The organism is Nitrospirota bacterium (assembly GCA_016194305.1).
Taxonomy (GTDB): Bacteria; Nitrospirota; Nitrospiria; order JACQBW01; family JACQBW01; genus JACQBW01.
Genome location: JACQBW010000009.1, coordinates 1 through 56,975, shown reverse-complemented (window position 1 = coordinate 56,975; position 56,975 = coordinate 1). Strand labels below are relative to the sequence as shown.

Genomic DNA, 56,975 nt, shown 5'->3' with positions numbered 1-56,975 from the left:
ATCAGCGGAGGTTACGATAATACAAAAGAAGATCTGAATATCACGCCGCCCTATTCCTATATAGACAGTGCAGGCCGGGCGGTCTATGCAATCGATCTTTTGACCGGAACAAACCTCTGGGAATACTCTTATCGAAGTTCGGTGACCAACGATAGCACCAACAGCAAGTTCAATATGACCTATTCGATCCCCAGTGATTTGACTGCCGTGGATGTCAATAATAACGGAACAGTCGATACCCTCTATGTCGGAGATGTGGGGGGACAAATATGGGAGTTTAATGTGGGTTACAGCAGTACTTCCAGCTGGTCGGGAACCGTCATTTTTCAGTCTAATCCAGGTGCTGACAGCTCCTCCGGCCGGAAATTTTTTTACCCGCCCGATTTAAGTATTGAAAGCGGGTACCGGGCTCTCTTCGCCGGAACAGGGGACAGGGAACATCCCAAGACCAGTACCTCTGTTGTGGACCGGCTCTACGCCATTTACGATAAGTCCAGCTATACCGCGATTTCAAAGGAAGGGGGAACGGCGCCCAGCAGTACGAATGCCAATCCTCTTCTGATGGACGTGACCACCAATTTAACCCCGACGATCACGGGAGCAGGTTGGTATATCCGGTTGAATGGAACCGGGACGATGTTGGGAGAGAAGAGTCTCTCAGCCCCTCTCCTATTAAACAAGGAGGTAACCTATACGACCTATGCCCCGCTTTTACCATCGATGTCAGCAAACGCCTGCGGGACGGCTCTAGGCACCGGGTTCGTTTGGTCGTTAAACTATGCCAACGGGAACGCCTTTTTTGACTATAACAAAGATGGGACGAAAGACCTTTCAGACAGGTCCAAATCCCTAGGCTCCGGAATTCCTTCCGGTGTGGTGGTGACCGTGACCCAGAGCGGAATGAGTGGTCTGGTTGGTATTGGAGGAGGTATTGAAGGGGTTGACCTGAATACAGGTGCAAGCTTCAATCAGATCTTCTGGCACCAGCCTTATTAATGAAAGTTTCAATCCGATGATAAGAAATGTTGCGATGACAATGAAAGGAGTTCCAATGAAATTCCAAATCAATAAGTATCGATGGAGATTGGGGGGCGCCTTGGTCCTGACGGGAATGTTCTGCTTCGGGTCACCCGTCATAGCAGAAAATGCTCAGGTCCGGTATCCCGTCAAACGTTTTGTAACGGGCCAGGTGATGTCAGTTTCTCTTCCGTTCGAAAAGGGAAGGAATGGTGAAATTTCAGTTAACGAAAAGGTTTATAGGGTTCTTCCAAAAACAGTGATGGTGGATCAGGACGAACATAAAACGGCGCTCAATTTCTTCGAAGTCGGGAATTGGGTTTATATGGTTGTTGAATTGTATCCCGACCATCGAGAGGCACTCTATATTGCGCCGGGTCATGGTCAATCTGAGGGTCCGATTCCCGGTCTCAGAGGTAAACACTCATCTTCAAATAATGATGATTAAAATTCTGTAAAAGGTTATTTGAAAATTGAATCAAGCCTCGATAAAAGCAAGGAAGGCAAAAGCAAGAAAGAAGTCGTTAAAAAATAGAAGGATTGTCATTCCTTTGCCATGGCTCGTTGGAATAGCGGCGCTCTTGATTGCAGGAATACTCTATTTTCCCCTTAGTCATACCAGTCGGGTCACTTCTTCTCCCGCTTATTCGTCCAATCTGATTAAGAACGGGCGGGAAATTTCAGAAAACAGGTCTATCACCGCCGGACCCCTTAAACTGACCCTCTCTCCGAATCCGTTGACGGCAGAAAATGACATTGCAGTCCTTTCTGGTGGTCTCAAATCTGTGAATGTCGGTGAACGCTTCGAATGGGAAAGGAATGGTGCTGTTATTCCTGGTGAGCAGTCTTCCTTATTTAATAAGAGCTTGATTCGCAAAGGTGATCGCATTAAAGTGAGGCTCCTAACCCAGCCGGGGAGTGAACCGGTTGAGTCCGAGCCAATTGTCGTGGAAAACGCGTTACCGAAAGTGGTATCAATCGCAATTGAGCCATTTCCTCCGACCCGGAGAGATAAATTGACAGCCAAGGTGGAAGGATTTGACGCGGATGGGGACCCAATCACCTATTCCTATCGCTGGTTAAAAGAAGACGAATCGGTGGTTGGAAACGACCTGTCCATCCCGGGTTCTCTTTTTAATAAGAAAGAAAAAGTGATATTGGAGGTGACTCCGTCAGATGGTGTGGCCCAGGGTCAGCCGATGCGAAGAGCGATGATCATTTCCAAAGCGCTTCCAAAGATTACTTCCATTCCTGCCTCTTTTCAGGGAAACGAGTACAGTTACCAGGTGACTGCAGAAGACCCGGATAGTGACCCCCTCACCTTTACGCTTACAAAGGGTCCGGTCGGAATGACGATCGATTCTAAAACCGGTTTGATCAAGTGGGCATTTACCGAAAAGGATGCCGGAAATCACCCGATTGAGATCAAGGTTTCAGACCCGGACGGTGAGGGAGATAGTCAGTCGTATATGCTCCCTCTTTCCTTTACTTCTTCCCCCGCGCGCTAAATTGTTACCGGAAGTTTTTATCGGTTGTCTTCTTTTGTCCCTCATGGTTATAATGGATTACCTTCATTTATTATTAAAAAGTTCCAAAAAGGAAATGTTTTCCATTTGAAAACTCCCTCTTCGCCTTCTGGCACGCTCTCCCTTAAACTTCCCAAGGGATTTGATACTTTAAATTTATACGGCAGTTTTGATTCCCATTTAAAGCGGATTGAGTTGCTCTTGAATGTCCGTATCCTGGCTCGGGGCGAGGAGATCCGGATCGAAGGAACTCCCGGCCAGATTGAAGAGGCGGGCCGGGTCCTTCGGGAACTTCAAATGGCGGCTCAGAAGGGGAAGCCCCTGGGATTGGAAGATATTAACGAAGCCATTGCCCCCAACCGGCATGGTACGGCCCACAAAAAGGAGCATTTTTCGCATATTCCGGTTCCGTCAAAAAAACAGATTGTACCAAAAAGCCCGACTCAACAGGCGTATATAGACGCCATCCTCAAAAACGAGATCGTGATCGGGATTGGCCCTGCGGGAACCGGAAAAACCTATCTGGCCATGGCGATGGCCGTTTTGGCTTATTCGCGAAGGCAAGTGAGCCGGATTATCCTGGCCCGCCCCGCAGTTGAAGCGGGAGAACAGCTCGGTTTTCTGCCCGGCGATCTTTACGCAAAAATGAATCCCTATCTTCGACCGTTATACGATGCACTCTTTGACATGATGGATATAGAACGGGCCAATTCGTTGATTGAACGGGGCGAAATCGAAATCGCGCCGTTGGCCTATATGAGGGGCAGAACATTAAACGATGCCTTCGTGATCCTGGATGAAGCGCAGAATGCCACGGCGGAGCAGATGAAGATGTTTTTGACCCGGCTTGGATTTAACTCCAGAATGGTTGTCACCGGAGATATTACCCAGGTGGACCTTGCCGACAGCAAAGTTTCGGGCTTGATTCAGATCCAGTCGATTCTTTCCGGAATTTCCGGAATTGAGATCTTTTACTTTACGAAAAGAGATGTTGTGCGCCATCGGCTCGTTGCCGAGATTATTCAGGCTTATGAAACGCTTGGAAACAAGAAGAAGCCGAAGAAATAACGTTTCGCTGGGTGTGGATATAAAAGACCTGCTGGGCTGAGAATAAGTACTCCAGCGAGCAAAGCAAGCGAGAGGGGGAAGCTTCTCCGGCTTTGCCGGTGAAGGGGGCGACGTGAGCCCCTGTAAATGGAGACTCGGCGAAATTCGGTTATCCTTCTTAAACGGAAGTGGCTAAAGATGAGGATGAATTTCGGCGCCGTTGGAGAGAACGGAATTTCAGGTGCCATATCAGACAATAAGAGTGGGGTCTCGCTACAATTAGAGAAGTGAAGCGGATTTCGATACGCAATCGTCAGCGCAAGTTTAAGTTGAATCTGCCCAGGGTCATGAAAGTGGCAGACAAAATCTTAAGAGCATTGGGGAAAGACAAGGAGGCGCTGAGCCTCCTTTTTGTTAATGACCCCGCGATTCGACGATTGAATCGACAATATCGGAAGATCGACACTCCAACCGATGTTTTGTCGTTTCCCTTGAATCATCAGAGGGTCCGGTACGGATCGCCCCTTCTTGGGGATATCGTCATCTCTGTTGAGACCGCCCGGAGGCAGGCACGCGAACTGGGCCATATTCTGGAACGGGAATTAACATTCCTTTTGATTCACGGTATCTTACATCTCCTCGGCTGGGATCATGAACGGTCGCCTCAGGAAGCCAGAAGGATGTATAAAAAGCAACGTGAATTACTTTCCCTTTTAGACTATTAAATCGGACTGAAATGTTTTACCGGGTCAGGTCGGGTGCAACCTTCACTGCTCCGGCTCCGAAATTTACCATCTATTTTAACTGGATTGTGGATAGGTTACCAAATTTCGAAGAGGTCGCTGTGACGGTTCACCCGACCCGTCCCCGTTCCCTTCGATGAGAGTCTAGGTTAACGAGGTTGTATGGGATTATTTGATCGATTCAAGAAAAGTCTTGAAAAGACTCGAAAGCAGCTTTCGGGAGCGTTTGAGGAGATCTTTCTCGAAGAAAAAGGGGTGGACGAGGAGACCCTTCAACGACTTGAGGAGTTTTTAATCACTTCTGATATGGGAGCGAAGGCGGTGGAAGAGCTCATGTCATCCCTGAAGCCGAGATTCGATCGGAAAGAACTCAAAGAGCTGAATCAAATAAAAGCGGCGCTTAAAGAAGAATTAAAAAAGATCCTTTCCGGTATCAAAAAGAAAAACCCAAAGTATGAATTTCATCAGACTCCCCATGTGATGATGATCATCGGCGTGAACGGGGTCGGAAAAACGACCTCGATTGGAAAATTAGCTCATCGTATGGTCAAGGAGGGAAGATCGACCTTGCTTGCGGCGGGAGATACTTTCAGAGCGGCGGCAACGGAACAGCTTGTAATCTGGGGAAAACGAAACGGAGTTGAGGTCATTTCCCAACAGCATGGGGCCGATCCTTCGGCAGTCGCATTTGATGCGTACGCCGCCGCCAAGGCGAGGAAGATCGAATTATTAATCATCGATACGGCTGGAAGGCTCCATACCAAAACGAATTTAATGGATGAATTGAAAAAGGTCAAACGGACACTGGGAAAGATCGATCCGCTGTCACCACATGAAGTCATACTGGTGCTGGATGCCACCCAGGGTCAAAACGCCTTGAGCCAGGCGAGGATGTTTCATGAAGCGGTAGGAGTTACAGGAATTATTCTGGCGAAACTGGATAGCTCGTCCAGGGGTGGAATTGTGATTTCAATCTGGAACGAATTAAAGATTCCGATTTACTGGGTGGGAATGGGGGAGAAAGAGTCCGACCTGGAACCGTTTGACGCAGATGCCTTCGTCGACGCGCTCTTTGCTGATTAATTTGTTGAATATTTTTTTGAAATGATCTTAAGAGTTTGCTCAAAAAGGATTATCTGCAAGGCCGCAGACTTATGGACGACTGAGGCGTACATAATTCGTACGTTGAAGGAGGCCGAAAGCCGAGAACACTGCAGATAACCTTTTTCAGCAAACTAGACTAAGGTGAATAGACGACAACGCGGTTCTTGCCGGCAGCCTTCGCCGTATACAGAGCTCTGTCAGCATGTTTGAAGAGATCTTCGAGCGATTCCGTGTCGTCCGGGAAAGTGGCAAGCCCCAGACTAACGGTTATACCGGAGGTCCGGTTTCGGTCATCGGTGACCAGGGCATTTTTTTCAATTTCTGAACAGATTCTTTGCGCAATCTGGGTCGCATCGCTTTTGGTCGTTTGAGGAAGTATGACGGTAAACTCTTCTCCTCCGTAACGGGCCGCAACGTCAATCGTCCTGATATTATTCCTCAGCGACAATCCAACCAGCCGGATCGCTTCGTCACCTGCCAGGTGGCCATGGAGATCGTTAAATTTCTTGAAATTATCGATATCCATGACGATGAGGGAGAGAGGAAGTTTGTGCCGCTTGGATCTTTCCATCTCTTCTGCCATTCGCTCCTGGAAATATCGCCGGTTTAACAAACTGCTTAATGGATCGGTGATGGAAATCTGCCGGAACTCTTCTGAACGACGGTAAAACTCAGATCGTTCAATAGCCATTGACGCATACCCGCTAATGGTCATGGCCACAAGAAGATCCTTGTCCGTAAACACAGGCTCGCTGATTTTATCCGCAATATTCATCACGCCGATTGTTCGATGATTCAACTTAATCGGCACGGAAATGAAAGAAGTGGACTTATATCGTGCTCTTCTCGGAAGGAGAATCCTGGGATCGGTCTCCATATTCTGGACTACCAGAGGGAGTCCGTCCTCAAGCACCTTTCCCGCGATTCCTTCGCCGGACTGAATCCGGTGCCCCTGTACAATCTTGGGATTCATTCCTTTAATCGTTTTTATTTTCAACTCTCCAGTCTCTTCATCCAGGAGCATGAGAGATCCCTTTTCCGCGTGAAGAATTGCGGTCGTCTGATCTATAATGGTTTTGAAGAGCTCTTCGGGATCGAGCGTTGAACCGATCGTATGAGAGAATTCGGTTAATGATTTGGAGTCTTTCTTGTAGTTTCTCAATAAATCAGCCTGCATGTGGTTTTCCAGAATCACAAATGCCTGTTTGCAAAAAGGAGAAATAATCTGTATATCTTCTTCTCGCAATGGCGTATCCAGAAAGACGAGAACGGCCTGATTTTTATCCGGTTTTCCCAACGGAAAGAGGTGAATCTGGGCGCTTTCTTCAGGAAAGCCTCCTTTTACGATTTCAAGCACATCCTGGGTGAAATACGGCTTCCCATCCGTGACCACTCTATTTAACAGGATATTCCTTTCGTTTCCCGAAAAGTCGGCCATTTCAAAAATCTTTTTTCCAAAAGCTTCGAAAGTGCGAAATTCTTTCAAGACCGGATCATATTTCAGGATCGCCACCGTATTTCCGTTAAAGATGATTCCGAGTGCATTCAGCAGAAGGCCGTAAAAATCTCTTTCCCCGAGGTTCTGATCGAGTTCCTGAAAGAGGTTAAAGAGCGTATCAAGCTTAATATGGCGAGAATCGGAAGTTTTTTTCTGATTGAGGTTCTTGAAAAATGGGGAGGCAATGGATTGGACCAGCTCACCCGTATTGTTGAAGGTTTCCCGATCCATAATTTTGATATGATCAGACTGGGAAATAATCCTCTGAGGGTCGATTTTTAGAGCGCCGGATTTTGCCTTGAAATCTTCCAGTTCCTGGTAGGAAAAATAGACCTTTCCCCCTACCACTACTTTACGTTCCATACTGTCGATTTTGACTGGTATTGCAAACAGATTGAGATTCGCGTAACATTTAAACTGTCTTCGTTCCCCCGACCGGTCTGCCTGCAAAATCTGATTCTCGCACTCCTGTTCACATCTTTTTTTCATCTCGGGGTCTTGGTGGACGAGGCTGCAAATCGGGTGTTCCGGTATCGAATCGCAGGTGATGCGACTCTCTTTTGTCGTGTCGAGGGTAAAAAGTTGAGTGCCGTATAACTTCGACAGATTGTCCTGAATCGTTTTCCAGGTTAAGTGGTCATAGCTGCGCATAGGTAAAGCCGTTTTAAGGTAAATCTTCCCCGAGGGGATGACCGGGGTTAGTCTTTTAATGCTACAAGTTTTAGGCCGAAAAAGTCAAGGAATTTAACCTAATATTAAGTGAAAATGAATGATTTCAAACTCTCATCCGAATTTACCCCAAAAGGGGATCAGCAAAAAGCGATCGACCTTCTTGTCGCCGGTTTGAAAAAAAAGAAGAAATTTCAGACCCTGTTGGGCGTGACTGGTTCAGGCAAGACCTTTACCATGGCAAAGGTCATTGAAGAGATTCGAAAGCCGACTTTAGTGATGGTACATAATAAAACCCTCGCAGCCCAGCTTTACCAGGAATTTAAGACTTTTTTCCCTGAAAATGCCGTCGGATATTTTGTCAGCTATTACGATTATTATCAGCCGGAGGCCTATCTCCCGACGACCGACACCTACATCGAAAAAGACAGTTCCATTAATGAAACGATCGACCAGATGCGCCATCTGGCGACCGCCTCTCTCTTTGAAAGAAATGATGTCATTATCGTTTCTTCGGTTTCTTCAATTTATGGCCTCGGGTCGCCAGAAGCTTATCATGGGATGCTCCTTTATCTGGAGACCGGCGGACGGATGGACCGGGAAGAAATCCTAAGAAAGCTGGTTGAAATTCAGTATGACCGGAATGATATCGATTTTTACAGAGGAACGTTTCGGGTCCGGGGGGATGTGATTGAGGTATTCCCCGCATCCTCGGACACAAGCTGTATCCGGATTTCCCTTTTTGGTGATGAAATTGAAGCCATTGAAGAGATCGATCCTCTCCGGGGAGAGATGATCAGGAAGCTTCCGAAAATAGCCATTTATCCGGGGAGCCATTATGTAATCCCTCCCGAGCGGCTTCAGACGGCTCTTCAGGCAATCGAACAGGAAATGGAAGAGCGGATCCTCTATTTTGAAAAAGAAAAGAAGCTGATCGAAGCCCAAAGGATCGAACAGCGGACTCGATTTGACCTGGAGATGATCCGGGAGATCGGATTCTGTCAGGGAATCGAAAACTATTCCCGGCATTTTTCCGGCCGAAAACCGGGCGAACCGCCCCCTACCTTGATCGATTATTTTCCGGATGATTTCCTGCTCCTGGCTGACGAAAGTCATGCTACGATTCCGCAGATCAGAGGGATGTATGCCGGAGATTTCTCGAGAAAAACATCTCTTGTCGAATATGGTTTCAGACTCCCCTCCGCATTCGACAATCGTCCGTTAAAATTTGAGGAATACGAACATCTGCTCAATCAGGTGATCTTTGTCTCCGCCACACCGGGACCTTATGAAATCGAAAAGTGCCAGAGCCAGTTTGTCGAACAGGTTATCCGTCCGACCGGACTCATCGACCCGAAAATTACCGTCAAACCGGCAAAAGGTCAAGTCGATGATCTTTTGGAAGCGATTCATTTAAGGGTGGAAAAGAATGAGCGGGTTTTGGTAACCACCTTGACCAAAAGGATGGCGGAGGATCTGACTGAGTATTACCATGATCTCGGCATCAAAGTGAAATACCTTCACTCAGACATCGAAACACTGGAACGTATGGAGATTTTGAGAGATTTGAGGCTTGGAAAATTTGACGTACTCGTCGGCATTAATCTTTTGAGAGAGGGACTTGATTTGCCGGAAGTCTCTCTGGTAGCCATCCTGGACGCGGATAAAGAAGGATTCTTGAGGTCCCACCGTTCTTTGATTCAAACGATAGGGAGAGCGGCAAGACATCTCCATGGAGAAGTCTATATGTATGCCGACAAATTGACCGATTCCATGGGCCAGGCGATCAATGAAACCAACAGGAGAAGAGAAATTCAGATGAAATATAATCAGGAGAATCATATTGTGCCGGTTTCCGTTAAAAGTGGAATTCCAAAGGCACTTTATGAAGTTTCTGAAGCGGATTATTTGACCGTTCCGTTGGCCGCCGAAGCCGCAGCTTCCTATATTCCCCAGGAAGAGCTCGGTCCGATTCTCGCGCATCTTGAAAAGGAGATGCGAAGTGCCTCGAAGGAACTTGATTTTGAAAGGGCCGCCGAATTAAGAGACAAGATCAAGTCTCTAAAGGAATCGTCTCTAAGGATTTAGCAGAATAATCTGAATTTCAAGAATGGACTAGTTGCTAGGCCGGAGATCAGGCTTGTTTGTAGATGTAAAGCCCCAGGAATACCCCAATAAAACCAAGAATATTAATTCGGAATGTGAACCCGACCGTAGCGGTAAAGAGCCTTAAATCAAGTGTAAATGGGGGATTGATGCCAAAGCTGAGACTGTGGAGAAAAAGATTTCTTACTGCACCGTCGGGAGCGACCGCTCTTAAAATTTCTCCCATTAGTGTGCCGAAAAAACCGCCCAATAAAATAAAGAAAATCAACATCCAGGGGGTTTTCTTTAACAGAGCCACTATGCCTGCCCTTCATACGGTTCTGTTTCCGATTCCAATAGCGCTTCGGTTGCCCTGAGTTCGTCAAGAATTTCGTCAATTCCGTCATCCATTCTATCCAAGCGGTGGGTTAAGTGATTGAATTTCTGGTCGATTTTGTCCATTAATTCGGCTTTCATCTGTTGAACGATCTGATTAATCGATTTTGTTTTTTCACCTGACGAGGGGACGCTCTTAAGTGTGCGACTTTTCGACCTCAATTTAACACCGGGTTTCTGTTTTTTTTTAACGGCAGGGGCTGTGAGCGGCTTTTTCATCTATTCACTCCAAAAATATAAATGATATAATCAATCTTAATTTGATATTGGACTCTTGTCAATTACTAAAACCCGGCAAGGGGGACTGAGAGAACGGAGCGATCCAAAATGAATGGCGTGATTAATCAAAACCGTTTGATACAAACGTTGTTACAGTTGATCGGGATAGACAGCCATTCCCGTAAGGAAGGGAAGATTGCCGCTTTCCTTGCCGAAAAGCTCCGTAACCTGGGAGGAGACGTTTGTTTCGACGATGCGGGAGAAAAGGTAAAAGGAGAAGTAGGGAATCTTATCGCTATTTTTGAAGGCGATCCTTCCAAACCGGCAATGTTACTTTCAGCCCATATGGATACCGTGGTTCCCGGCGAAGGTGTCACGCCGGTCGTGAGCGAAAAGATCATCAAGAGCGACGGAAGAACGGTGTTAGGGGGCGATGACAAATCCGGTCTGGCCATCATTCTTGAAGTTATCCAAAAATTGAAAGAAAATAAGGATCAGCATGGAAAGCTGGAAGTGGTTTTTACGATCTGTGAGGAAGCTGGACTTTTGGGTGCAAAACTTCTGGACATCTCCCGCTTCAATGCCCGCTATGGATTGGTGCTCGATAGTGACGATGCAGGGTTTCTATTCACCAGGGCTCCTTCTTCCTCAAGACTTGAGTTTAGGATTTTTGGACTGGAATCCCATGCCGGAATGGCTCCTGAGAAAGGATTAAGTGCAATTCAACTTGCCGGAATGGGCATTTCGAAGATGAAATTAGGCCGGATCGATTCGGAAACGACGGCAAATCTTGGAAAGATCGAGGGAGGAAGTGCCGTCAATATTGTTCCGAATCGGGTGACCATAGAGGGCGAAGCGCGAAGCCACAACGATGAAAAGCTCGAGAGGCAGATTGAACATATGGTTGATTGTTTCGAAAAGGCGGCCAGTGAAAATTATATTACCGTGGACGGCCGGTTGGTGCGGGGGAGAGTGGAGAAAAACATTTATAGGGATTATAACCGGATGGATTTGTCAGACTCCACGGCGATCGTCCGACTGGTACTACGGGCGGCCCAAAACAGACATCTCTCGGTTCAAACCAGGGCAATGGGCGGAGGGTGTGATGCCAATATTTTTAATCAAAAAGGAATACAGGTCGCCAATCTTGGAACCGGAATGAGAAATATCCATTCTCTCTCCGAATACTTGATTGTCGATGAATTTCTCCAGGCCGCGGAGATTATTTATGAAGTTCTACGAGTTAACGGTGAGAAAGGATGAGATAAGAATAATGAGGAAGTCGCGTACTCTTTATGAACGGGCCGTGGAGATTGTTCGGAGATTAAGTGATTCGGGACATAAGGCTTATTTTGCGGGCGGGTCTGTCAGGGATCAAATTCGAGGAAAGGTGCCCACAGACTATGATATTGCTACTTCGGCCAGGCCCGAGGAAGTCCGGGCTCTTTTTCCGGAGGCGATTCCGGTTGGCGTTGCGTTTGGCGTTGTCCTGGTTCCTTTGGGAAGACTAACGCCTGGAGGTAAGAAGGAGCAGGTCGAAATTGCCACCTTCCGATCGGATGGAATCTACCTGGATGGCCGGCATCCCGAGTCTGTCATCTTTTCAAATGAAAAAGAAGATGCCAATCGGAGAGACTTTACGATCAATGGAATGTTTTTTGATCCATTGGAAAAGAGATTGATTGATTATGTGGGAGGAAAAGAAGATTTAGCCTCCGGAATAATCCGTACGATAGGTGATCCGGAGCTTCGGTTCAAAGAGGATTTTCTGAGAATGCTCAGGGCAGTCCGATTCGCCGCCCAGTTTTCATTCGAAATTGAATCCAGGACATTTGAAGTCATTCGCAAGAGAGCAGGATCGATTCGCAACATCAGCGGGGAAAGAATTCGTGATGAAATGGGGAAAATACTGCTGGGACCCAGTCCCGAACGGGGAATAGCCCTTCTGGAGGAGTCGGGAATACTCGGAATCATTTTCCCGGAGTTAAAGTCCCTTCATAAAGGTTCGCTGATTCCCCATGCCCTCAAATGCTTTCATGTTCTAAATCGGCCCTCATTCGAGTTGGGGCTTGCTCTGTTGGTCTTGGGAACTGGGGATCTCGAAAAAGTGAGGGATATCTGTGGCAGATTGAAACTCTCGAATCTTCAGATAGATAAGGTCACTTCTATGATGCGTGATTTTCCTCTTTTTCAGAAAATTCTGGAAATGGATACGCCGACACTGAAAAGATTCCTGAGATCCGATCATATGAACGACCTTTTATCTCTTTACCGGGCGGATTGTCTTGCGTCAGGCATGTCCCTTGAAAAATGGGAGTATGCCGTTCAAAAAAGGAAAGGGTTTAAACCGGATGAACTGTTTCCGCCGACTTTGCTTAATGGAGACGATCTGATTAGACTTGGCTACTCTCCGGGCCCCCGTTTTAAAAAGATCCTTTACGATTTGGAAACACGCCAGTTAAATGGGAAGATCCGGACCGTTGCGGAAGCGGAAGCGGTAGTTTTAAATGAAAATCCGGAAAAGAATGGCCATTCCCGAAAAATAAAAGTTTGACTCCCTGGTTGGGATCAAGTTAGGATATCGCCGTTTTAAGAAACGTTGGATCAAGTCGAGTATGATCGATGAAGAATATAGAGATGAAAAGGAATCACCGGATCCGTCGGACTGCTTAAGCGTCTTGATCCAGCTTGAAAACGGGACAATCATTCGTCTGAAAGAGCTGAGACGGGACAATTTGTCGATTGCAGTTTCGCAGGGATTTGAACATAAAAAGAGATTTAAGTACGTTTCAAGTTACGCAAACCTCGTTTTTTGTCCTCACGAGGATTTGATCGAGTCATCCGGCGGATTCATTCCGTTAGTGGCTCAATTTTTGATCAGTTTTAGCGGGGTTGTCGAATGTTTAATAAGCGGTCCTTCCTCCAAAAGGAGAAATTTGAGGGATCTTTTAAAAGATGATACCAGTCTGACAGGAAAAACAATTGTCTGGGGAAACTCTCCCGTTTCGAAGATCGACCTTTCCACTTTGATTACCGCGACGCCGGGAAAGGGAATTCTGAGTCTGGAGGAGGCCGTCAATCCGATGGAAAGATTGCGAAAAAAAGATGTCAGGAATCAGTGCGACGGTATCTTTAAAGACCCTTCCGGGACGGCAAGAGGGGAGAAGAGAAATTGAATAAGCGGATTAAGAATGAACGTTTCCTGAAAGCTTGCCGGAAGGAACCGGTCGACATCACACCCGTCTGGATCATGCGTCAGGCAGGACGTTATATGAAAGAGTACCAGGCCATCCGTGCTAAAGTTGATTTCTTGACATTATGCAAAACGCCGGATCTTGCCACGGAGGCGACTCTGCTTCCGGTCAACCTGCTTGATGTCGATGTCGCAATACTGTTTTCAGACATTCTTATTCCGGTGGAGGCGATGGGCCTGGAGGTGGTTTTTACGGAGAATAAGGGTCCGGTTTTCCCGTCGCCGATCCGGAACCAGGAACAAATCAGAAAATTGACCACTCCCAGAATTGAAGAAAGGACGCCATTTGTCTTTGATGCCATCAGGAAGATCCGAAAAGAACTGGAAGGGAGAGTCCCGCTCATTGGATTTTCAGGGGCACCTTATACGCTGGCTACCTATATGATCGAAGGGGAAACCTCCAGGAATTTTAATGCCATAAAAAAATGGATGTATCAGTCACCGACTTTACTCCATGAGCTACTTGAAAAAACAACCACGACCGTGATGGACTATGTCAGAGCCCAGGTCGAAGCGGGAGCCGAAACGATTCAGATTTTTGATACCTGGGCCGGAGCGCTTTCCGGAGATGAATATCAGTTTTTTTCGTTTCCGTATACGAAAAGGATTATCGCTGAAATAAAAAAAAGTGGCGTGCCCGCCATTTTATATCTCAATGGCGGAGGTCTCTTGCTTGAGCGGCTCGTTGCCACCGGGGCGGATGTGATTAGCCTCGACTGGCGGACGGATCTCCGAATTGCACGTGAACAGTTTGGGAACAAGGTCGCATTTCAGGGAAATCTTGAACCCTGTGTCCTTTATGGCGATTCCGGTACCATACGTTCCGAAGTGAAAAAGATACTTGAGAAGTTTGGGAAAGGACCCGGACACATTTTTAATCTGGGACATGGCATCTTGCCGGACACGCCATTTGAGAACGCCAAAGAAATGATTCGGGCGGTTCATGAAGAAAGCGCCATCTATCACAAGTAAAGGTGGAGTTAGAGATCAATAGCTAACGCCAGTTCAGCTAAGGAGAGTCCAATTCGGCTCAAAAACATTAGGTACCCCCTTCGGGGACTTCCAAAAGTTTATTTCTTGTTTTGTACCGCGGGTATGAGGGGGTGGGAGGAATTGAGATAAACGGGAATTAATTTGTTCAAAAAATTTCAGAGGTCAGGCCGCAGCCTTGAGTGTGACGGAGGCGTATTTGATTGATACGTCGAGAAGAACGAAAGGCGAGAACGCCGTAGTTACGTTTTTTCAGGAGTTTTAGATGGCTTTCTGGATTTTGCCGGACTTGATGCAGACCGTACAAACCCGGATCTTTTTCGACGCCCCATTGACGATGGCATGAACCCTTTGTAAATTGGGACGAAAAGCCCGTTTGGTCTTATTGCTGGCGTGACTGACGCTGTTACCGATGGTTTTGGTTTTGTTACAAATTTCGCAATGACTTGCCATGATTCCCCCTGAATTTCATTCCCAATATCAGACCCATGTTGAAAAAAGAGTTAAGATAACATAACTCCTGGTGCGGATTCAAGGATTTTAATCGTTAAAGTGAGTTTTTCACCCTTCGCAGGGAATGCCATTCTCTCCGACGGCGCCGAAATTCATACTCATCTTTAGCAAGATTAGTGAATGTGGTATAAACGGATTTCGCCGAGTCTTCTATCAGGGCACTCCCTGTGAAGGGCGACCGCAAATCGGAAGGTCATTCGGCCATGTTCGGAATGGAAAAAGCTAGCTGAACTCCAGAATCAACTGGGATACCCTGCTTCAATGCAAACATGGTATCGCTCATTGTTGGACCAGTGGAATAGAAAATTGATGAACTCCAGGATCAACTGGGATACCCCGCTTCAATACGTAAAAGGAGTGGGTCCGTATAAAGCCTCTTTACTCAAGAAATTAGGGTTGACTACGGTGGAAGACCTCCTCTTTTATCTTCCTTACCGATATGAAGATCGAACGACCGTCAAAAAGATTTCTCAACTGACTCTCGATGAAGTGCAGATGGTTTCGGGTACGATCAAGAGGGTTGGCAGCCGAACGACCTCCCGAAAACATTTTAGAATTTTTGAACTGATTCTCGAAGATGAAACGGGTCTTTTAATCTGCAAGTGGTTTAATCAACCTTATCTTGAAAAAATTTTAAAGCCCGGAGAGCGAATGATCCTGACCGGAAAAGTATCCCTCAACCGGTTTGAAGGGAACCGGTTCGAAATGAGCCCATTGAGTTATGAGACGATCAACGAATCGGAAGATCGACCGGTCGATCATGGTAAATTCGTTCCGGTTTATCACGAGACAGAGGGACTGAGCTCCAAAAACCTTCGGATGCTCGTTAAGTCCCTGTTCAATGAAGGGTTTCTGCAAAACGAAAAAGAGAGGCTTCCTGCCTTCCTCGTTGAAAAATTTCAGTTTCCCTCCCTGTCCGATGCGTTGAGAGAGATTCATTTTCCTTCAACCCGGGAGCTCTATTTGGAGGCGCTTGAAGGAAGAACTATTTTCCAGCGAAGAATGGTTTTTGAAGATTTCTTCTATTTGGAAATCGGACTCACACTCAGAAAAAATCGAAACAGCCATGAGGACAAGGGAATTTCTTTTAACACGGAAGGAGTTCTGGAGGAAAAACTGCTTCAATCTCTCTCTTTTCAGCTGACCTCCGCTCAACACCGGGTTCTCCAGGAGATCAGGCGGGATATGAAATCCGATTTGCCGATGAGCCGTCTCCTTCAGGGGGATGTGGGATCGGGAAAAACAGTTGTGGCGCTCATCTCCATGTTGATCGCAGTTGAAAACGGATACCAGGCTTGTTTAATGGTTCCGACTGAAATTCTGGCCGAACAGCACTATTTTAATTTTCAGCCTCTTCTCCGAAAACTCAATATCTCAACCGGGTTATTGACCCAGTCACTCAGCAGAAAAGAGCAAATGACAATGCTTGAAGAGATTGCCGGGGGAAAGAGTCAGTTGATCATTGGAACACATAGCCTGGTGCAGGATCGGGTTCTTTTTAAGAATCTCGGAATCACGGTGATCGACGAACAGCATAAATTTGGAGTGAGACAGCGGCTGGAACTCAAAAAGAAGGGAAAAAGTCCGGACATGCTGGTTATGACAGCGACTCCGATCCCCAGGACGCTGGCTCTGACCGTCTATGGGGATCTGGATTTATCGGTTCTTGACGAATTGCCCCCGGGTCGAAAGCCGATTCAAACCCGTCTCTTTTACGAAAAACAGCGCCATGCCTGCTATTCTTTTATTGAGAAGGAAATCAGGGGAGGGAGACAGGTCTATATTGTCTATCCGCTGATTGATGAATCGGAGAAACTCGATCTCAAAGCGGCAGTGACGATGGCAGAACAGTTGCAGAATGAAATTTTCCCCTCTTTTCGCATCGGTCTTCTCCATGGAAAACTGAAACCAGAAGAAAAAGAGAAAACAATGAGCGCATTTAAGGAAAAGGAGCTCCATATTCTAGTATCCACCACGGTCATAGAGGTGGGGATCGATATTTCAAATGCTTCATTAATGGTCATCGAACATGCAGAGCGATTTGGATTGGCGCAACTTCATCAGCTTCGCGGACGTGTCGGAAGAGGATCTTTTCAATCTTATTGTTTCTTAATGGCTCAATATCCCGTTTCGGATGATGGAAAAAGAAGACTAAAAGCGATGGTAAACTCCTCCAACGGTTTTGAGCTGGCTGAAGAAGACCTGTCCATACGGGGTCCCGGAGAGTTTTTCGGCACCCGGCAGTCGGGTATTCCGGAGTTGAGAGTGGCGAATCTCCTTCGTGACGGCAAGATGCTAGAAGTTGCCCGGGAAGAGGCGATCAGTCTATTGCGGCGCGATCCCCTTTTGGAGCTTTCCGAGCATCAGGGATTAAGAGAATTCCTGTTAAGGCGGTGGAAAGATAAACTGGATCTTATTTCAATGGGATAGTGAATAAAATAAAACAAATATGGTAAGATATTTCCATGTTAAAACGAATAAAAGACGATAGCGAACTCGGAGTCAGAATTGTCAAAAAAGGGGTCAGTGATCTGATACAACGTTCTCTCGACGAAACGGAAGTCATCCGAACCCGGTTTGAAATCAGAAAGAAAGAGAAAGAATTTGACGGACACTCTCTCCGGGTCGGTAAGATGCTTTTTGAAAGACTTCAAAAGGGAGAAAATCCCCTTGATGATCCCGATCTCAAAAGATTGCTGTCGAAAGCTACCGAGGTGAGAGACGACCTGGAATCATTAAGGACGGAGTTAGCTGAGCGGCTCCATCCGATGACATAGAGAGAAGGGTGATAACCAAATGAAATACTTTTTTTGGATGATTGTGTTAGTTCTTTTTTGCGCGGGAGGGTGCGGAAAGGCTCTTATTCCAAAACCGGACCAGTCGGGGAAAATTGATCTCCATTCGCGAATCATTTCAAAAAAAATGGGCGGAGCAAAAGTTTCTGTCCAGACCCATGAGTGGCAATTTAACCCTTCTGAACTGGAACAATATTTTACCCCGTTTCTTTTTTTGGTCAGAAACGAATCGGAAAGTAAAATTCCAGTGAGTCTCAATTCGATCTATTTGGTGGACACGGGTGGAAACCAGTTAAAGCCACTTCAACCGTCTGAAGTGGAAAAGACCATGACAGATCGGGGATATGTGATGACTCCCACAGCCCACCTTGGGATCGGTATGGGCGGGTATCACTCCATGTTCGGGATGGGATTCACCTTTCCCCTTAACTCAGCCCGTCCTCTGGGATCTGATATTGCATCGCTTGCGCTCCCGGAGGGAGATATTCTGCCCGGAGCGACCGTTCGAGGCTTTGTTTATTTTCAACGAACTCCGCCGGCCGGTGATTCTCTGAAATTGCATATTGAGATGAACCAGACTGCCGAAGATTACTATTTCCTTCTCAAGAGATAATTCATGCGCCTGGCGGGAATCGATATCGGGACCAATACGTTGAGACTCCTGATAGTCGAAGCCTCTAACAGGCAATGGAACGAGATTTATTCGGAACGTCAGGTTACCCGCTTGGGTGAAGGTTTTTTTCAAGACCGTCATTTAAGCTCGCCGGCTATTCAAAGAACCGAAAAAGCATTACATTCCTTTAATCAGTCTATCCGAAAATTTCGCTGCGATGAGGTCGTTGCCATTGCGACCAGTGCCGTTCGTGAGGCAAGAAACCAATCCGAATTTCTTAATCTGATGAAAATAAGGATTCCTCTTGAAATAAAGGTGATCTCGGGAGAGGAAGAAGCGAGGCTGACCTGGCTTGGAATCTGCCAGAGCGTGAGCGCCCCTACGGAATTCAGGGTCCTCATCGATATCGGGGGAGGCAGTACCGAGTGGATCGTTGCCGATCGTCAAAAAATCTTAAACAAGTGGAGTCTTCCACTCGGCGTAGTGTTTTTGACTGAACAGTATCTGTTGTCGGATCCTCCTTTGCCGGTTGAGATGGATGATATGAAAGTGAGAATTCAGCAAAGTTTGTTGGAGGTTAAATCGTCCATGGGTAGGATCTGGGAAAGAAAAGTTCCAATCACCTGGATAGGTACGGCCGGAACCTTGACGACGCTTGCCGCGATGGACTTGGAATTGGAAAGGTACTCATTTGAGAGGATCAACGGATTCATTTTGCAGCGGAAAAGGATTGAGGATCTGTTTAACTGCCTCATTTCCAGAAAAAAGGATGAGAGAAGAGGGATGAAGGGTCTGGAGGCGGGAAGAGAGGATATTATCGTCACGGGGGTGCTGATTCTACTGGAAGCGATGTCGATTTTGGACTTTGGTCAGGTGGTGGTGAGCGATCATGGATTGAGAGAAGGGATCATTATCGACCGCCTCCAAAAACTTGGATTATCCGACTGAAAGAGACGCATTTGTCTTGTCCATTTCACTGGCAAACCTCATGTTCCTGAAAAGGACTCCCGATTCTCTCTCCCGCGGGGTGGGGGGCGCCCCCCCCCCACGGCCCACACACTTTTTTCATGAGAGAAACCCACTGAAGGGGAAAAACGGGCCATTTTGAACGATCGAACACTTGTCGGGCGACTTGACAAAGTCACGGTTACTTTGCTAACTTTACCAATCTTTTTGCTTTTCTTTCAAAATGGAGAATAATTGTTTTTTCAAGAACTTACGTTGTCCCTCTCTCGCTTCTGGGCAGACCAGGGGTGCGTTATCCAGCAGGGATATGATATTGAGGCTGGGGCCGGCACTTTTCATCCCTCTACGTTTCTAAAGGTCCTCGGGCCCCGTCCCTGGAAATCCGCTTACGCCGCTCCAACTCGCAGACCGACAGATGGCCGGTACGGCGAGAATCCCAACCGTCTTCAACAATACTATCAGTTTCAGGTCATCTTGAAGCCGGCCCCTTCCAACGTGCAAAGCCTTTACCTTGAAAGTTTAACCTCCCTCGGGATTGACCCTCTAAAACATGACATTCGATTTGTTCAGGATGATTGGGAATCACCGAGCATCGGCGCCTGGGGCTTGGGTTGGGAGGTCCGCCTGGACGGGATGGAAATTACCCAGTTTACCTATTTTCAGGAAATTGGAGGTATTCCCCTTGACCTGATCCCCGCTGAAATTACCTATGGGACAGAACGGATTGCGATGTACCTACAAGGAGTAGATAATGTATTTGATCTTCAGTGGACAAAAGGGGTGACTTATCGTGACGTTCATCATGAAGGTGAAGTGCAAAACTCCCGTTTCAATTTTGAAAAGGCGAATATTGAGACACTGTTAAAGGTTTTCGAGCTTTACGAAAGAGATGCCAAAGCGCTGACTACGGAGGGGCTGGTGATACCAGCTTACGACCTCTGTATTAAATGTTCACACCTCTTCAATCTCCTTGATGCAAGGGGGGCCATTAGTGTGACAGAACGGGTCCATTATATTGCCCGGATACGTTATTTGGCCAAACGGTGCGCAGAGGGATACCTCGAGCTTGAAAAACGATTGGCAGGAGAGACTCCAGTCAGAAAATGATGAAAGAGTTTTTACTTGAGATTGGAGTCGAAGAGATTCCTTCAAATCTCCTTCCGATTGGGATGAAGACGCTGGAGAATATTGCCGGAAAAATGTTCAAGGAGAACAGGCTTGAATTTGAGGGGATGAAGAGTTACGGTACCCCTCGCCGTCTGATACTCCATGTCAAGAAACTTGCGGACAAACAAGCCGAAGTTTCGGAAGAGATCGTGGGTCCCCCAAAGAAGATCAGTTATGACGAATCGGGCAACCTGACCCAGACCGGAATAAAATTTGCCCAGGGTCAGGGAGTCGCGATCAAAGATCTCAAGGTGAAAGTGACCGCGAAAGGTGAATATCTCTCGGCAATTCGCAAAAAGCCGGTACTGAATTCCGCGGTTCTTCTGAAAAGTGCGTTGCCGGAACTGATTCAATCCGTGACCTTCTCCAAGTCGATGGTCTGGGGCCCATCCAGAATCCGGTTTGTCCGGCCCATCCGATGGATTGTCGCCCTTTATGGCGAAAAAACGATTCCATTTCAGCTGGGTGAAGTGAAAACTGCCCCGATTTCTTATGGCCATCGCTTCCTGGGACCCCGGCCGGTCCGGGTCAAGAATTTTTTAGGTTATGAAAGACAGCTTCGGAAGCAGTATGTCCTGATCGATCCCGAAGAGAGGAAAGCGTGCATTCTGAAAAACGCTCTTCAGCTAGGCAATAGAGCCGGTGGAAGAGCCGAAATCACCGAAGAGTTTTTGGACCAGGCAGTCAATCTGACAGAATTTCCGGTTGTCTTTAAGGGAGATTTCGACGAGAGTTTCCTCGAGCTTCCCAAAGAAGTCATTATGAACGCCATGTGCGAACATCAGGGTTATTTCCCGCTCCTCGCGGCAAAAGGTGGCCGGCTTCTTCCCTCTTTTATTGCAGTAAGCAACATTCGGTCTCCTTCCCCTAAGATCGTTCAGAAAGGGAATGAAAGGGTTTTACGGTCCAGACTTTCGGATGCCCAGTTTTATTTCGAGTCCGATCTTAAAGTACGGCTTTCTGACCGGATAGAAGGGTTACAAAAAGTTGTTTATCAGGAGAAACTGGGAACTCAGGCGGAAAGGGTGAACCGTCTTTCAAATCTTGCGGGCCAGATAGCAGAATGGGTCTCTCCACGCGACACCGAATTTCGACAGGACGCCCTCAGGGCTGGATTGCTTTCAAAAGCGGATTTGATTACAGGGGTCGTTCGGGAATTTCCAAAACTTCAGGGGATCATCGGAAAAGAATATGCGCTTCGGCAGGGAGAGTTTCCCGCGATTGCTCGGGCACTTGAGGAGCAGTATCTTCCAAAATATGCCGGAGGTCCCATTCCCGAAAGTCTGCTTGGGAAGATTCTTTCTATAGCCGACAAGATTGATGCCATCACAGGGTCATTTGGGGCCGGCCTGGCTCCCACCGGTTCGGAAGATCCTTATGGACTGCGCAGGCAGGGTGCGGGATTAATCCATATCCTGTTGACTTTTGATCCTTCTCCCTTTTCTCTGAATGATTTAATTTCAAGTTCCATTGCGCAGTTTCATAATCAGAACAAGCTGGCGGTCGAAGTTCAAAAACCGGTAAGGGAATTTCTAAAACAGAGATATGAATTTATACTTGAATCGAGGGGATACCGTTCTGATATCATACAGGCAGTGACATCGATTGAATTTCAGGATCTGACCGATGAGCAAAAGAGAATCGCCGCGCTTGCAAAATTTAGTCGGAATCCAAAATTCATTGCGCTTTCTATCGCCTTTAAAAGATTGAATAATATTATTCCGAAGGAATATACGGCCGAACCACTTGTGCCAGCACGATTGGTCGTGGAAGAGGAAAAGCAGTTGCATGAGGCCATCCAGCAAAAAACAGAACGAATCAACGATTTCTTAAAGAAACATCAATATGAATCCATTTTGGAGCTTTTTTCAGAGATTAGGGAGCCATTGGACCGTTTTTTTACGGCTGTAATGGTCAATGACCCTGATCCCGCGATCAGAAAAAATCGCCTGGCACTTGTCAATGAGAGTCTGACCTTTTTAAAATCATTCGCGGATTTTTCAAGAATCATGACGGAAAGTTAATTTCGCTGAGGAGCAGTTTATGGCAAAGTCAAAAAATAAAAAAAAGTATGTCTATTTCTTTGGTGAAGGCAAGGCGGAAGGAAAAGGAAACATGAAAGATCTCCTAGGAGGAAAGGGAGCGGGTCTTGCTGAAATGACCCATCTCGGAATCCGCGTTCCTCCCGGCTTTACGGTTTCGACTGAGGCCTGTATTGCCTACTTCGGGAATCGCGCAAAACATCCGGATGGCATGTGGGATGAGGTTTTAGCGAACTTGAAGCGTCTTGAAAAGGTCATGGGAATGAAATTTGGAGATCCCAAGGATCCCCTGCTGATTTCAGTCCGTTCCGGGGCAAAAGCGTCGATGCCCGGGATGATGGACACCGTTTTAAACCTGGGATTGAATCAAGAGACCCTTCAGGGACTTATATCGAAGAATGGAAATGAAAGATTCGGCTATGACACCTATCGGCGATTTATTACCATGTTTGCAAGTGTCGTCATGAACGTCAAAAGGGATCTTTTTGAAAAGATACTCGAAGAAAAAAAACACGCTGTTGGCGTCCAATTGGATACCGATTTGCATGTTGGGGCTTTAAAGGAGCTTGTTGGTGAATTTAAAGGTCTGGTTAAGTCGGAATCGGGCCGTCCTTTTCCTGACAACCCGATGGATCAGCTCAAGATGGCAATTAATGCCGTCTTTGAATCCTGGTACGGAAATAGAGCTGTAACCTATCGAAAGCTGAATAATATTCCTGATACGTGGGGCACCGCAGTGAATATTGTTGCAATGGTTTTCGGAAATTTGGGAGAGACCAGCGGAACCGGAGTCGCTTTTACGCGTGACCCCAGTTCCGGGGAAAGAAAGTTTTTCGGAGAATTTTTGTTTAACGCGCAGGGAGAGGATGTTGTTGCGGGTATCCGGACCCCACTGCCGATTTCCGCACTTTCAGAAAAACTTCCACGGGCCTACAAAGACCTGGTGGCCATCTACAAAAAACTTGAAAAGTATTATAAAGATATGTGCGACATCGAATTTACCGTGCAAGACGGGAAACTCTATATGTTGCAGACGCGAGTCGGAAAAAGGACCGCCGCTGCAGCCATCAAGATGGCGGTAGATATGACGCGGGAAAAGTTAATCGACCAGAGAGCAGCCATCATGCGGGTGGATCCTTCTCAACTCGATCAGCTTCTTCATCCGACCATTGATAGTTCTGCCAGTATTCAGGTGATTGCCCGCGGATTACCCGCCTCGCCCGGAGCGGCGGTGGGGAAAATTACTTTTACGGCAGAAGATGCTGAAAGGCATGCTGAGGTCGGTGAGAAAGTGATCCTGGTAAGGACCGAAACTTCTCCCGAGGATATCGGAGGAATGCATGCCGCCCAGGGCATCTTGACCGCTCGAGGGGGTATGACCTCCCATGCCGCGGTTGTTGCGAGAGGGATGGGAAAATGCTGTATTGTCGGTTGTTCATCGCTTAATGTCAGCGAAACGTCCAAAACGGTTCAGGTCGGCACTCTGATCTTGAAAGAGGGAGATTCGATTACCCTGAACGGATCGACAGGCGACGTGATCCTGGGAGAAGCCCCTCTGATTCGTCCTCAATTAAGCAAAGAATTCAAGACGCTGATGGGATGGGTCGATAAAACCCGGCGATTAAAAATCCGAACTAATGCAGATACCCCTCATGACGCGAAGATGGCAAGAGAATTCGGCGCCGAAGGCATCGGTTTGTGCCGGACAGAGCATATGTTTTTTAATGATGAGCGGATCAAGGTGGTACGGGAAATGATTCTTTCCGACCAGCTCGAAGGAAGAAAAAAGGCTCTGGACAAGCTTCTTCCCTTCCAGAAAGAGGATTTCATCGGGATCTTCAAGGAAATGAACGGATTGGCGGTAACCATTCGTCTGTTGGATCCCCCATTGCATGAATTTCTGCCTCATACCGAGGCTGAACTAAGGGAACTTTCCATCGAGATGGCGACTTCTTTTGAAAAGCTAGTGCAGATAAACAGAAATCTTCATGAATTTAATCCGATGCTCGGGCACCGGGGGTGCCGCCTCGGCATTTCCTACCCTGAAATTTATGAAATGCAGGTTCAGGCCATATTTGAAGCAGTATGCGAACTGAAAAGAGATGGATACAAAGTCATCCCGGAAATTATGATTCCGCTTGTTGGCCTCGTCCGGGAATTTGAGCTGATGAAAGAACTGGTGGATCGGGTCAGTCAAAAAGTAATGGCGTCTTATAAGGTCAAAGTCAGCTATCGGGTGGGCACGATGATTGAGCTGCCAAGGGCGGTTCTTGTTGCCGATCAAATTGCAAAAACCGCAGAATTTTTTTCATTCGGAACCAACGATTTAACCCAGACAACCTTTGGTTTATCAAGAGACGACGCAGGAAAATTCCTGCCTGATTATCTCGAGAAAAAGATTCTTTCTATTGACCCTTTCGTATCGATCGACCAGGAAGGGGTGGGATCTCTCGTCCGGATGGGCGTTGAAAAAGGAAGGTCATCCCGAAAAGATCTGAAAACCGGAATCTGCGGCGAGCATGGCGGGGAACCGGCATCAGTGGAATTCTGTCATCAAATCGGACTCGATTATGTAAGCTGTTCTCCCTACCGGGTCCCCATAGCCCGGCTCGCAGCGGCCAGAGCTGCGATTAAATACCCTAAGAAATAGTCTGATGGACCGGAATGGTGTCCAGATGCTATGTTCTCTTCGACGAGGTATTCCCTGAGCATGATGGAATCGGACGAGCTGGTCATGAAAAAAGTCCTCCGTCTTGCCAACATGGGAAAGGGAAGAGTATCTCCCAATCCGCTGGTGGGAGCCATCCTGATTCGGAACGGCATCGTGGTGGGAACCGGTTTCCATCATGGGGCCGGAACACCCCATGCCGAAATTCATGCAATTGATCAAGCGGGAAACAGGGCAAGTGGAAGTATTCTCTACCTGAATCTTGAGCCCTGTTGCCATACCGATAAAAAAACTCCCCCCTGCACGGAAGCCATATTAAAGAGCGGAATTAAAAAGGTTGTTGTCGCCATGAGAGACCCCAATCCCAAAGTAAATGGTAAGGGCATTCGTCTTCTTAGAAGACACGGTGTTGAGATTCAGGAAGGAGTTTTGAAAAAGGAGGCGGAAGTTTTGAATGAAATTTTTATCCGCTATATCAAAACGGCTCTCCCGTTTGTGGCTTTGAAAGTTGCGGCAACGCTTGACGGAAAGATTGCGAGCAGTACCGGTGTTTCAAAGTGGATCACCGGCGAAAAATCGCGTCAATTCGGACATCGTCTTCGAAGCCAATATGACGCGATTCTGGTTGGAAAAGGAACTGTACTCTCCGATAATCCGGAATTAACTGCCCGCCTGTACTCGGGATTTAAAAAAAACCCGGTTAGAGTCATTGTCGATGAAGATCTGGTTCTCCCTCTTGAATCAAAAGTATTTCAATATCGTCCCGGCGATCGTGTGATTGTCGCGACGACGAAAACAGGAAGAAAGAAAAGGGTGATGCAGTTGGAGCAAAAAGGAGTTAAGGTCCTGAGAACGGCCAGCAAGGATGGGCTTGTCGATCTGTCGTCACTGCTGAAGAAACTCGGAAAAATGGAGTTAAGCTCGGTTCTGATTGAAGGGGGATCGGGAATAAACGGGTCGGTAATTCGGGAAAAACTGGTCGATAAGGTTTATTATCTCACAGCGTTAAAATTGATGGGAGGATCCGATTCCGTTTCCGCGATCGGAGGAAAGTCTCCCTCGAGCCTTTCCGGTCTCACGTTGCTTAAAAGAATAAAAATGAAAAGACTGGGGGGAGATCTCTTGATAGAAGGGTATCTCAAGTAATATTATCCGAGCCGCCCTTCTTCCAAATCGAGCAGGTCAACCCAGGTCTCTACATCGGTTCTCTTTGGATTGGCTTTGTTCCTTGAATCGATGAAGTAAGCGAGTTTTTCCGGACTGTCCGGTTTTTTGCTGAGAAAAAGCGCATTCCACTTCTTAAGTTCGTCGGGGCTTTTTCGGGCCGCTTTTTCTTTCACCCAGCGCAGGAGCTCTTCATTGGTCTCTTTTTGTGCTTCTGCAATGAAAGCCTCTGGTGTCAGGTTAAGGAATTCCAGCAGCGCCTTGTCGAGAGGACAGGGATAGTGATATTCCCCCAGTGTTCCTGCTGCTTTTGCACGAGCTTTGTCGCGCATTCTTGCCAGATGAACATATCCGCCGAAGACTTCTCTTGGGCTTGCCGGAAATGTTTTTGACAAATCAAGGTTCTTCACGTTAAGGCTCATAATCGGATCTCCTCTCTAATAGAATTAAGATGACCTTTTCAGTTTAAAACAAAAGCATCCGCTCTTCAAGTTGAACAGAATGTACCATCGGAAACTTTCCATAATCTTTAGTTCGAATATTTCACAGAATTTAATAGTTGAGTTATCACAATCATTTCTATAAAATTTTAAAAAAATTGAGCAGTAAGATCTTTACGAGGAGAAAAGGATGAAATCATTTGTCATTTTATGTTTAATTATTTCGATTTTTTCCATAACCGTACGAAATGCCCATGCTGCGGACGATAAATCGCTTGAAAATATATTCAGGAATGCTTACTACGGTGCGGCAATCGGCGGATTGCTCGGAACAGCCATTATGATATTTTCTGATCGTCCTGCAGATCATTTCAACTATATTGCCTATGGTTTGGCGGGCGGGGTCATCGCTGGAACCTTCTATGGCATGGCCTACCCTTCCAGAGGCATAACGGATATGGAGAGAGGTCGACTGAAAATAGAGATACCTCGTCCCGAAATAAAATATGTTCCTCAAGTCGATACTTTGGATCGAAAAAAAGCTTTTCTTTTTATTCCCTTTTTTAAATACCATTTTTAGTCCATGTTTTCAGGATTGATTGCTGGAACGGGTATCGTCAAGGGGATGGCAAAATCCGGCCGATCAGCCCGATTGACCATTGAAGGCCGGGGTGTATTGAAAAAACTTTCTTCCGGAGAGAGCGTTTCGGTCAATGGGGCCTGTTTGACTGTCGCAGCGCTTTCCAAATCGAGATTCACAGCCGATATTTCAAATGAAACACTCGCGAGGACGACGCTCGGAGATCTTCGCGCCGGCGACCCGGTCAATCTGGAACAGTCGGCGCGATTTTCCGACAGGATTGGAGGTCACCTTGTTTCCGGCCACATCGACGGCATCGGGAGAATCAGGAAGATTGAGCAGATTGAGAATGCTTTTCTTTACCAGATTGACCTTCCTAAATCACTTCTAAAATATTGTATCGAAAAAGGTTCAATTGCCGTCGAAGGGATCAGCCTGACAATCAATCAGGTAAAAGAAAAAGGGATTTTACTTATGGTGATACCTCATACCATGGAACTAACAAATTTAGGCGAGAAAAAAGCAGGGGACCGGGTCAATATCGAAAATGACCTGGTTGGTAAATATATCGAGCGGTTTCTCCAGTATAAATAGCGCTTTATTCTTGTTTTAGCCACCATTTTGACCCAATGCTCTGTTTCAGGAAGAACTTATCTAATATTATTAATATGAGCTCTTCTCAACAATTCTTTTCAAGGAATCGTTCATTGATTTTAGCATTGGCGGAACGCCTTGATTTAGCTTACTCCAAAACAGAGGCACGAGCATCCCACTGAACAATTCTTTGTGAATCAACCGAGTGCCAGAACCAGTTTCTTCAAGTTCGAAGACCTTGTCATTAGTAAATAAAAATTCGGCCATCATTTTAGCACGCCAACGAAAGGACTTTGGTTCTTCGAAGATTGTAATTTTAGGCATATATTTCGGTCCGTCTTTACCATTATTGCCACGCATAGCAATACTAAGGTCAGACCCAAGAGAAGCGACTCCGCTTGCCTCATTGATGATTGGATTCCAATTTTTCCAATTATCAAATTGAGTGAGAATCCTCCACACCTTTGTTGGTGGAGAAGTTATTTCAATTTCTGTCCGAATTTCTCGCATAGTCCTTCCTTTCGTCCACAAAATGAGACAAGACGTCAAAATGAGAATTAAGATAATCAATATAAGCTTTTTCATAAAGTACCTTTGTCTTAGTTATAAACTTACAATAAATATAAAACAATAAATTATACGCTACCTATTTATTTCATTTCCATCATCCGAGAGACACATATAAGAGGCACGTACAGTTGCATTTTCTAAAAACTGATCTGATTTTGCATTTTTAGATGAGCGGAAGAAGGGCTATTATTTCTTTTTAGACTTCTTTGCTCTTTTATTGAAATCAAACGCAAGATCAATCCAATAGTTTAAGTCTTTTTTATTTCCGGTGCCCTCAGGGCTGATAAAAACAAAACCTTTCATTGGTCTTCCCGTAAATGTCATTCCGCGGCAACCATTTTTTCGCAAAGACGCTTCGTAAACTTCAGGATCAATACGTGCCATTAGATCATCATTCAAAACGCCAAGGCACATCTTGCCGTCGACCATGAAAGTTAGACCGCCGAACATCTTTTTTTCGGAAATTCCCTTTCGCTGGCCGAGTTCAGATCTCAATCGACTGACTAATTTTTCATCATATGCCATAGAAACCTATTATTCCGGATTCAATTCATTTCTCGGGAGCCCGAGGCCGACATAGAGCCAGACCAGTCCGCATAATCAAATAAAAAAAAGAGGAAGTCGTAGCTTAAAAACCTTCTTCGTGGACGAAGATTGCCACTCGTATTCGTGTATCAAAACAGAGGTCCAAGGGTTGTAGACTGCTGGAAGGACTCAATCCATATCGGCGAAAACCTCGGATTCTGCGGAGGCCCGTCCTCTTAGCAACTGGACTTCGTCGCCGACAGAGATTGCCCCGCCTTCAATCACGAAACAGTTGAGAGCTAATTTGCCTTCGAATCGGCGGTAGATTCCTCGGGTGATTTCCTTATCCTGAATTTGAGTGTCGGGATCGTACGAAGTCATGATACAGCGCAAACGGAGATCCTGGACGCCAATCAGGACATTTCCGGTTCGCAAACAGGCGCCTGGCCACCTACGTTCAGCCAATCCTTCCACACCACCGATAACGATGTTGGGTCGTAAGCGCCGATGGTCATAGCCGAAGGCCTCGATCGAACCGTCGGTGGCAACTAGCAATGGCAATACATCAAAGCGCTCGGCACCGTCATAACGAACCAACCTGGCACCTGGCCCCCCAATATCCGTAACCTCTGCGGCAACTTCTGGGCTGTCCCATAGGCGACCGTCCACCAAGACCTCACCACTCCTTCCAAGAGAACCTCTGTGGCCCAAGAAACGCGGATGTGAGCGAGAGGTAATCACCTGGTTCCTTCTGTCCTCGACATGGACAACGCGGTCACCTTCCATACCGAGAGGCCCAATCCTTACCCGTTTCAGCCTTTCTCCGGCCATTGTTTTAACTGGATAACGCCAAATCTCCCTGATTGTCACAGATACCTCCGGTTAAAACTCGCTTCAGGAAAGACGTCACGAATGTGTGTTCATAGCACTAATGTTACAATTACCACATGTTCATTTGAGCAATTTTATACTAATCCAAAAATAAGTCTGTAAATGATACTCTTCATATTCCAGTTTCAACTAATTGGTTGGGTAGGAAACGACGGTCGTAAAGTCCAGGTATATAGAAAAACTGTTGATCCGAATCTCAACGATTTGTTGAATGCCATTAGCAAAATTGGAAAATTGAGAAAGGGCAAAAATTTAAGATTCCTGAAACTTGGTGTGAAATAATTTAAAATTTCGGTTTGATCCTCCCTGGAAAATATCATAAACCAGAATAGGAATTGATTCGGCTTTTTCAAAATGTTGTAACCCCATTTGTCTTCCATAAGCAGAATTTTATACGAGTAGTATAATTATTATATGAGAGTTTTGTTAATGTTAATAATTCTGTGCGTATTCGGGGATGCCGTTTTTAACCTGAACAGACTCGAGGCAAAAGAATCTGTCAATCCTGTTAGCGTGGACGCTATCCGCGTTTCACCTGAGGCTTACGATGGGAAAGATCTTAAAGTTTCTGGAAATGTTCGCTCCTTAAGTCCAGCCCGTGGAAAGATGGATAGTGAGTTCATTGTTCTTGTTCTAGAAGGTTCGAAAACCGAATTTGAAGATCGATCTCATGTCTTGAATGTCTTCAGCTACTATACTCCACCGGTAAAAGCGGGCGCACGGGTAGTTGTTTCAGGAATTTACCACAAGGCTGGTTATTGGGCTGGTAGCCAACACGATCACTTCCTTGTAGCAGTCGAAATTACACCAGTAGTCATCAATTAAAGAGAGTTCCTCCTAGGAAACTTAACACCGTCCCTTCGTATTTTTCTCAAAACCCGAAAACATCTGGACTTCTCTTAAATGGTGCCCCTTAAATTATATCCATTAACGATGGTAATCTGCTATACTTTTCATTTTAAATCAAAGCGTGATTCCTGAAAGTGTTCGCCGCTTGCTACCTGAAAAGAAATCGACGGTCCCAAATGGATTTGAAAGAATTCTGGCCTTGAAGAATAAAGGGGCGTAGACTTATGGCTGTTTTTTAATAGAACGGGGAGGTATTTTCGTTAGGTGCTTTGTTCAATAATTCACGATATGAGATTACAACTTGAAACGAACTTTTAAAGAGTTCAACTGTGATTTCCCGGAAGCAATCTGTCGGACACTATTGACCCATTACTTATAGTTTGGGACGAAGCACATACAATATTAATCACCGACGTGAATTTTCATGTCATAGGGATAAGGTCTTCCCTCCTCTTTTTCTAACCAGTCTTTGAGGCTGAAGAGAAAGACAGCCCATTTTGTACTGCAGTGATGCATAAACTCTACCGGCCGCTTCCAACAGGCATGTTTGAAAATAACAAAAGTTTGTCCGTTTCCTTTTTTTAACTCAAAGGATATTTCAGTATCTATCCACTCCTTTGGGCCGCGCACACATTTCCATTTCACCAGTTTTCCAGGCTTAGATTCGACAACCTTTAATTCAGTAAATCCGAAATCTATAATCCCACCTTTCTTATTGCTACCCTTTGTGCCGACAACCCACCAATGGGAGAGGCCATTAATCGTAGAAACGGCTTTGTAAACATCTTTCGGCTTGGCCTTAATTCCGACTCTATGGAGGATATCAGGCATAAGCATTTCCTTTCTTTTCCACGGGTAGGTTTTGAGCGCATTTTAATTCTTATATATTGAAAAAGTCCAATGTATTACGAAATGACTTCCTTCCAAAAAATGGACGATATTGATTCGAGTAACTGATAAGAATTCGGAATTTCCGCTGACTGTTTTTAGTAGATGAGCTCAGTTTGTTTTTTTCTTTTTTGTTAATTCTGCTAAAACCAGGAAATTGTTAAATAGGGTAGAACCGGTTTTAAATAGTTCCTTCTGGAGCAGGCGATAATCGGCTGCCAGGTCCGACTGTGAAAGAACCGCCAACTCCGGATCTTCCTTTACCCAAACCCTGAAGAGTTCTTCAGTCAGTTCCAGATGGCCTTGAATTCCGTATGCCAGAGGATTGATCCGGACAATCTGGTTGCGGCAGAATTCTCCTGTTCCAAGAAGTGTCATCTTTTCAGTGAGCTCGACAGTTTCTCCGTGAAGATGAAATATTTTAAGACTACCCTCCAAACCTCCGCAGAGCGGGTCGCTCTTTCCATGAAGAGTCAGGTTGACCTTAAAAAAGTTCTTATTCGGATCCCGGAATCCAATCTCTTTTACCGGATTCTTCACAACCGCTCCACCCCCTGCTTTCACGAGGAGCTGTAAACCGAGACAAATACCAAAATAGGGGATTTGAGAAGAGAGAGCTTCCTGAATCCGCTTCAGGGTGTTTCTCATCTTATCATTATTGTCGTTGGCGCTATCCGGTCCCCCCAGGACGATGAGCGCACTAAGATTTTTCGGATGAGGAAAAATTTCTCCCTGTTCAAGATCAATGGTTTCAAATGGAATGGAGGATTGCCTGAGCAGGTCTTCAATAATTCCCGGACCTTCTCGTGTACAATTTTTGACAATCAAGACTGACTTCATTCTTCCCCTGTATCAAAATAGGACTTCTGTAATGGAGAGATCGTTTAAATTTGAAATCACCGGATCAAACGATGTTCTCCGGGTGTAATTTCAAGCATGATCTTTTCAGTATATCGGATGACCGTAAGAAATGATTTCATTCCAACACGGTTTTCTGTGAGAAGTCGATGCAGATCGTCAATTTCGGAAAGAGGATGGCCGTCGAAGCTTACGAGGATGTCACGATTAAGCAATCCGGCTTTTTCTGCAGGACTATTCTTTTCAATTGTCACAATTTGAATTCCCTTTTCGAAAGGGAGTTGATGATAGCGAACCAGTCTGCGCGGCAGAACAATATTTTGTCCCCCGACTCCGATATAACTCCTTGTTATCTTACCCTCTTTAATCAGACGCCCCGCGATATATTTGACAGAATTAATACCTACGGCAAAGCAGATTCCCTGGGCAGGGCGTATGATCGCCGTATTGATACCCACAACGTCGCCGCGCGATGTCACAAGCGGCCCTCCAGAATTTCCGGGGTTAAGGGCCGCATCGGTTTGAATAATATTGTCGATGAGACGGCCGGATCCGGCTCGGAGAGAGCGGCCAAGTGCGCTGACGACACCGGAGGTGACGGTACATTGCAGACCATAAGGATTCCCGATAGCGATCACTAATTGGCCAACTTTGATCTTTTCCGAATCACCCAGGACTGCGGCTGTCAGATCAGGTTTATGGATTCGAATGACGGCCAGGTCAGAATCAGGATCGTCGCCTATTGGGTAAGCCCTGGCTCCTCTTCCATCGGAAAGAGTTACCTCGATCCGGTTAGCCTGATGAACCACATGGCTATTTGTCAAGATAAACCCGTCAGGGGTAAATACAAACCCGGATCCGCTTCCACCTGTCTCAGGGTTCGCTTCTTCGTCCGGATCGTGCCGTCTCACATTGCCATTTCTGACCTCGATATTAACAACCGAAGGGCTAATCTTCTCAGCCGCCCTGATTACAGCATCAGAATAGGCATCTAGCAAGCTCCTGTCGTCTTCTGACCGAGGGAGTTTAGAGGATGGGTTTTGATCAGTCTGATTTGGGTCTTGATTGAAGACCTCGACCCATTCCGGAGTTTCTTTCATATGCGGACCTCTTTTGCTATAACAATTCGAACAATTCGCAAAGATTAAACTTTTAAGACTCTTCGTCGAGTTTTGGATACATATGCGGGAATCCTGTTCTTTTGGTGGGAATCAATTAAGGGATCCATAATTTTTCCGCAACTTAGACACCTCCACCCTGTAAAATTAAAATATCCTGTTTGCAAGTAATCGTAAAACTCTTCAAATACCATCAGACCGCTGCATTTTGGGCAATCCATTTTTACCTCCCCCTGAAGACTTCCGATAAGAAAAGCAATTGTCATATTATTTCATGATTCGGAAATGCTATTTAAGCACAGATCAAATCGTTTAATATTAAACTAATTACGCTTTTCAGGAAGTCAAGGGGGTGTAAAGCTTAATATGTGACCCGTGCCCGATATTGCAAGGTTGAAGATCCGTTGGAAGGAACAAGAACATCAAACTGAACGGAGTTTGAATCAAGTTTCTTGAATTCGTGGGAGCGGGATAGTATTTCCCAATCTCCAAAGAAGGGTTCAATATCGTTAATTGTGACTGCCGAATCCTTGTGATTTCGAAATACGACTTCAAAGGAAACATCGTAGACATTGTGTGCGATTTTTTTCCATTCCGTCTGCCTTCTGTCGGCCACGATATCAAAGGCCTCTCCCATCTTGATTTTAATGGTTTCGTCTTTGGGAGTGTGGTCAATGTTGTCCTCACCGATGAATTGTTCCGATCCATCCAGGTCAGTCTTATATACGCGGATTACCCCTTTAGGGAGTGCCACTCCCAGTCGGTTCTCCTTTTTATTGGCAATTTCGACCATGACAGAGACCTTCTGGTTCAAGACCGGTTTTGGATAATAGGCCTGATATTCATTTTGACTCCCATAGAAAAGATATTTTTTCTTGACCGAAATGTCGTTTGCATCAAGAAGGCTGACCTGTTTGGACTCATTTTCTTTGATAGTGGTTGCGCGTTGAAGCGAATATAAATGGTACTCAAAGAACGAATGTTCTGAAAATGCCGATGCCGGAGAAGCGGCATTCGCTTCCTTCGCCCTGACATAATCCATCAGCATTCTTTCCCCCTCTGCCCGATGAATATCTCCCGCAACCAACTTCAATTTTGCGTTCCGAAACGTCGAGCCGGACCGGTTATCCAGCGTGACCCATCCGTTCAAATCCAATTTGTCATCGGTCTGATTGAGAACAGCAACGTAATCCGCTTTCCACGACAAACCTGCCGTGAGATAGCTTGTTTCAACCGTTTGGGATTTTTCATTCTTATTATCAAGTGTTAAGACCAGTGTTGGACGGGAAAGGAGGTTCTCCGGAAGTCCGGGAAAGATGAGATGTCCCGGATAATCAGTCTGAATTCGATCTCCGAGCTGGTAAACAATTCCGTTGTTGGTACTCAAAATGGTGACCGGAACCTCGGCCCCGTCGCGCAATACTTTAATCTGTTTTCCCACATATTTATCAAGGAGTTTTTGCGGGGTCAGGAGATCGTATTCATAATTCTGTTCAAGCACCTGGAGGAGATTGGGACTGGTCAGCGATTTGATGCTTACGGTCTGAGTCATGATCTGGGAGGCCACATCGGAGAAATTCAACTCGGAAATCCCCCTTTTTAAAGTCAGGTTTCTGATGTCCTTGATTAATGCAAGGTTGGAATTATAGATCGTGACAGAAACTTCCTTTTGATCTTCCAAAGTACTATTTAGGCTGTTTTTGAAATCGGTTGTCGGAGCGGCTTTTCCGGTTCCGTATCCGAGTACGACTAAGAGAACGGAGAAGAGAATCGGTTTGATGAGAAAGTTGTCATTAAGCTTCATGGGACCTCCAAAGTTGGGTTCATTTAATCCATTTTAAAGATTAGACAACCCGAATTTGAAAAGGTTCCATTAAATCGTTTAATTTTGAACGCCGGTTTTTAAGGTCCTTTCCTGGAAAATTGCGTCTTTAAGTCCGATATTAATCTTAAGGTTGGAAATTGAAATTTCAAAAATAGTTTTATGCTGAGTCTGGACATTGACGACTTCCGAGCTTTTCCAGGCTTTATAGCCCGATACTTCCTGCCAGTTCATTTTCTGGCTCTTGAGAAGCTCGCCTTTCCGGTCATAATATTCGATTTTCATCGCAATACTGTCTTTTTTGGTAATCCAGAGTATCTTCTTGCTGTAGACCCCTTCTTTATCTTTAGAAACCGATTCGACCACATAGCAGGTCTCATCTCCGCACGGCTCCTCCTTCAATAGCTTGTGGTCGTCTTCTTCCAGTCGTCTCTGCCCCATATCTCCAAAAGTCAGGTCTGATCCCATAAACGCATCATCCTGACCGCGCGAAGAGACATGCCGGGTCTGCCGCAGCGACGGGAGATAAAGCCAGAGGTCATCGGTCTTCCCCGCTTCAGAGCATCCCGTCTTTTCCGGCGAAATTCTTCCAATACCGTTTTGTCTTAATCTGCTTCTCGTCCCCTTCTTTGGTAAAAAGATGGAGCGTCACGGTGGACATCTGGTCGTTCGCCATGTAGGCTTCAGACTTCTTTTTCATGATCTCCACCCCTTTTTTCTTCATCTCTGCGTCTTTGTCATCCTCGGCAATTACAGGAAGCACAAGAAACAAATTAAAAAAGAGGGTTAAAAAACTCATCAAGGCAAAAACATTTTTCATCAGGCTTTTCTCTCCTTCACATCTCATCATTTTATTCCTGTCAATACGGTGAACGGGCTTGGTTCTTTCAGATCAACTCGACTGACTCGGGTAAAACCAACCTCTTTCATCCATTGGGCGATTTCTTTTTCTGAATGAGCAGCTCCTCCGGGGGTATGCAAAAGTTGATTAACTCCAATCAGCGCGGAAAGAAGCGGACCCGTTTTATTCGGGTTTAGCATCTGATCCTGGGCAATCAAGAGCCCTCCCTTTTCGAGCGATTGATACCCTTTTCTCATGATTGTCTTCACCATTTCCGGAGATTCCTGGTTCAACATCGAAGAGAGGAGAACAACGTCGTTCCCCTCGCCAAAATCGTCTCTGAAATAATCTCCCTCGCGGGTTTTAACGCGATCGGCAATCTTGTAGTTTTCAATAATCTCCCGGGTAATCTTTAAAGTTTGCGGCGTGTCAAAAACAATCCCTTTTAAATTCTTGTTCACTTTGCACATCATAATGGTAAAAATCCCTGGTCCGCCGGCCACATCGAAAAATTGCTTTCTCCCTTTCAGGGGAACCCGTTTGGCTAACAAATGAGCCTGAGCCAGACCCCTGTAATGCATTCCCATGATATAGGCACGTGTCGATTCGTCCCCCTGCTCGTGAGGTTTTTCGACGACGGGTTTGCCGGTCAGAACGGCGTCATAAAGTCTTCCCCAGGTCGGGTACCACTCTTCAAACATCAAGGGGATTCCCCCCTGATATTTTGGACTGTTCTTGACCAGAAAAGTCTTTGACAGGAGGGTGTTCTTATATTTTCCAGATGAACTTCGGTCAAGAAGTCCGAGCGAAACGGCGGCAATTAATAATATTTCAAGCCCCCGGACATCGGCGTCACACTCTTCGGCCAATACCGCGGCTGTTTTAGACTGCGAACCGAGATGATTAAATACGTCGAGGCGGACCGCGGTATGAATGACTTTCGAACTCCAGTATGCAGAGCTCAGTCGCGCTACGGCCATCGGATCAAGCGACGATTTGGCAGAACTTTTCCCTTTTTTTGTTTTCATCAAAAAGTCTCCAGATGCAGAAATAAGGGGTGAGGCATGAGGGATCAGGGGCAGGGAATTTGAACTCGCATTCCCTCCTTTTTCCTGCTCCTCACACCTGACTCACTGATTAATGGGCGTGACCATGTTCCGAATGATCGTGGCTATGTTCGCCATGCTCATGATCATGGTCATCATCATGTTCGTGTTCATCAATGTTAAGACCGGTCAAAAACATTTCCGACTGAACATCGTCGAGCTTGTTGATCAATTTCATCAGAGCGGCCGCATGTCTTTTCTCTTCGCGAACGATCTGAGAAAGAACCGCGGTCACTTCATTGACCATCGGAAATTCTTCATCGGCGATCACTGGAATTTGAGCTTCAATTTTTGTAATGCTCCTGAGCTTTTCAACCAGATCATCCCTTAAATCCGCACACACTTTTTCTTCATCCGACCGAACGCCATGAGCCTGACCGTGAGAATGGTTATTGCACATTTTACTCCTCCTTCGTTTAGTTATTGCTGGTTTAGGTTATTATTTATGGTTGTTGTTCAAAGGGAATCACGCCCAGATAACAGAGATTCCCCCATTTACTGGTATAGTCAATTCGCGTGGCAGACGCATAACCCAAAATAATTCGCTTGTGATTGTCTTCTGCCATTTCCATCGCCTTACTGACGAGGACTCTAATCGGCCCGACATGAGTGACCACCGCAATCCGCTGAAAAAGATGTTCTCCTTTAATCTGCTCGACTGTCCTGACAATTCGGGCTGCAAATTCCTTCCATGATTCTCCGCCGGGCGGAGAATAACCGAGAAGATTCTCTTTCCAGTTTCTAAACTGGTCCGGAAACTGTTCTTTGACTTCGGCCGGAGTTAACCCTTCCCACTGGCCCATTGCCCGTTCTTCAAGCCCAGCTTTGGGCGTTATTTTGATATTCAAACCCTCCGAAATAAAAGCCGCCGTTTCCATCGTTCTATTTAACGGCGAAGAATACAAAAATGGAATACCCGATCCTTTAATCCATCGACCGAGCCTTTCGGCCTGTCCCTTTCCTTCGAGACTTAAATGCGGATCGTCTTTTCTGCTGTAAAAACGTTCGTCTGGAAAATCAGTCTTTCCATGCCGTAAATAGATCACCGAGGTGGCCGCCTCTTTTTCCCTGATCCTCTCCGACATCGTAAATGAATCATCCTTTGCTAAACTTCAGACTGTTCAAATAGCTTCAGTTGTCCCCTGCCAAGGACTTCCTCAATTATAAAGCTTCATTTTGAGGGTCGCAAGCCGCAGAAACGAGACAACCGGAACGTATATGACACGTACGTGAAGATTGCCGAACGACGAGAACAATTCAAATGAAGTTAGTTCAACAGTCTGTCTCTAATCGTTTTGCTGTTGGAGGAAAATCGAGGTCGCCCAAACCATCGTCCCCAGAGCGAAACATAATATCATTAAAAAACTAAATAGAAAAGGGACCGAGAAGTCTCCCTGCAGGGCCAGCCGGATACCATCCACAGCATAACTGACCGGATTAATCACGCTTAAATTCTTTATCCAATCCGGCATAAAATATTGAGGAATAAATGCCGAGGAAAAAAACATGAGCGGAAGGGTCAACATGTTTCCAACGACCACCAAAGGTTCTTCCCGTTTTAGCTTCATGGCGAACCCATTCGAGAGGGCGGCAAAACCAATTGCCAACAGAAGGATTTGAACCAAAACAGACAAAAAACCAAAGAATCCCCCGTGAATTCTCACTCCTAAAACTGCCGCTAGAGCAAAGATGATGAAAATTTGAATGAGAACCGTGACCGCAGAATGGATCACGCGGCTCAAGACGATTGAAATCCGCTTCACAGGCGTCACGAGGACCTTGTTGACGGTTCCAAAATTGATTTCACGCAGGAGAGAAACCCCTGACCAGGAGGAGCCGAAAAGAACCGTCATGACTAAAATCCCAGGCGTTAAAAACTCAAGATAGGATGAAGAAGGGAATCCACCGAGCTGAACCATATTTTTGAAAAGCTCTCCAAAAATAATTAACCAGATAATCGGCTGGATCAATCCAAAGAGGGTCCAAAGAGGCATTCTGAGGGTGATCCTCATATATTTCTCAAACTGGTACCAGGTATCGTAAAATAGCGTACTCATTTGGTTTTGGATTTGTTCGCCCACCACTCCTTCATTTCTGCTTCGGTCCATTTTCCGGATTGCCAGGACGATTTCGAGGGGCTTGCGTCGCCCCCTCCACCGGCGGAGCCGGCTGGAGCCTCCCCCTCTCTCTCGCGTTGCTCGCTGGTAAATCCATTTTTCGAGGGGCTTGCGTCGCGAGCGACCTCATCTGCGGGCCCGCTCGGAGCTATCGCTCCTTCGATGCCCCCAGACCCCACATCCGGACTGGCAGAGTCAGATCCCTGCTTTCCTGCGGAGATGGATGATTTCTCCCCGTCCTGCTCGTCGGAACTTCCCTCTTCATTTGTTTTCTGCCACTTTTTCCATTCATCATTTCCCTGACCCGATTTTTGCCATTTCTTCCACCACGGCTCGGCTTCGGTTTCTTCCTTTTTGTTTTCGAGGCTTTTTCCGGTATACTTCAAAAACACATCGTCCAGACTGGCACGGGAAAAGGAGATCGTCTCCACTTCCAATTTGATCGCCTCTGCTTCGGCCATGACTTTGAGCAGGGCATCCTTCCCGTTTCGCACATACATTCTCACTTCGTTACGGTCAAAAACCAGGTGGTCAATATAGGGTTTGAATTTAAAGTGATTCCATTTCTCGGTTTGCAACTCCCTTTTTTCTGCCGACTCACAGACAAAGTTTATGGAATCACCTCCCATTTCTGATTTCAGTTTTTCAGGCGTGCCAATGACCTTGAGTTCGCCCCCTTCAAGTATCCCTATTCTTCCGGCCAATTTTTCAGCCTCTTCCAGATAATGAGTGGTCAAAAAAATGGTCATTCCAAAATTTTTATTGAGGTTCCTGATATAATCCCAGAGGGTCAGTCGGCTCCTCGGATCGAGGCCCAGAGTCGGCTCATCGAGAAATAATATTTTGGGTCGATGTACCAGAGCCGTAGCCACATCAAGCTTTCTCTGCATCCCGCCTGAGTAGCTGGAAACCATCGCATCCGCGACCTCTTTCAGATCAAACAATTCCAGGAGTTCATCGACTCTCTCCCGAATCAGGGAACTAGGCAAATGGTAAAGCCTTCCCTGCAGTGTCAGATTCTCTCGACCGGACAGAAAGTAATCCACCCCGGCTTCCTGCGCAACATAGCCGATGTTTTCCCTGACCCGGGTCGGATTCACAAGGGGATCGATTCCAGCGATGGCAAAAGTGCCAGCGGTCGGACGAGAAAGCGTTGTCAAAATCTTTATTGTCGTGCTTTTTCCGGCCCCGTTGGATCCGAGAAAACCAAAAATCTCTCCCTCCCCGATCTCCAGATTCAAATTCTTGAGCGCTTCAACCCCTGATGCGTAGGTTTTAGAGAGGCCTTTTAATGAAATCATATTGCCCAAATATCCCGGTAGAATTTTCGAATATCAGAATCTTTTGCCTGAAGTAAAATCAGTCCTCTTTTCTGACGAAGGTGCCCGATTTTCCCCCTGTTTTCCGGACTAAACCGACACTTCCAAAACTCATCTCTTTATCAATGGCCTTACACATGTCATAGATTGTAAGCGCTGCAATGGAAACCGCCGTTAAAGCTTCCATTTCAACTCCGGTCTGTCCTCTTAATTTCACTGTCGCCGAGACCTCAATAGAACATTTCCCTTTCTCATTTGGCACATCATTCTCTTTAAAATCGATATCGACACTGGTCAGGAGGAGGGGGTGACACATCGGAATCAGATCTGGCGTTTTCTTTGCTCCCAGGACACCCGCCACCTGGGCGACCGCTAACACATCTCCTTTTGCTATCTTTCCCTCTTTTATCCTCTTAAAGGTCTCGGGTTGCATATAAACGATCCCTCTGGCAAGCGCAGTCCGTTCGGTATCTTTCTTCTCGGAAACGTCTACCATCCTTGCGCGCCCTTCCGCGTTAAAATGAGTGAGTTCAGAATTTGACATAACTATTTTTCCTTTCCAGATCTGGTTTGAATTTCAAGATTCCTCTAAAAGGGAGACCGTTTGTGATATGTTAATGGATTAAACAATGCAATCGGTATACCACTCATTTAAGTTGGCTTAGTATATCAGATCAACTTTGAAAAGCCTAATTCTAAATCAACAAAAGTGAAGCAAAGTGGAACCGCAATTGTGGTGAAGCCTCTAAAATCGACAGGAACTGAATTCTCTCAACGTATTCATTTTATTCATTATTCAACCTATTCTTTCACTTTCTTGTCATGCCGCACCTAAGAATCTTTGTCACCCCTTCCGGATCGATTCATCAGATTGGTTTCTCCTTTATTATTTTGAATCGGTTTATCCCGCTAACCTGTATTTCCTCAAACCCTTTGAAAAAAGAGGATAAAAGAGAAAATATTGTCCTATATTGAGAGGTTCACTCATCCTGGGAGGGACAACTCTGCCTTGGGAGTTTTCTTGATCATGAATTAAATCAACATCATTGTAATTGTTCAAATTCCGGTATTAATTTTGCATGCATTCTATTCTTAGCACTCTTAACCTCGCTTCGCCGTTCTTTCGTTTTGTATGGTGGCGAAGAAAGGGTGCATGGAGACCTGTAACCGTTGTCTACCCGGGAGGCGCTTGACAAGTTAACATTCGATACGGTATCTTACAGATCAGGCTTTAAAAATTCAAATTAAGGAATTTCGTTCTATGGTTATTGTGAAATTTTTCGCGGTCATGAAGAAATTGGTGGGAAAAGAAAAAATCGAGCTCCAGATCGACACACCGACGACTCTCAGAGACGTCTTGAACCAGATTGAAAAGGAGATCCCCAAGATCCGGCAGGTCATTAAAGAAGGTCGATCGCTCATTTCCATTAATCAGGAGATGTCGGATGAAAACACTATTGTCAACAGCGGAGACGAAATTGCAATCCTCCCCCCCTTTGCCGGGGGGTAAATCCAGTCCAGTGAATGTGAATGATTCAAAAACGGGCATCACAAGCTCCTGATGCCCGGAAAACAGGGGAAGGAGAACCAGATGCAGAATATCACGACAGAATGGGTTAGAATTCAGGAAGATGATTTTTCGCTTGAAGAAGAATATAAAAAGGTCAGAGAAAGTTCCAAGCGGATTGGGGGAATCGTCAGCTTTCTAGGCACTGCCCGGGATTTCTCCCAAGGAAGAGATATTAATCAGATTGATTTTGAGTACTATCCCGGAATGGCAGAAAAGAAATTAGCTGAAATCCGTGAAAAAGCCCTAAAAGATTACGATATCATTGAAGTCAATATTGTCCACCGTGTAGGAAAAATTAGCATCGGTGAACAAATAGTTTTGATTGTCGTCGGCGCAGAACACCGCAAGGACGCTTTTCGAGCCTGTTCCTGGTGCATCGATGAACTAAAGAGAATTACGCCGATCTGGAAGAAAGAAACCACGCCTCAAGGGGATGTCTGGGTCGAGCAACATCCTTAAGCGCCCTTATTTGATTCAACTAAAGCAGACCGGAAACCCTTTTCCGGTCTGCTTCTTCTATTACTCCTAAAACAGAACCTTTCTATACCATTTTTCTACCTTATATCACCTTTAAATCTATTTTTAACCACTTTTATCTCGATTTTTGTCAATTACACTTGACATGAGTTATCCAGAAAGTTTAATTTGTGAAAAGATATGTAAACTTTTTCATACCCCTAAACACGAGAAAGTAGAAAATAGTTTCCCAATATATTTCAAAAATAGGATATAATTAGATTTAGAAGAACTCTTTTCGCTTTTTTTACAACTCTAGTCCATAATTCTTGAAGAAAAAAGCGAACCCCAAAAAATATGTTGGAAAAAGTTTTCAGAAAAAACATACTCTTGGGGTATAAAATTTGCTTTTTTGAGGTTTAATAAGGTAATGCAAAGAAAAATCTTATTATGGTCGTCTTCGACTCAATCTGCTGTGGAGTCGATTTTGAAAACAGCCTATCCCGCTTTCAGAAAGGTGAGAAATGAAATCGAGCTTTTCAGGGAACTCGATCTTAATCATGCGGCCCTGATTATCATCGGGGATTCGATTATCCGGTCTGGTGAATGGAGTGAGGTTTTCAAGAAGACAAGATCTCTTTTTCCGAATTTGAATTATTTGCTCACGGCAACATCCGACCTGATTGGTCCCCTTGAGGAGGAGTTTAGAAATTCCGAAAGCATTGATTTCCTGAAACTGCCGGAAGAGACATTACTGCTGGAAGAGAAGATTCGCCGTTCGTCCCAGCCCAAGACGGTCATTCTGGAACCAGAACTTCTAGTCCAGTCAGAAATGATTAAGGAAGATGCTCAAAGCTCCAATGATTACGGACATCTTTTGTCCCACAGCAAGAAAATGAAGGATGTATTAAACATCATCAATCAGGTTGCTGAAACCAATATTACGGTGCTCGTCAGAGGGGAAAGCGGGACAGGGAAAGAACTGGTATCCAGAACGGTCCATGCGAGATCCTTAAGGAGGGAAAAGCCGTTTGTGAAGGTGTTGTGTGCGGCGCTTCCCGAAGGTTTGCTGGAAAGCGAATTGTTTGGTTATGAAAAAGGAGCCTTTACCGGAGCACATCGAAGAAAACCGGGGAAATTCGAATTTGCAAACCACGGAACCATTTTTCTTGACGAAATCGGAGAGATTCATCCGATACTCCAGGCAAAACTGCTACAAGTCCTGCAGGATGGCGAATTCTCCAGAATCGGCGGTGAAACGGATGTCAAGGTGGATGCCAGGGTCATTGCGGCCACCAATAAGCAGCTTGAAAAAGCCGTTGAAGACGGATCATTCAGGGAAGACCTCTTTTACAGGTTGAACGTTGTTTCGATTCATCTCCCTCCGCTTCGGGAAAGAAAGGAAGAGGTCCCGGTGCTGGCGGAGTATTTTTTTAACAAATATTGTGAACAGTACAACAAGAAAAAACACCCTCTATCCGACCAGACATTGAAGCTCTTGCAGGACTATGACTGGCCGGGGAATATCCGGGAAATGGAAAATACGGTCAAAAGAATGGTGGTTCTGGAAAACGAAAATATTATTCTTCAAAAAATTAATGAAAAACAGGTTGAATCGATTATCCCGGTTCCGGCCTTGCCACACCCTCTCATACCGGCCATTCAATCTGCCGATTCCGAAACGAAACCTGGCTTTTCTTTGAAAGAGGTTGGAAAAGATGCGGCAGGAAAGGCGGAGAAAGAACTGATTCAGACCATCTTGAATCAAACACACTGGAATCGAAAGAAAGCAGCCCAATTGTTGCAGATCAGTTATAAAGCGCTCTTATATAAAATTAAAAAATATGAACTCAATGACGTCATTTAAATGTTTGAGCTCATCATTTTCCATTTAAGGAAAGGAAAGGGGGTGCCCATATGCCAGGATCATTCACCGCCGTTGTGAGTAGTGACCTCTTCAAGTATTTGCTCGATCTTGAAGTCAAGCGGGCCACCCGGTATTCTTATTTTTTTTCATTGCTTCTCATTGAAGTAGATCAGGAACTCGAAAGAACGGAGTATCTGGATACGATTGCCAAGCTGATTCTGGACGAAATTCGGGAAGTGGATATCGTCGGCAGAATAGAATTCAATCGATTTTCCGCCCTATTACAGGCAGAAACGAAACAGGCTCATCTTATATCTGACCGGATTAGAAACAGAATTGTCAACTACTCTTTTCTTTCCGAAAATTTGAATCAAAAACAGGAAATCACCATCAGCGGAGGCGGCGTCTGTTTTCCTACCCATGGCGTAAACTCAAACGAACTCAATTCTCAGGCCATTCACCTGCTCGGGATGGCCCAGTCCGAAGGAGGAAACAGAGTCTACTTCTCGGGGCTTGCCTGAAAGAATAACTTTATTTTGTTTCGAAGAGAGAGAGCTGATTTCGCCGTCCGTCCTGGATCGGAATCGGATAGTCCCCGGTAAAACAGGCCGTGCAGTATTCTGCGGGGCTGAATGCCTTGATAGATCGGAGAAGTCCTTCCATACTCAGATAGGCCAGGGAATCGGCAGTAATGAACTCCCGGATCTCTTCAATAGAATGGGTAGAAGCAATCAATTCTTTTTTTGTCGGTGTATTGATCCCGTAGAAACAGGGGGAGACAATCGAGGGAGAGCTGATTCGGAGATGCACTTCTCTTGCTCCCGCATCCCTGATCATTTTGACAATCTTCATGCTGGTTGTTCCTCTCACCAGCGAATCGTCGATCACAATGACTCTTTTCCCTTTTAGTACTTCCTTCACCGCGTTTAGTTTTATCTTGACCCCAAAGTGCCGGATGCTCTGTTCCGGCTCAATAAAGGTCCTTCCTACGTAATGATTCCGGATTAAGCCATATTCATAGGGAATTCCCGAACCCAAAGAATAACCGAGCGCCGCCGAGGTGCCGGAATCCGGTACCGGGATCACCACATCCGCCGAAACCGGAAACTCCCGGGCAAGTTCCAATCCGAGTCTTTTTCTGACTGCATACACATTTTCCCCGAAGATAAAACTGTCCGGCTTCGCAAAATAGATGTGTTCAAAAATACAAAAAGCATGCGGCGATTGTTGGAATGGGGAGTAAGAGTTCACTCCTTTTTCATTAATCAAGACGATCTCTCCGGGTGCAATTTCCCGGATATACTCCGCCTCAATAAGGTCAAAAGCGGAACTCTCAGACGCAATGACATAACCTTCTCTCAATTTTCCGAGAGAGAGAGGGCGGACGCCATACGGATCCCGGACTCCGATCAATCCCTCTTCTGAAAGGAAGACTAGAGAAAAGGCTCCTGAAACACGGCTAAGGGCATCGGTCATTCTTTGAATAAGGGTATCACCTTTGGAATGGGCAATCAGGTGGACGATCACTTCGCTATCGACCGTCGACTGAAATATGGCTCCGTATGCTTCGAGTTCATCTCTCAAAATATGGGCGTTTGTCAAATTACCGTTATGGGCCATTGCGAGCGTACCAAGCGCATAGTTGACCATCAGCGGGTGAACATTCTTAAGGGTGTTCCCTCCAAAAGTCGAATATCGATTATGGCCGATGGCCATCGTACCGGGGAGCTTTTTTAAACTTTCCTGGGTAAAGATATCGGAAACCAGTCCAACGCCTTTTTCAATATGAAAATCTTTTCCATTTGAGGAGACAATCCCGGACCCTTCCTGCCCCCGGTGCTGAAGGGCATAAAGTCCCAAATAGGTCATTTTGGCCGCCTCGGGGTGATTATAGATTCCGAATACGGCACACTCTTCGTGCATCTTGTCAAAAATGAGTTCTTTCATCCATTCACCATCATTTTTGGTATGGCATTTCGCCATGATTCTGTCAACTCATCCAGCGGAATAGAAATCCAGGAATTGATGACCAGACTCTCTGATTTTACCACTCCTACGATCATAAAAGGAACCCTATGTTTTTTTGATATGGCTTCAATCAACTTCACATGAGCAGGCGGCGCGGATATGATAATTCGCGATTGCGATTCACCGAATAACAGGGCGTCCGGACGAAGAGGCGTGTCCGGTAATCTGATTTCGGCCCCTTTGGGCAAAGGAGAAGCGATACAAGACTCCGCAAGTGCAACAGCCAGTCCGCCTTCGGAGCAGTCATGGGCGGAATGGACCAACTCTTGATCGATCAGCTCGAGACAAAGCTGATGCAGTGCATATTCCTCATCCAGATTGATCAGTGGAGGGAATCCACGCTCCTGGTGGTGAACAATCCTCATATATTCCGTCCCTCCCAGATCTTCCCCCGTTTTCCCCAGGAGGATGACCACGTCCCCTTCACTCTTAAAGAAGCAGGTCATTCTTTTCTCGATATTTTCCAAAAGACCGATCGCCCCGACTGTGGGCGTCGGATAGATGGCCACCCCTTTGGTTTCATTGTAAAAACTGACATTTCCACTGACCACGGGTGTAGAGAATTTTCTGCAGGCATCCGCAATGCCCTCAATAGCCATGGAAAATTGCCACATGATATCCGGACGCTCAGGACTTCCAAAATTCAGGCAATCGGTTATCGCCAGCGGTTTAGCACCTGTACAGACCAGGTTTCGACAGACTTCGGCCACTGCAATCATTCCTCCGACATGCGGATTCAAAAGGGTATAGAGGGAGTTTCCTCCAACAGAAACGGCGATCGCTCTCGTTGAACCTTTAATCCGGATCAATGAAGCGTCCCCGCCAGGCCGAATCGCCACATTGGTTTGAACCATATGATCGTATTGGTCGTAGACCCACTCCTTGTTCGCAATGGTAGGAGAAGCCAGGAGTTGTTTTAAAACCCGGTTGTAATCCTTTGGAAGGTGGATGAGATCCATCTGCAATGTCTGAATCGATTGCTGATAAGGGGGAAGACCTAACGGCCTTTCGTAAACAGGCGCATCTTCAACCAGCGCAACCACCGGAATTTCGGCAAAAAGCCTGTCTCCTGATTTGATCCGGATCTTTCCATCTCCGGTCACTCTTCCAATTACGGCTGCGTCAAGATCCCATTTTTCAAAAATCTCCAGGACCTCTTTCTCACATCCCTGCCGGGCGACCAGAAGCATTCTCTCCTGTGATTCTGAGAGCATAATTTCGTAAGGCGTCATCCCGACCTCCCGAAGGGGGACTTTCAAAACGTCCATTTCAACTCCGGTTCCCGCCCTGCCGGCCATTTCGCAGGACGAGGAGGTTAATCCCGCAGCTCCCATATCTTGAATCCCCACAACGATATCTCTGGACATCAACTCCAGGCAGGCTTCAAGAAGGAGCTTTTCTGTGAAGGGATCCCCGACCTGAACCGCCGGTCTCTTTTCCATCGACGTATCATTGAATTCCGAGGAGGCGAGAAGACTTGCTCCATGAATCCCGTCACGTCCCGTTTTAGAGCCAACATAAATAATGGGATTTCCAACACCTGCCGCCTGGCCAAGAAAAATCCGGTTCTTCTGGACCAAACCGAGACAAAATGCATTCACCAGAGGATTTTGGTCGTAAATATCGTAAAAGCAGACTTCACCTCCCAGTGTGGGAACACCCATACAGTTACCATAACCCGCAATTCCGGAAACCACCCCGGCGAAGAGGGTTCTGTTTTTCGCTTTTTCAAGCGATCCGAACCGGAGCGAGTTCAAGAGCGCAACAGGTCTGGCCCCCATTGTAAACACATCCCGAAGAATTCCCCCGACACCTGTCGCGGCTCCCTGATACGGTTCAATAAAAGAAGGATGATTATGGCTCTCCATTTTAAAAACTGCGGCCATGCCCTCTCCAATATCGACAACCCCGGCGTTTTCACCAGGGCCAAAGATAACCCTTTCTCCTTTGGTCGGAAATTTCTTCAAATGGATGCGGGAACTCTTATAACTGCAGTGCTCACTCCACATGACGGAAAATATTCCGAGCTCCGTAAAGGTCGGAACCCGATCCATTAATTTGACGATCTTCAGATATTCGTCTTTCGTCAGACCATGATCCAACGCAAGTCGTTCGTCAACCGGTGGTTCTCCTCTGATCATTTTCGGGCCCCCGCTAAATGACTCATCATTGAAAGGAAAATTCTTTTGCCATCTTCCGAACCGAGAATCATTTCAGAGGAACGGTCCGGGTGAGGCATCATCCCTGCAATATTTCGTTCAGAGTTACAGATCCCCGCTATCCGGTCGAGCGAACCGTTGGGATTGACCGAGCCACCATATCGAAAAAGAATCTGACGATTTCGTGTTAACTCTTCCAGAGTCTCCTGATTGCAAAAATAATTTCCTTCCGCATGCGCGATTGGAATCTTTAAAATTTCCCCTTCCTGATAAAGGGAGGTAAAAGAGGTTTCCGAGTTTTCTACACGGATCAGGACGTCCCTGCAGATATATTTCAAGGATTCATTTCTCAACAAGGCACCCGGAAGAAGTTTTGACTCCACCAGAATCTGGAATCCATTGCAAATTCCGAGGATCAAACCCCCTGCCTCCGCGAATTTCATAACCGATTTCATAACCGGAGAAAATCGGGCAATGGCACCTGTCCGAAGGTAGTCACCATAAGAAAAGCCGCCTGGAATAATGAGGGCGTCAATCCCTCCAAGCGTGGTTTCCTTGTGCCAGATCATTCTCACTTCCTGGTTCAGCAGGGTCTGAATCACGTCGGCACAATCCTGCTCGCAATTTGACCCTGGAAATACAAGAATGCCAAACTTCAAATCTTTAAATTTCCTTTCTAAGTCCTGGTCCGGCAGAGAAAGCATATTTAGCTCTATTTCCTGTCAAAAAAGAGATTTGAACCGGACCAGAAGCCTATCGATGGGTGAATTTTGGATAAAGAATGAACTAAAAAAGTACCACTTGGTGAGAGGATCGTCAAGAGTTGATTTGATTGTGACGAGGCAAATGGAGGCCTTAAGCCACCTCCATCTTCAATAATTCTTTCACTTTGGTCAAAAGTGTATTGGTCTGAATCGGCTTGGTGAGATAGGCATTGGCCCCCAGCTTTAATCCCTTTTCTTTATCAACCTCCGCTCCTTCTGTCGTCACGATGATTACGGGTATGGACGCATAGTTAGGATCTTTTCTGATGATACTGAGCAGTTTCAAGCCATCCATGAGCGGCATATTGATGTCTGCAATGATCAGATCGAACTTATCTTCTGCCATTTTCTTTAATGCGTCGACGCCATCGGTGGCCTCAACTATTTTAGCATCATGAATTCTTTTTAAACTAAAAGTAACAAGCTGTCTCATCGTAGGAGAGTCTTCCACGACCAGAAATGAATATTGACTCATTGTATTTTCCTTTCTCTGATAAGAGGGGCTCGGGTCGCCACCACCACGGGCAGAGCCGGCCGGAGCCTTCCCCTCTCTCTCGCGTTGCTTGCTGTTTTCATTTATAAAAGCGGATTGTACCGATCCAGGATGCCCAATGGCCCGCACCTGTTTACGGCTCTTATTGCAAATTCCCGTATCAACATTTTCCCCTTCTTGCTCGCATGACATACTGGGGAGATTAAATGAATTGTCCCGGATGCGATCAACTCTTTTCCCGTCCACTCAGAAGATTTATAAAACCATGAATGGTGGAAAGTTTTCTTTCTGATTGAGAGTAAAGTCTGGAACTGAAAATGGCAGTCGCCGCATGGCCCGCCAGCATCGAAAACAGCTCGTAATCGATCCGGTTTAATTTTTCCTTTTTCTGCTCCAGGAGCGAAAATACAGCAATTACCCCCAGGATGTGTTCCTTGATTTTTAGTGGAATACAGACGATCGGATAAAGCGGATCTGCCATTGGAATATTTTTTAGATCAGAGACGAAATGAGACTCGCCGGTTTTTCCGACATTGCCGATAATTCCCTCTCCCATTTTCACTTTCTTAAACTCGATTTGATGGAGCCCTTCCGAGGCGACGACGGTCAAATCGGGAGACTCTTCTTCGCGCAATAGAATCGCGCATCGATCTGCTCCGACCAGGTTTAACAAGACCTCGAGAACAATCCTCAAAACCTCCTGGTAATCAAGCGTCGAGTGAAGCTGATAACTGGCAACATAGAGATTCGCCAGGTTATTGTTTTCCTCTTCTACTTCGACATACCTGCTGGCAAAATCCTTGTTTTCCGCCTCCACATCTTTGTATTTGTTCAAGATGTCCATTTTCTCTTTTTCGAGCTGACGGATCATTTCAGCCATCTTTCCTGTTTCCGCCTGTGAAGTGGAATTTTTTCTAGACTGATTGACCTCTTCTTCAAGCTGAACGACCCGGAACCGAAGCTTCTCGTTCGTAATCAGAAGTTCGTGGGTAAATTCCTCTCCCTTCTTGAAAACCTTTAGGAAATCTTCGGCTTTCCGTAATATTTCTCCATCTTTCTCATTATCCACGTTTTTGTCTCCTTGTAATAAACAATAATGCTAACCACATTATTGGCAGATCCGGATAATCTGATCTGCCATTTGATTGATTGGCACGACTTTATCTATCAAGCCCAGCTGGGCCGGAACCCGGGGCATCCCATAGACGACAGCGGTCTCTTCTGACTCAGCGAGCGTTGCTCCTCCATATTCCTTAATCTTTCTGATCCCTTCCGTTCCATCGTTTCCCATTCCGGTCAGGATGACGCCCAACATTTCCTTGTGATAAATCGAGGCGAGGGATAGCATGGTTTTGTCAATCGATGGAATATACCGGTCTCCCGATTCTTTGGGGACCAGATGAAATTTGATTCCGTCGGGCGCAGAGACCGCGGTCAAATGGTTTCCTCCCGGGGCAACGTAAACCCGACCAGCCTGAATTCCTTCCCCCTCCTCGGCTTCCATGACTCTCAACTTGCTTAACGAATCGAGCCGCTGTGCAAAGGAACGCGTGAAATTCGGAGGCATATGTTGCACGATCACTATAGGAACTTTCAAGTCTTTCGGAAGCGATGACACGATCAGCTGAAGCGCCGCAGGCCCTCCCGTGGATGCGCCAATGACAATAATCGATACGCCGCGAGCCTGGATAGCCGTCGTTCCCTGAATGTCGGAACGCTGACCTGCCACTCGGCCCTTTAGTTGAATTTCCTTCGGTTCTTTTTCCTGGACCTGCGGCTGATAAATGGAAACCTGTTTCTTTATCGCAGTTCTCGGAATTTTACTGATGATCTCTATTTTTTTGATCAACTCATCTTTGACATTAAGAAGATCTAACGACGCCGTTGCGCTGGGTTTAGGAATAAATTCCAGCGCCCCGAGTTCCAGCGCCTTGAAAACATTCTGATTATCACTGCGGGAACTGATAACCAGCACCGGAAGAGGGTGATTTTGCATTAACCAGACCAAAAATGAAAATCCGTTCATCTCCGGCATCTCGATATCCAGCGTGATCACATCAGGGGTTTCCTTTTCAAGAAACTTGATCGCTTCAAGTCCACCGTGAACGGTTGCCATCACTTCAATATGGGGCGTTTCAGAGATCATAATTGAAATGGATTGACGGACAAAAGGAGAATCATCAATGACCAGCACCTTGATTTTTGAACGACTCACAACTCTTTCCTCTTATTTAAGGGGCTCGCGTCTCCCCCTTCACCGGCAAGGCCGTTAAAGCTTCCCCCTCTCGCTCGCATCGCTCGCTGAGCAATAGATCACAAGAAGGACTTACCACCTTGGCGCTTTTATTTACTTGGTTTTTGGTATACCATATCTTTTTTAAAATGTCTCAATTCGAAATCGGGACTGATATAGCTCAGTGATTCCGAATGTCCAAGCAAAAGAAATCCGCCAAATTTTAACTTTTCGTAAAAAGTGGAAATCACCTTTTTCTTGATATCCAGATTGAAATAAATAATGACGTTTCTACAGAAAACAATGTCCATTTCATTCAGAAAAAACATCTTCCCCGGATCAATCAAGCTGGCGTGAAAAAAGTTTACCTTTTCTCTGACTTCGTCTTTAATTTTAAATCCGTTGTTCTCTTTCGTGAAATATTTCATCATATATTCGGTCGAAGTCGACCGGAATGAATTGGCCTGATAAACTCCCCTTCTTGCATATTGAAGCACTTGTTGGGATATATCTGTTGCAAAAATTTCGATCCTCCAATCTTTCAATTCAGGCTTATCGAGCAAAAGCATCGAGATGGTGTAAGCCTCCTCACCGGTTGAACATCCCGCAGACCAGATCCGGAGGTTTTTATGAGCCTGATTTTTCCGGATTGTTTCTTCAAGCACTTCATCCGAGAATGTGTCCAGCTGCATGGTTTCCCGGAAAAAATAGGTTTCGTGAATCGTTAGCAGATCAATCGCATGATAGAGTTCCGAATCCCGGTTCCGGTCATACTTCAAATAAAAATAATAATCTTTGTAATCATTAAATTGTTTCTTTAATACGGATTCTTTCAGCCGGGACCGGACAAACTCTTTGGATTTGTCGTCAAGCGTCACACCCGCTTTTTGAAGCATCAAATCCTGAAAAAGACGGAAAGTCTCGTCGGAAAAGACAAGATTCTGTTCCGCTTCCAATGTCTCATTCGGCGAAACGATCATTGATCTGCTCAACCTAGAATTAATTCAAGTGCATAAAGTGCGGATTGCCTGACGATCTTATCCGGATCTTCTTCGGCCAATTTTTCGATCGTGGCAAAAGCGGGCTTGTATTTTAGCTTCCCCAAAGCTCTGATCGCGGCCGCCCGGATATTCCAATTCAAATGATTCATATATCCGATTAATTTTTCTCCGCTCGAAAAATCTCCTGATTCACCGATCGCGATAATTGCCGCACTCTGGACTTCAAGATCCTCGCTTTTCATTTTTTCCATAAATAAGGGAATATTCTCGGATTCGTGAAAGTGAGAAAGCGATTCCATCGCACTGATCTGGACCACGCCGATAGGGTCGCTCATCAGTCCTATCAACTCCTTTTTTGATGCAGCCGTCCTGACCTTGCCGAGCAATCTCGCAAGAAAGGATCTGACCCAGATTGATTCATCCTGTTTCAAATTCTCAATAAATGGATCTAGCCGGATTTCAGGTCGATCCTCCAGGCAGGACAGTGCTGCCATACGGACTTCTTCAAACTCATCGGCAAGCGCAAAAATTACCCACTCTTCTATATTGACGTTTTCCATGGCTTTGAGCGCTAACAGGGTTTCCTTACGAAACACAGGATCCTGGTCCTTCAGAAACAGAGCCAAATTGGGGACTGCTTCTTTGGCTTTCATCAGTCCGATCAATCGAATGCTGTTTAAGCGAACATTTTCCTTTTCATGTCCCAATAGTGTGATGCATTCCAAAATCAGGGTCCGGTCTTTAAATTTTCTAAGCGACTGTATGGCTGCTTCCTGAACGTTGGAATAAGGGTCATCCAAAAGTTGTATCAACATCCTGGTTGCAACAGGATCTCCAAGTTTACCCAGTGCAATCGCCAGAGATTGCCTGACGTGGCCAATCGGATCGGAAACCATTTTAAAAAGTGGCATAACGGCCTTCCGATCACCTATTTCTCCCAAGGCCCGAATCATACCCTCCCGAACAACTCCTTCATGTTTCGGAAGCGCCGCAAGGAGCGGTTCAACAGCTCCTCTTTTCATTCGGGTGATCGCCTGGATCGCTTCTTCCCGATAGGGGCCTTCCAGAAAGGGAATCAGTAACTGAATGCTCAGAATTTCCCCCATCCAACCGAGAATCCGAATGGTGCCACGAATCAACTGTTCCTCTCCCTCGGAATTTTGAAGGAGATCAAACAGAAAGAGGGACATATCCTTATTATAAACTTCTCTAAGCCGGCCTATGATTTTAACTTCGTTTTGCTGAATCATCTGTTCCTGCAGTCGAATCACCGCCTCAATGGCGGCCTTTTTTATCTTGGGCGTTCCATTTTGAAGAGAATTGACAATCGGGTTCAGCGCAGACAAATCACCCAGCTGACCCAGTGCTTTCAGAGCAGGCCGATCCAGAACGCTCTTTCCGAGAAGCCGTATAATCGGTTCAACTGCCCGGGTGTCACCGATCTGTTCCAGACTTCGAAGTGCCGCGAAACTGAGCAGTTGGTTCTCATGGGTTAAAAATTGAATCAATTCATCAACTGACCTGGGTTCTTTCAATTTTCCCAGCGCCTCAATGGCCGCAATTTGAATATTCGGATTCGGATCGCTCAGGCATTGAATTAAAAGGTATGAAGCGCTCAGATCACCGGTTTCACCAAAAATATCAAGGCAGATCTTCTTGATGTCTGCGTTCATTTCCCGGTAATGGGTCATGAGTGCGTGAGTTACTTTTTTACCCAGAAATACCAGGATTTCAAAAAAGGCGTTCTTCTCTCCCGGATCGATTGAGTTTTTCAGTTCATTAATCAGGAAATTGGTCAAATCTTCATCAATCTGAAATTTGGAAATGGCGTTAGAGGCCTCTTTCCGGACTCTCCATTCCGGCGATTTAAGCGCTTCCGTCAAAAGAGGGATACTTTCGCGTCTCTGCTCATTTCCAAGCTGTTCAATCGCCTTCAATTGAATCTCAACAGAAGGGTGATTTAGATCCAGCGTCGTCTGTTCATTCCCCATATTTCCTCGCTCGGAAGATTAATTTCCTTTTTTCAACATTTTTATTTTCCGGTCTACCAGATCCCGTAAGGCTTCCTGAAGATATTGCGTCTTCTCCCGAACTTCCTTTGAGACTCTTTCACGGTAGAGTTTTTCAGCCTCGACCATGTCGTCTTTCAAGAGCTCCTCAACATTTCCGTTTTCGATTCCCTCTTCAATCGTCTTTTGATTATAGAGTGCAATATCCGAAATAATCAGGCGGGCAAATCTCTTCGCCTCCTCATGTTTCACATTCTCCTCAGGTGTTAATACTGGCGTCGTTTCCGGAGGAGCCGCTGACACTTCTGCCACTTCAAGGGCTGAGCCGATATCCGGATTTTCAAAAGGATTTCCGGATTCTGGCAGAGCGGCCACTGTCGATAATTCCGTTTCGGGGGCCACTTCACATGTGGATGGTTGCTCTAGCAGACTTTCGGATGCCGCCGACTCGAACACTTCCGGAACGGGAGGAATTTCGGTTTGGATCTCGGGTGGAAGCGTATTATCCGTTTCCCTCACGCCATGCCGGGGCGATAAGGATTCTTTATCCATCACTTCCACGGAGGAGTCTCCAGGCAAAATTCTGTAAGAAACAGGAGAAGTCTCGTCCGTACGGAGCAATTTGTTGAGTTTGGTCAAGAGGCCGTCTTGAATGTGGTGCCTCTCGATATAATCATCCGCGCCATAAAGAGAGGACGGAGCGCGTTTGTATCGCGTTTTGTCGTAAATTGCTGAAACCAGGATTACTTTTGTCGCTTTGAGCCGTTGGCTCTTCTTAATGATCTCGCACACTTCAAATCCCAGGACTTGCGGAAGCGCTACGTCGAGATACGCAATTCCCGGATGTTCTTTTTCAAGTAGAGAAAGCGCCTCTTTTCCGGTTGAAGCGATATAGACGTCATAACCTGCCCCCGTCAGCACTTCCTTCATAACATCCTGAGTCGCCTCTCCGTCAACAGCCACAAGTACTTTTAACCTTTCGGAGTTCTTAGGAGATGGCGAAGTTCTCTGAGAGGCTTCGACCTTTTCTTCAAGTTCGGACTCCAGCTCCATCTTCCATCTGATTTTCATTTTCGAATGGCAGTTGGGACAGGTAACTTCTTCCAAATAAACACCTGGGCTTTCCGGTATTTCAAATCTAGACTTGCATTTTGCACACGTCATCATTTTTTTCTTATACCCCTTGATTGGCCATTTCATAGGTTTCGAGGTCCAAAATCCTCTGAATATCCAGCAGCATGATCAATTCTCCCTGATGTTTGAATATTCCTTTCAAGAATTTTTGTTCTTCCTTGTTTTCAAAACTTGCCGCCTGAAGATGCGAGCTGTTGAGATAGAGCACATCCTTCACTTTGTCGACGATCAGTCCCATCAAGGTACTCTTAAATTTAATAATCAGAAT

The 56,975-nt window shown here is 45.9% G+C and carries 56 protein-coding genes; 26 read left to right on the top strand and 30 right to left on the bottom strand.

Annotated features, from left to right (window positions below; genetic code table 11):
• From HY200_04475 to ftsY, 6 genes are all read left to right on the top strand, one after another.
• The coding region (locus tag HY200_04475) for a hypothetical protein (GenBank protein MBI3594191.1) at positions 1-996 on the top strand (996 nt) is incomplete at its 5' end.
• 55 nt (positions 997-1,051) lie between these two features.
• Positions 1,052-1,465, top strand: coding sequence for a hypothetical protein (locus tag HY200_04470; GenBank protein MBI3594190.1), 414 nt, complete (start codon positions 1,052-1,054; stop codon positions 1,463-1,465).
• 103 nt (positions 1,466-1,568) lie between these two features.
• Positions 1,569-2,525, top strand: coding sequence for a hypothetical protein (locus HY200_04465; protein ID MBI3594189.1), 957 nt, complete (start codon positions 1,569-1,571; stop codon positions 2,523-2,525).
• Positions 2,526-2,630: 105 nt separating this feature from the next.
• On the top strand, positions 2,631-3,611 hold the full coding sequence (locus HY200_04460) for a PhoH family protein (protein MBI3594188.1): 981 nt from the start codon (positions 2,631-2,633) through the stop codon (positions 3,609-3,611).
• A gap of 332 nt (positions 3,612-3,943) precedes the next feature.
• The gene (ybeY, locus tag HY200_04455) at positions 3,944-4,315 is read left to right on the top strand and encodes an rRNA maturation RNase YbeY (protein MBI3594187.1); all 372 of its coding nucleotides are present in this window, start codon (positions 3,944-3,946) and stop codon (positions 4,313-4,315) included.
• A gap of 180 nt (positions 4,316-4,495) precedes the next feature.
• Positions 4,496-5,416, top strand: a complete 921-nt coding sequence (gene ftsY, locus HY200_04450; GenBank protein ID MBI3594186.1) for a signal recognition particle-docking protein FtsY — start codon at positions 4,496-4,498, stop codon at positions 5,414-5,416.
• A gap of 157 nt (positions 5,417-5,573) precedes the next feature.
• Here the strand turns inward: ftsY and HY200_04445 are convergent, their stop codons facing one another.
• Positions 5,574-7,586, bottom strand: a complete 2,013-nt coding sequence (locus tag HY200_04445; GenBank protein MBI3594185.1) for a diguanylate cyclase — start codon at positions 7,584-7,586, stop codon at positions 5,574-5,576.
• 114 nt (positions 7,587-7,700) lie between these two features.
• On the opposite strand from HY200_04445, the gene uvrB reads away from it, so the two are divergent.
• Complete coding sequence (gene uvrB / locus HY200_04440) at positions 7,701-9,692, top strand: excinuclease ABC subunit UvrB (protein MBI3594184.1); 1,992 nt, start codon at positions 7,701-7,703, stop codon at positions 9,690-9,692.
• Positions 9,693-9,738: 46 nt separating this feature from the next.
• On the opposite strand, the gene HY200_04435 is transcribed toward uvrB, so the two are convergent.
• On the bottom strand, positions 9,739-10,008 hold the full coding sequence (locus HY200_04435; protein ID MBI3594183.1) for a DUF4321 domain-containing protein: 270 nt from the start codon (positions 10,006-10,008) through the stop codon (positions 9,739-9,741).
• Complete coding sequence (locus HY200_04430; GenBank protein ID MBI3594182.1) at positions 10,008-10,304, bottom strand: hypothetical protein; 297 nt, start codon at positions 10,302-10,304, stop codon at positions 10,008-10,010. The genes HY200_04435 and HY200_04430 overlap by 1 nt, the downstream gene beginning before the upstream one ends.
• A gap of 108 nt (positions 10,305-10,412) precedes the next feature.
• Here HY200_04430 and HY200_04425 point away from each other — a divergent pair, with 108 nt between their 5' ends.
• From HY200_04425 to HY200_04410, 4 genes are all read left to right on the top strand, one after another.
• Positions 10,413-11,567: a M20/M25/M40 family metallo-hydrolase gene (locus HY200_04425; protein ID MBI3594181.1), complete on the top strand. Its 1,155-nt coding sequence runs from the start codon at positions 10,413-10,415 to the stop codon at positions 11,565-11,567.
• Between the two features lie 10 nt (positions 11,568-11,577).
• On the top strand, positions 11,578-12,858 hold the full coding sequence (locus HY200_04420) for a CCA tRNA nucleotidyltransferase (GenBank protein MBI3594180.1): 1,281 nt from the start codon (positions 11,578-11,580) through the stop codon (positions 12,856-12,858).
• Positions 12,859-12,919: 61 nt separating this feature from the next.
• The gene (locus HY200_04415) at positions 12,920-13,480 is read left to right on the top strand and encodes a hypothetical protein (GenBank protein MBI3594179.1); all 561 of its coding nucleotides are present in this window, start codon (positions 12,920-12,922) and stop codon (positions 13,478-13,480) included.
• The gene (locus HY200_04410) at positions 13,477-14,529 is read left to right on the top strand and encodes a uroporphyrinogen decarboxylase (GenBank protein ID MBI3594178.1); all 1,053 of its coding nucleotides are present in this window, start codon (positions 13,477-13,479) and stop codon (positions 14,527-14,529) included. Before HY200_04415 ends, HY200_04410 begins: the two co-directional genes overlap by 4 nt.
• A 279-nt stretch (positions 14,530-14,808) precedes the next feature.
• Here the strand turns inward: HY200_04410 and HY200_04405 are convergent, their stop codons facing one another.
• Entirely contained in the window at positions 14,809-15,000 is a 192-nt protein-coding gene (locus tag HY200_04405; protein ID MBI3594177.1) for a 50S ribosomal protein L28, read from the bottom strand.
• Between the two features lie 321 nt (positions 15,001-15,321).
• On the opposite strand from HY200_04405, the gene recG reads away from it, so the two are divergent.
• From recG to ribD, 8 genes are all read left to right on the top strand, one after another.
• Positions 15,322-17,490, top strand: a complete 2,169-nt coding sequence (recG, locus tag HY200_04400) for an ATP-dependent DNA helicase RecG (protein MBI3594176.1) — start codon at positions 15,322-15,324, stop codon at positions 17,488-17,490.
• Positions 17,491-17,525: 35 nt separating this feature from the next.
• Positions 17,526-17,837 (top strand): hypothetical protein, encoded by a 312-nt coding sequence (locus HY200_04395; GenBank protein ID MBI3594175.1) that lies wholly within the window; start codon positions 17,526-17,528, stop codon positions 17,835-17,837.
• A gap of 19 nt (positions 17,838-17,856) precedes the next feature.
• Positions 17,857-18,468, top strand: coding sequence for a hypothetical protein (locus HY200_04390; protein ID MBI3594174.1), 612 nt, complete (start codon positions 17,857-17,859; stop codon positions 18,466-18,468).
• A 3-nt stretch (positions 18,469-18,471) separates the two neighbouring features.
• Positions 18,472-19,416 (top strand): Ppx/GppA family phosphatase, encoded by a 945-nt coding sequence (locus tag HY200_04385; protein MBI3594173.1) that lies wholly within the window; start codon positions 18,472-18,474, stop codon positions 19,414-19,416.
• A gap of 252 nt (positions 19,417-19,668) precedes the next feature.
• The gene (locus tag HY200_04380; protein MBI3594172.1) at positions 19,669-20,541 is read left to right on the top strand and encodes a glycine--tRNA ligase subunit alpha; all 873 of its coding nucleotides are present in this window, start codon (positions 19,669-19,671) and stop codon (positions 20,539-20,541) included.
• Positions 20,538-22,625, top strand: a complete 2,088-nt coding sequence (locus tag HY200_04375; protein MBI3594171.1) for a glycine--tRNA ligase subunit beta — start codon at positions 20,538-20,540, stop codon at positions 22,623-22,625. Before HY200_04380 ends, HY200_04375 begins: the two co-directional genes overlap by 4 nt.
• A 19-nt stretch (positions 22,626-22,644) precedes the next feature.
• Positions 22,645-25,293 (top strand): pyruvate, phosphate dikinase, encoded by a 2,649-nt coding sequence (locus HY200_04370; protein ID MBI3594170.1) that lies wholly within the window; start codon positions 22,645-22,647, stop codon positions 25,291-25,293.
• A gap of 63 nt (positions 25,294-25,356) precedes the next feature.
• Complete coding sequence (ribD, locus tag HY200_04365; GenBank protein ID MBI3594169.1) at positions 25,357-26,457, top strand: bifunctional diaminohydroxyphosphoribosylaminopyrimidine deaminase/5-amino-6-(5-phosphoribosylamino)uracil reductase RibD; 1,101 nt, start codon at positions 25,357-25,359, stop codon at positions 26,455-26,457.
• Between the two features lie 2 nt (positions 26,458-26,459).
• Here ribD and HY200_04360 read toward each other — a convergent pair whose 3' ends face one another.
• Positions 26,460-26,897 carry a DUF5069 domain-containing protein gene (locus tag HY200_04360; GenBank protein ID MBI3594168.1) on the bottom strand — a complete coding sequence of 146 codons (438 nt, stop codon included), beginning with the start codon at positions 26,895-26,897 and terminating at the stop codon, positions 26,460-26,462.
• 208 nt (positions 26,898-27,105) lie between these two features.
• Between HY200_04360 and HY200_04355 the strand changes: the two genes are divergently transcribed.
• Positions 27,106-27,495 carry a hypothetical protein gene (locus HY200_04355; GenBank protein MBI3594167.1) on the top strand — a complete coding sequence of 130 codons (390 nt, stop codon included), beginning with the start codon at positions 27,106-27,108 and terminating at the stop codon, positions 27,493-27,495.
• A gap of 3 nt (positions 27,496-27,498) precedes the next feature.
• Complete coding sequence (locus tag HY200_04350; protein ID MBI3594166.1) at positions 27,499-28,089, top strand: riboflavin synthase; 591 nt, start codon at positions 27,499-27,501, stop codon at positions 28,087-28,089.
• Positions 28,090-28,158: 69 nt separating this feature from the next.
• Here the strand turns inward: HY200_04350 and HY200_04345 are convergent, their stop codons facing one another.
• From HY200_04345 to HY200_04335, 3 genes are all read right to left on the bottom strand, one after another.
• Complete coding sequence (locus HY200_04345; protein MBI3594165.1) at positions 28,159-28,599, bottom strand: SRPBCC domain-containing protein; 441 nt, start codon at positions 28,597-28,599, stop codon at positions 28,159-28,161.
• Positions 28,600-28,845: 246 nt separating this feature from the next.
• Positions 28,846-29,184, bottom strand: a complete 339-nt coding sequence (locus HY200_04340) for a TfoX/Sxy family protein (GenBank protein MBI3594164.1) — start codon at positions 29,182-29,184, stop codon at positions 28,846-28,848.
• Positions 29,185-29,373: 189 nt separating this feature from the next.
• Positions 29,374-30,015, bottom strand: a complete 642-nt coding sequence (locus HY200_04335) for an MOSC domain-containing protein (GenBank protein ID MBI3594163.1) — start codon at positions 30,013-30,015, stop codon at positions 29,374-29,376.
• 489 nt (positions 30,016-30,504) lie between these two features.
• Between HY200_04335 and HY200_04330 the strand changes: the two genes are divergently transcribed.
• Complete coding sequence (locus HY200_04330) at positions 30,505-30,900, top strand: hypothetical protein (protein MBI3594162.1); 396 nt, start codon at positions 30,505-30,507, stop codon at positions 30,898-30,900.
• A 426-nt stretch (positions 30,901-31,326) separates the two neighbouring features.
• Here the strand turns inward: HY200_04330 and HY200_04325 are convergent, their stop codons facing one another.
• From HY200_04325 to moaC, 12 genes are all read right to left on the bottom strand, one after another.
• On the bottom strand, positions 31,327-31,755 hold the full coding sequence (locus HY200_04325; protein MBI3594161.1) for an SRPBCC domain-containing protein: 429 nt from the start codon (positions 31,753-31,755) through the stop codon (positions 31,327-31,329).
• Positions 31,756-31,923: 168 nt separating this feature from the next.
• Positions 31,924-32,652 (bottom strand): type 1 glutamine amidotransferase, encoded by a 729-nt coding sequence (locus HY200_04320; protein MBI3594160.1) that lies wholly within the window; start codon positions 32,650-32,652, stop codon positions 31,924-31,926.
• 56 nt (positions 32,653-32,708) lie between these two features.
• Positions 32,709-33,770 carry a trypsin-like peptidase domain-containing protein gene (locus tag HY200_04315; GenBank protein MBI3594159.1) on the bottom strand — a complete coding sequence of 354 codons (1,062 nt, stop codon included), beginning with the start codon at positions 33,768-33,770 and terminating at the stop codon, positions 32,709-32,711.
• A gap of 379 nt (positions 33,771-34,149) precedes the next feature.
• Complete coding sequence (locus HY200_04310; GenBank protein ID MBI3594158.1) at positions 34,150-35,592, bottom strand: DUF4139 domain-containing protein; 1,443 nt, start codon at positions 35,590-35,592, stop codon at positions 34,150-34,152.
• A 78-nt stretch (positions 35,593-35,670) separates the two neighbouring features.
• Entirely contained in the window at positions 35,671-36,252 is a 582-nt protein-coding gene (locus HY200_04305; GenBank protein ID MBI3594157.1) for an outer membrane lipoprotein-sorting protein, read from the bottom strand.
• Positions 36,167-36,430, bottom strand: coding sequence for a hypothetical protein (locus HY200_04300; GenBank protein MBI3594156.1), 264 nt, complete (start codon positions 36,428-36,430; stop codon positions 36,167-36,169). The genes HY200_04305 and HY200_04300 overlap by 86 nt, the downstream gene beginning before the upstream one ends.
• 26 nt (positions 36,431-36,456) lie before the next feature.
• The gene (locus tag HY200_04295) at positions 36,457-37,479 is read right to left on the bottom strand and encodes a hypothetical protein (GenBank protein MBI3594155.1); all 1,023 of its coding nucleotides are present in this window, start codon (positions 37,477-37,479) and stop codon (positions 36,457-36,459) included.
• Between the two features lie 109 nt (positions 37,480-37,588).
• Positions 37,589-37,957 carry a hypothetical protein gene (locus tag HY200_04290; protein ID MBI3594154.1) on the bottom strand — a complete coding sequence of 123 codons (369 nt, stop codon included), beginning with the start codon at positions 37,955-37,957 and terminating at the stop codon, positions 37,589-37,591.
• Positions 37,958-38,000: 43 nt separating this feature from the next.
• Complete coding sequence (locus tag HY200_04285; protein MBI3594153.1) at positions 38,001-38,642, bottom strand: histidine phosphatase family protein; 642 nt, start codon at positions 38,640-38,642, stop codon at positions 38,001-38,003.
• Positions 38,643-38,843: 201 nt separating this feature from the next.
• Positions 38,844-39,638: an ABC transporter permease gene (locus HY200_04280; protein MBI3594152.1), complete on the bottom strand. Its 795-nt coding sequence runs from the start codon at positions 39,636-39,638 to the stop codon at positions 38,844-38,846.
• Complete coding sequence (locus HY200_04275; GenBank protein MBI3594151.1) at positions 39,611-40,975, bottom strand: ATP-binding cassette domain-containing protein; 1,365 nt, start codon at positions 40,973-40,975, stop codon at positions 39,611-39,613. Before HY200_04275 ends, HY200_04280 begins: the two co-directional genes overlap by 28 nt.
• A gap of 58 nt (positions 40,976-41,033) precedes the next feature.
• Positions 41,034-41,537 carry a cyclic pyranopterin monophosphate synthase MoaC gene (gene moaC, locus HY200_04270; protein ID MBI3594150.1) on the bottom strand — a complete coding sequence of 168 codons (504 nt, stop codon included), beginning with the start codon at positions 41,535-41,537 and terminating at the stop codon, positions 41,034-41,036.
• A 717-nt stretch (positions 41,538-42,254) separates the two neighbouring features.
• Between moaC and HY200_04265 the strand changes: the two genes are divergently transcribed.
• From HY200_04265 to HY200_04250, 4 genes are all read left to right on the top strand, one after another.
• Positions 42,255-42,503 (top strand): MoaD/ThiS family protein, encoded by a 249-nt coding sequence (locus HY200_04265; GenBank protein MBI3594149.1) that lies wholly within the window; start codon positions 42,255-42,257, stop codon positions 42,501-42,503.
• A gap of 81 nt (positions 42,504-42,584) precedes the next feature.
• Positions 42,585-43,022 (top strand): molybdenum cofactor biosynthesis protein MoaE, encoded by a 438-nt coding sequence (locus HY200_04260; protein ID MBI3594148.1) that lies wholly within the window; start codon positions 42,585-42,587, stop codon positions 43,020-43,022.
• A gap of 427 nt (positions 43,023-43,449) precedes the next feature.
• On the top strand, positions 43,450-44,886 hold the full coding sequence (locus HY200_04255; protein MBI3594147.1) for a sigma-54-dependent Fis family transcriptional regulator: 1,437 nt from the start codon (positions 43,450-43,452) through the stop codon (positions 44,884-44,886).
• A gap of 50 nt (positions 44,887-44,936) precedes the next feature.
• Positions 44,937-45,407 carry a diguanylate cyclase gene (locus tag HY200_04250; GenBank protein MBI3594146.1) on the top strand — a complete coding sequence of 157 codons (471 nt, stop codon included), beginning with the start codon at positions 44,937-44,939 and terminating at the stop codon, positions 45,405-45,407.
• Positions 45,408-45,417: 10 nt separating this feature from the next.
• On the opposite strand, the gene HY200_04245 is transcribed toward HY200_04250, so the two are convergent.
• The 10 genes from HY200_04245 to HY200_04200 all read right to left on the bottom strand — a co-directional run.
• Positions 45,418-46,833: an amidophosphoribosyltransferase gene (locus tag HY200_04245; protein ID MBI3594145.1), complete on the bottom strand. Its 1,416-nt coding sequence runs from the start codon at positions 46,831-46,833 to the stop codon at positions 45,418-45,420.
• Entirely contained in the window at positions 46,830-49,055 is a 2,226-nt protein-coding gene (gene purL / locus HY200_04240; GenBank protein MBI3594144.1) for a phosphoribosylformylglycinamidine synthase subunit PurL, read from the bottom strand. The genes HY200_04245 and purL overlap by 4 nt, the downstream gene beginning before the upstream one ends.
• Positions 49,052-49,732, bottom strand: coding sequence for a phosphoribosylformylglycinamidine synthase subunit PurQ (gene purQ / locus HY200_04235; GenBank protein MBI3594143.1), 681 nt, complete (start codon positions 49,730-49,732; stop codon positions 49,052-49,054). Before purQ ends, purL begins: the two co-directional genes overlap by 4 nt.
• 196 nt (positions 49,733-49,928) lie before the next feature.
• On the bottom strand, positions 49,929-50,312 hold the full coding sequence (locus tag HY200_04230) for a response regulator (GenBank protein ID MBI3594142.1): 384 nt from the start codon (positions 50,310-50,312) through the stop codon (positions 49,929-49,931).
• 244 nt (positions 50,313-50,556) lie between these two features.
• Positions 50,557-51,399 carry a GAF domain-containing protein gene (locus HY200_04225; GenBank protein MBI3594141.1) on the bottom strand — a complete coding sequence of 281 codons (843 nt, stop codon included), beginning with the start codon at positions 51,397-51,399 and terminating at the stop codon, positions 50,557-50,559.
• Positions 51,400-51,438: 39 nt separating this feature from the next.
• On the bottom strand, positions 51,439-52,545 hold the full coding sequence (locus tag HY200_04220; protein ID MBI3594140.1) for a chemotaxis response regulator protein-glutamate methylesterase: 1,107 nt from the start codon (positions 52,543-52,545) through the stop codon (positions 51,439-51,441).
• Positions 52,546-52,673: 128 nt separating this feature from the next.
• Entirely contained in the window at positions 52,674-53,543 is an 870-nt protein-coding gene (locus HY200_04215) for a protein-glutamate O-methyltransferase CheR (GenBank protein ID MBI3594139.1), read from the bottom strand.
• 8 nt (positions 53,544-53,551) lie between these two features.
• Positions 53,552-55,555: a HEAT repeat domain-containing protein gene (locus HY200_04210; protein MBI3594138.1), complete on the bottom strand. Its 2,004-nt coding sequence runs from the start codon at positions 55,553-55,555 to the stop codon at positions 53,552-53,554.
• Positions 55,556-55,573: 18 nt separating this feature from the next.
• Entirely contained in the window at positions 55,574-56,644 is a 1,071-nt protein-coding gene (locus HY200_04205; protein ID MBI3594137.1) for a response regulator, read from the bottom strand.
• A 103-nt stretch (positions 56,645-56,747) separates the two neighbouring features.
• A partial coding sequence (locus tag HY200_04200) for a chemotaxis protein CheW (protein MBI3594136.1) occupies positions 56,748-56,975 on the bottom strand: 228 nt, incomplete at its 5' end.

What these genes read in the sequence shown, in the direction of transcription:
- HY200_04345 (MBI3594165.1), bottom strand. Translation starts at nt 28,599, where the DNA reads ATGCGAGAAATTCGGACAGAAATTGAAATAACTTCTCCACCAACAAAG.
- HY200_04315 (MBI3594159.1), bottom strand. Translation starts at nt 33,770, where the DNA reads ATGAAAGAAACTCCGGAATGGGTCGAGGTCTTCAATCAAGACCCAAAT.
- HY200_04335 (MBI3594163.1), bottom strand. Translation starts at nt 30,015, where the DNA reads ATGGCCGGAGAAAGGCTGAAACGGGTAAGGATTGGGCCTCTCGGTATG.
- HY200_04265 (MBI3594149.1), top strand. Translation starts at nt 42,255, where the DNA reads ATGGTTATTGTGAAATTTTTCGCGGTCATGAAGAAATTGGTGGGAAAA.
- HY200_04430 (MBI3594182.1), bottom strand. Translation starts at nt 10,304, where the DNA reads ATGAAAAAGCCGCTCACAGCCCCTGCCGTTAAAAAAAAACAGAAACCC.
- HY200_04330 (MBI3594162.1), top strand. Translation starts at nt 30,505, where the DNA reads ATGTTAATAATTCTGTGCGTATTCGGGGATGCCGTTTTTAACCTGAAC.
- HY200_04390 (MBI3594174.1), top strand. Translation starts at nt 17,857, where the DNA reads ATGAAATACTTTTTTTGGATGATTGTGTTAGTTCTTTTTTGCGCGGGA.
- recG (MBI3594176.1), top strand. Translation starts at nt 15,322, where the DNA reads ATGCAAACATGGTATCGCTCATTGTTGGACCAGTGGAATAGAAAATTG.
- HY200_04395 (MBI3594175.1), top strand. Translation starts at nt 17,526, where the DNA reads ATGTTAAAACGAATAAAAGACGATAGCGAACTCGGAGTCAGAATTGTC.
- HY200_04385 (MBI3594173.1), top strand. Translation starts at nt 18,472, where the DNA reads ATGCGCCTGGCGGGAATCGATATCGGGACCAATACGTTGAGACTCCTG.
- HY200_04310 (MBI3594158.1), bottom strand. Translation starts at nt 35,592, where the DNA reads ATGAAGCTTAATGACAACTTTCTCATCAAACCGATTCTCTTCTCCGTT.
- HY200_04370 (MBI3594170.1), top strand. Translation starts at nt 22,645, where the DNA reads ATGGCAAAGTCAAAAAATAAAAAAAAGTATGTCTATTTCTTTGGTGAA.
- HY200_04470 (MBI3594190.1), top strand. Translation starts at nt 1,052, where the DNA reads ATGAAATTCCAAATCAATAAGTATCGATGGAGATTGGGGGGCGCCTTG.
- HY200_04445 (MBI3594185.1), bottom strand. Translation starts at nt 7,586, where the DNA reads ATGCGCAGCTATGACCACTTAACCTGGAAAACGATTCAGGACAATCTG.
- HY200_04290 (MBI3594154.1), bottom strand. Translation starts at nt 37,957, where the DNA reads ATGTGCAATAACCATTCTCACGGTCAGGCTCATGGCGTTCGGTCGGAT.
- HY200_04360 (MBI3594168.1), bottom strand. Translation starts at nt 26,897, where the DNA reads ATGAGCCTTAACGTGAAGAACCTTGATTTGTCAAAAACATTTCCGGCA.
- HY200_04320 (MBI3594160.1), bottom strand. Translation starts at nt 32,652, where the DNA reads ATGAAGTCAGTCTTGATTGTCAAAAATTGTACACGAGAAGGTCCGGGA.
- HY200_04295 (MBI3594155.1), bottom strand. Translation starts at nt 37,479, where the DNA reads ATGAAAACAAAAAAAGGGAAAAGTTCTGCCAAATCGTCGCTTGATCCG.
- HY200_04245 (MBI3594145.1), bottom strand. Translation starts at nt 46,833, where the DNA reads ATGAAAGAACTCATTTTTGACAAGATGCACGAAGAGTGTGCCGTATTC.
- ribD (MBI3594169.1), top strand. Translation starts at nt 25,357, where the DNA reads ATGGAATCGGACGAGCTGGTCATGAAAAAAGTCCTCCGTCTTGCCAAC.
- purL (MBI3594144.1), bottom strand. Translation starts at nt 49,055, where the DNA reads ATGATCAGAGGAGAACCACCGGTTGACGAACGACTTGCGTTGGATCAT.
- HY200_04205 (MBI3594137.1), bottom strand. Translation starts at nt 56,644, where the DNA reads ATGAAAATCAGATGGAAGATGGAGCTGGAGTCCGAACTTGAAGAAAAG.
- HY200_04300 (MBI3594156.1), bottom strand. Translation starts at nt 36,430, where the DNA reads ATGAAAAATGTTTTTGCCTTGATGAGTTTTTTAACCCTCTTTTTTAAT.
- HY200_04420 (MBI3594180.1), top strand. Translation starts at nt 11,578, where the DNA reads ATGAGGAAGTCGCGTACTCTTTATGAACGGGCCGTGGAGATTGTTCGG.
- HY200_04425 (MBI3594181.1), top strand. Translation starts at nt 10,413, where the DNA reads ATGAATGGCGTGATTAATCAAAACCGTTTGATACAAACGTTGTTACAG.
- HY200_04355 (MBI3594167.1), top strand. Translation starts at nt 27,106, where the DNA reads ATGAAATCATTTGTCATTTTATGTTTAATTATTTCGATTTTTTCCATA.
- HY200_04375 (MBI3594171.1), top strand. Translation starts at nt 20,538, where the DNA reads ATGATGAAAGAGTTTTTACTTGAGATTGGAGTCGAAGAGATTCCTTCA.
- moaC (MBI3594150.1), bottom strand. Translation starts at nt 41,537, where the DNA reads ATGTCAAATTCTGAACTCACTCATTTTAACGCGGAAGGGCGCGCAAGG.
- HY200_04230 (MBI3594142.1), bottom strand. Translation starts at nt 50,312, where the DNA reads ATGAGTCAATATTCATTTCTGGTCGTGGAAGACTCTCCTACGATGAGA.
- HY200_04340 (MBI3594164.1), bottom strand. Translation starts at nt 29,184, where the DNA reads ATGGCATATGATGAAAAATTAGTCAGTCGATTGAGATCTGAACTCGGC.
- HY200_04210 (MBI3594138.1), bottom strand. Translation starts at nt 55,555, where the DNA reads ATGGGGAATGAACAGACGACGCTGGATCTAAATCACCCTTCTGTTGAG.
- HY200_04215 (MBI3594139.1), bottom strand. Translation starts at nt 53,543, where the DNA reads ATGATCGTTTCGCCGAATGAGACATTGGAAGCGGAACAGAATCTTGTC.
- HY200_04350 (MBI3594166.1), top strand. Translation starts at nt 27,499, where the DNA reads ATGTTTTCAGGATTGATTGCTGGAACGGGTATCGTCAAGGGGATGGCA.
- ftsY (MBI3594186.1), top strand. Translation starts at nt 4,496, where the DNA reads ATGGGATTATTTGATCGATTCAAGAAAAGTCTTGAAAAGACTCGAAAG.
- HY200_04285 (MBI3594153.1), bottom strand. Translation starts at nt 38,642, where the DNA reads ATGTCGGAGAGGATCAGGGAAAAAGAGGCGGCCACCTCGGTGATCTAT.
- HY200_04250 (MBI3594146.1), top strand. Translation starts at nt 44,937, where the DNA reads ATGCCAGGATCATTCACCGCCGTTGTGAGTAGTGACCTCTTCAAGTAT.
- HY200_04405 (MBI3594177.1), bottom strand. Translation starts at nt 15,000, where the DNA reads ATGGCAAGTCATTGCGAAATTTGTAACAAAACCAAAACCATCGGTAAC.
- HY200_04415 (MBI3594179.1), top strand. Translation starts at nt 12,920, where the DNA reads ATGATCGATGAAGAATATAGAGATGAAAAGGAATCACCGGATCCGTCG.
- HY200_04325 (MBI3594161.1), bottom strand. Translation starts at nt 31,755, where the DNA reads ATGCCTGATATCCTCCATAGAGTCGGAATTAAGGCCAAGCCGAAAGAT.
- uvrB (MBI3594184.1), top strand. Translation starts at nt 7,701, where the DNA reads ATGAATGATTTCAAACTCTCATCCGAATTTACCCCAAAAGGGGATCAG.
- HY200_04255 (MBI3594147.1), top strand. Translation starts at nt 43,450, where the DNA reads ATGCAAAGAAAAATCTTATTATGGTCGTCTTCGACTCAATCTGCTGTG.
- HY200_04260 (MBI3594148.1), top strand. Translation starts at nt 42,585, where the DNA reads ATGCAGAATATCACGACAGAATGGGTTAGAATTCAGGAAGATGATTTT.
- HY200_04275 (MBI3594151.1), bottom strand. Translation starts at nt 40,975, where the DNA reads ATGATTTCATTAAAAGGCCTCTCTAAAACCTACGCATCAGGGGTTGAA.